At 63.9% G+C, this 57,671-nt stretch carries 40 protein-coding genes (2 of these 40 only partly in view); 9 read left to right on the top strand and 31 right to left on the bottom strand.

The annotated features are described in order from the left end of the window. Together rpsB and tsf are read left to right on the top strand one after the other, a co-directional pair. On the top strand, positions 1–194 hold the final stretch of the coding sequence (gene rpsB / locus BMI87_RS08165) for a 30S ribosomal protein S2 (RefSeq protein WP_078520696.1). Its footprint begins 574 nt before the window's first position; 194 of the gene's 768 nt are visible here — the last part of the coding sequence; its start codon lies beyond the left edge, outside the window; the stop codon is at positions 192–194. Positions 195–267: 73 nt separating this feature from the next. Further along, the gene (gene tsf, locus BMI87_RS08160) at positions 268–1,149 is read left to right on the top strand and encodes a translation elongation factor Ts (protein ID WP_078520695.1); all 882 of its coding nucleotides are present in this window, start codon (positions 268–270) and stop codon (positions 1,147–1,149) included. Positions 1,150–1,235: 86 nt separating this feature from the next. Here the strand turns inward: tsf and BMI87_RS08155 are convergent, their stop codons facing one another. The 19 genes from BMI87_RS08155 to BMI87_RS08065 all read right to left on the bottom strand — a co-directional run bounded on the left by BMI87_RS08155 (position 1,236) and on the right by BMI87_RS08065 (position 21,137). Continuing rightward, positions 1,236–2,003, bottom strand: a complete 768-nt coding sequence (locus tag BMI87_RS08155) for a LuxR family transcriptional regulator (RefSeq protein WP_078520694.1) — start codon at positions 2,001–2,003, stop codon at positions 1,236–1,238. A 149-nt stretch (positions 2,004–2,152) separates the two neighbouring features. Further along, entirely contained in the window at positions 2,153–3,904 is a 1,752-nt protein-coding gene (locus BMI87_RS08150) for a SulP family inorganic anion transporter (RefSeq protein WP_078520693.1), read from the bottom strand. Between the two features lie 24 nt (positions 3,905–3,928). After that, positions 3,929–4,369, bottom strand: a complete 441-nt coding sequence (locus BMI87_RS08145) for a TIGR01244 family sulfur transferase (protein ID WP_083076851.1) — start codon at positions 4,367–4,369, stop codon at positions 3,929–3,931. 67 nt (positions 4,370–4,436) lie between these two features. Further along, positions 4,437–5,300, bottom strand: coding sequence for an MBL fold metallo-hydrolase (locus BMI87_RS08140; protein ID WP_168175192.1), 864 nt, complete (start codon positions 5,298–5,300; stop codon positions 4,437–4,439). A 48-nt stretch (positions 5,301–5,348) separates the two neighbouring features. Beyond that, entirely contained in the window at positions 5,349–6,050 is a 702-nt protein-coding gene (locus BMI87_RS08135; RefSeq protein ID WP_078520690.1) for an HAD family hydrolase, read from the bottom strand. Continuing rightward, complete coding sequence (locus BMI87_RS08130; RefSeq protein ID WP_078520689.1) at positions 6,044–6,706, bottom strand: phosphoglycolate phosphatase; 663 nt, start codon at positions 6,704–6,706, stop codon at positions 6,044–6,046. The genes BMI87_RS08135 and BMI87_RS08130 overlap by 7 nt, the downstream gene beginning before the upstream one ends. Continuing rightward, the gene (locus BMI87_RS08125) at positions 6,703–7,257 is read right to left on the bottom strand and encodes a thioredoxin family protein (protein ID WP_078520688.1); all 555 of its coding nucleotides are present in this window, start codon (positions 7,255–7,257) and stop codon (positions 6,703–6,705) included. Before BMI87_RS08125 ends, BMI87_RS08130 begins: the two co-directional genes overlap by 4 nt. A gap of 8 nt (positions 7,258–7,265) precedes the next feature. Next, positions 7,266–8,222: an MBL fold metallo-hydrolase gene (locus tag BMI87_RS08120; RefSeq protein ID WP_078520687.1), complete on the bottom strand. Its 957-nt coding sequence runs from the start codon at positions 8,220–8,222 to the stop codon at positions 7,266–7,268. A 2-nt stretch (positions 8,223–8,224) separates the two neighbouring features. Then, on the bottom strand, positions 8,225–9,133 hold the full coding sequence (locus BMI87_RS08115; RefSeq protein WP_078520686.1) for an MBL fold metallo-hydrolase: 909 nt from the start codon (positions 9,131–9,133) through the stop codon (positions 8,225–8,227). Positions 9,134–9,245: 112 nt separating this feature from the next. Next, positions 9,246–9,947, bottom strand: coding sequence for a ribulose-phosphate 3-epimerase (gene rpe / locus BMI87_RS08110; protein ID WP_078520685.1), 702 nt, complete (start codon positions 9,945–9,947; stop codon positions 9,246–9,248). A 15-nt stretch (positions 9,948–9,962) separates the two neighbouring features. After that, positions 9,963–12,290 (bottom strand): nitric oxide reductase activation protein NorD, encoded by a 2,328-nt coding sequence (locus BMI87_RS08105; protein WP_078520684.1) that lies wholly within the window; start codon positions 12,288–12,290, stop codon positions 9,963–9,965. A gap of 12 nt (positions 12,291–12,302) precedes the next feature. Beyond that, positions 12,303–13,139: a CbbQ/NirQ/NorQ/GpvN family protein gene (locus tag BMI87_RS08100; RefSeq protein WP_078520683.1), complete on the bottom strand. Its 837-nt coding sequence runs from the start codon at positions 13,137–13,139 to the stop codon at positions 12,303–12,305. Positions 13,140–13,223: 84 nt separating this feature from the next. Continuing rightward, positions 13,224–13,589: a ribulose bisphosphate carboxylase small subunit gene (locus BMI87_RS08095; RefSeq protein ID WP_078520682.1), complete on the bottom strand. Its 366-nt coding sequence runs from the start codon at positions 13,587–13,589 to the stop codon at positions 13,224–13,226. 41 nt (positions 13,590–13,630) lie between these two features. Further along, positions 13,631–15,064 (bottom strand): form I ribulose bisphosphate carboxylase large subunit, encoded by a 1,434-nt coding sequence (locus BMI87_RS08090; RefSeq protein WP_078520681.1) that lies wholly within the window; start codon positions 15,062–15,064, stop codon positions 13,631–13,633. 71 nt (positions 15,065–15,135) lie between these two features. Further along, positions 15,136–16,215: a class II fructose-bisphosphate aldolase gene (fba, locus tag BMI87_RS08085; protein WP_078520680.1), complete on the bottom strand. Its 1,080-nt coding sequence runs from the start codon at positions 16,213–16,215 to the stop codon at positions 15,136–15,138. 44 nt (positions 16,216–16,259) lie between these two features. After that, positions 16,260–17,261 (bottom strand): type I glyceraldehyde-3-phosphate dehydrogenase, encoded by a 1,002-nt coding sequence (gene gap, locus BMI87_RS08080; RefSeq protein WP_078520679.1) that lies wholly within the window; start codon positions 17,259–17,261, stop codon positions 16,260–16,262. 13 nt (positions 17,262–17,274) lie between these two features. Then, entirely contained in the window at positions 17,275–19,248 is a 1,974-nt protein-coding gene (gene tkt / locus BMI87_RS08075) for a transketolase (protein WP_078521028.1), read from the bottom strand. A 17-nt stretch (positions 19,249–19,265) separates the two neighbouring features. Beyond that, positions 19,266–20,138 carry a phosphoribulokinase gene (locus tag BMI87_RS08070; protein WP_078520678.1) on the bottom strand — a complete coding sequence of 291 codons (873 nt, stop codon included), beginning with the start codon at positions 20,136–20,138 and terminating at the stop codon, positions 19,266–19,268. Between the two features lie 3 nt (positions 20,139–20,141). Continuing rightward, positions 20,142–21,137, bottom strand: coding sequence for a class 1 fructose-bisphosphatase (locus BMI87_RS08065; protein WP_078520677.1), 996 nt, complete (start codon positions 21,135–21,137; stop codon positions 20,142–20,144). A 107-nt stretch (positions 21,138–21,244) separates the two neighbouring features. Between BMI87_RS08065 and cbbR the strand changes: the two genes are divergently transcribed. Then, a complete protein-coding gene (gene cbbR, locus BMI87_RS08060) occupies positions 21,245–22,174 on the top strand; it encodes a LysR family regulator CbbR (RefSeq protein ID WP_078520676.1) in 930 nt (309 codons plus the stop codon). Between the two features lie 47 nt (positions 22,175–22,221). Beyond that, the gene (locus BMI87_RS08055) at positions 22,222–23,193 is read left to right on the top strand and encodes a quinone oxidoreductase (protein ID WP_078520675.1); all 972 of its coding nucleotides are present in this window, start codon (positions 22,222–22,224) and stop codon (positions 23,191–23,193) included. A 122-nt stretch (positions 23,194–23,315) separates the two neighbouring features. Here the strand turns inward: BMI87_RS08055 and BMI87_RS08050 are convergent, their stop codons facing one another. Genes BMI87_RS08050 through BMI87_RS08025 form a run of 6 tightly spaced genes read right to left on the bottom strand, consistent with a single transcriptional unit; the run spans position 23,316 to position 34,285 of the window. Beyond that, on the bottom strand, positions 23,316–24,941 hold the full coding sequence (locus BMI87_RS08050; protein WP_078520674.1) for an alpha-D-glucose phosphate-specific phosphoglucomutase: 1,626 nt from the start codon (positions 24,939–24,941) through the stop codon (positions 23,316–23,318). Beyond that, positions 24,938–26,956 carry a glycogen debranching protein GlgX gene (glgX, locus tag BMI87_RS08045; protein WP_078520673.1) on the bottom strand — a complete coding sequence of 673 codons (2,019 nt, stop codon included), beginning with the start codon at positions 26,954–26,956 and terminating at the stop codon, positions 24,938–24,940. Before glgX ends, BMI87_RS08050 begins: the two co-directional genes overlap by 4 nt. Continuing rightward, complete coding sequence (glgA, locus tag BMI87_RS08040) at positions 26,953–28,374, bottom strand: glycogen synthase GlgA (protein WP_078520672.1); 1,422 nt, start codon at positions 28,372–28,374, stop codon at positions 26,953–26,955. The genes glgX and glgA overlap by 4 nt, the downstream gene beginning before the upstream one ends. Before the next feature lie 58 nt (positions 28,375–28,432). Beyond that, complete coding sequence (gene glgC, locus BMI87_RS08035; protein WP_078520671.1) at positions 28,433–29,704, bottom strand: glucose-1-phosphate adenylyltransferase; 1,272 nt, start codon at positions 29,702–29,704, stop codon at positions 28,433–28,435. Positions 29,705–29,730: 26 nt separating this feature from the next. Next, the gene (glgB, locus tag BMI87_RS08030) at positions 29,731–31,875 is read right to left on the bottom strand and encodes a 1,4-alpha-glucan branching protein GlgB (RefSeq protein ID WP_078520670.1); all 2,145 of its coding nucleotides are present in this window, start codon (positions 31,873–31,875) and stop codon (positions 29,731–29,733) included. Between the two features lie 13 nt (positions 31,876–31,888). Next, positions 31,889–34,285 carry a glycogen/starch/alpha-glucan phosphorylase gene (locus tag BMI87_RS08025; protein ID WP_078520669.1) on the bottom strand — a complete coding sequence of 799 codons (2,397 nt, stop codon included), beginning with the start codon at positions 34,283–34,285 and terminating at the stop codon, positions 31,889–31,891. Between the two features lie 166 nt (positions 34,286–34,451). Here BMI87_RS08025 and BMI87_RS08020 point away from each other — a divergent pair, with 166 nt between their 5' ends. From BMI87_RS08020 to BMI87_RS08010, 3 genes are all read left to right on the top strand, one after another. Beyond that, on the top strand, positions 34,452–36,038 hold the full coding sequence (locus BMI87_RS08020) for an alpha-glucosidase (protein WP_078520668.1): 1,587 nt from the start codon (positions 34,452–34,454) through the stop codon (positions 36,036–36,038). 251 nt (positions 36,039–36,289) lie between these two features. After that, positions 36,290–38,896 carry a bifunctional lysylphosphatidylglycerol flippase/synthetase MprF gene (gene mprF, locus BMI87_RS08015; protein WP_078520667.1) on the top strand — a complete coding sequence of 869 codons (2,607 nt, stop codon included), beginning with the start codon at positions 36,290–36,292 and terminating at the stop codon, positions 38,894–38,896. A gap of 1 nt (position 38,897) precedes the next feature. After that, on the top strand, positions 38,898–40,934 hold the full coding sequence (locus tag BMI87_RS08010) for a bifunctional DedA family/phosphatase PAP2 family protein (protein ID WP_078520666.1): 2,037 nt from the start codon (positions 38,898–38,900) through the stop codon (positions 40,932–40,934). 9 nt (positions 40,935–40,943) lie between these two features. Here BMI87_RS08010 and BMI87_RS08005 read toward each other — a convergent pair whose 3' ends face one another. Both BMI87_RS08005 and BMI87_RS08000 read right to left on the bottom strand, forming a co-directional pair. Continuing rightward, the gene (locus tag BMI87_RS08005; RefSeq protein WP_078520665.1) at positions 40,944–41,300 is read right to left on the bottom strand and encodes a YigZ family protein; all 357 of its coding nucleotides are present in this window, start codon (positions 41,298–41,300) and stop codon (positions 40,944–40,946) included. Positions 41,301–41,372: 72 nt separating this feature from the next. Continuing rightward, positions 41,373–42,347 (bottom strand): NAD(P)-dependent oxidoreductase, encoded by a 975-nt coding sequence (locus BMI87_RS08000; RefSeq protein WP_256376234.1) that lies wholly within the window; start codon positions 42,345–42,347, stop codon positions 41,373–41,375. A 48-nt stretch (positions 42,348–42,395) separates the two neighbouring features. On the opposite strand from BMI87_RS08000, the gene BMI87_RS07995 reads away from it, so the two are divergent. Then, positions 42,396–44,879 (top strand): penicillin acylase family protein, encoded by a 2,484-nt coding sequence (locus BMI87_RS07995; RefSeq protein WP_078520663.1) that lies wholly within the window; start codon positions 42,396–42,398, stop codon positions 44,877–44,879. A 46-nt stretch (positions 44,880–44,925) separates the two neighbouring features. Here the strand turns inward: BMI87_RS07995 and BMI87_RS07990 are convergent, their stop codons facing one another. From BMI87_RS07990 to BMI87_RS07975, 4 genes are all read right to left on the bottom strand, one after another. After that, positions 44,926–46,218: an HlyD family type I secretion periplasmic adaptor subunit gene (locus BMI87_RS07990; protein WP_078520662.1), complete on the bottom strand. Its 1,293-nt coding sequence runs from the start codon at positions 46,216–46,218 to the stop codon at positions 44,926–44,928. Between the two features lie 37 nt (positions 46,219–46,255). Further along, a complete protein-coding gene (locus BMI87_RS07985) occupies positions 46,256–48,166 on the bottom strand; it encodes a cadherin-like domain-containing protein (RefSeq protein ID WP_078520661.1) in 1,911 nt (636 codons plus the stop codon). Between the two features lie 3 nt (positions 48,167–48,169). Next, a complete protein-coding gene (locus BMI87_RS07980) occupies positions 48,170–49,942 on the bottom strand; it encodes a type I secretion system permease/ATPase (protein WP_078520660.1) in 1,773 nt (590 codons plus the stop codon). 73 nt (positions 49,943–50,015) lie between these two features. After that, entirely contained in the window at positions 50,016–56,852 is a 6,837-nt protein-coding gene (locus BMI87_RS07975; protein WP_078520659.1) for a peroxidase family protein, read from the bottom strand. A 253-nt stretch (positions 56,853–57,105) separates the two neighbouring features. On the opposite strand from BMI87_RS07975, the gene BMI87_RS07970 reads away from it, so the two are divergent. Further along, positions 57,106–57,671, top strand: the start of a protein-coding gene (locus tag BMI87_RS07970) for a sensor histidine kinase (RefSeq protein WP_168175176.1). The gene runs 925 nt beyond the window's last position; the window shows 566 of its 1,491 coding nt (coding positions 1–566); its start codon is at positions 57,106–57,108; the stop codon falls past the right edge of the window.

The raw sequence follows: 57,671 nt of genomic DNA, 5'->3' as shown, positions 1-57,671 counted from the left end.
GCCCGCCGAACGGCGTGGATTACGTGATCCCGGGCAACGATGACGCAGCGCGCGCCATTGCGCTCTATTGCGACCTCGCTTCGCGCGCGGCTCTCGACGGCATGTCGGCCCAGATGGGCGCCGCAGGCGTGGACGTCGGTGCCCTGACCGAGACCCCGGTCGAAGAGGCGCTGACCGAGGCTGAGGCTCAGTAAGCCACGGCCGTCACCCAGATGACATGAGGGCGGGGTATCCCGCCCTCGCAGAGTTCTTGAAGGAGATCCGACCATGGCGATTACCGCCGCTCAGGTGAAGGAACTGCGCGAAGCTACCGGCGCAGGCATGATGGACGCGAAAAAAGCGCTGACCGAGACCGATGGCGACATGGACGCCGCCGTTGACTGGCTGCGCACCAAGGGCCTCGCGAAAGCCGCGAAGAAATCCGGCCGCGTTGCGGCTGAAGGTCTCGTCGCTGTCGCCGTGAACAACGGCAAGGGCGTCGCGATCGAGATGAACTCGGAAACCGACTTCGTCGCGAAGAACGCTGATTTCCAGAAGCTCGTCTCCGACATCGCGGAAGTCGCGCTGGAAACCGGTGAAGATGTCGAGGTCGTCAAGGCTGCGCATCTCAACGGCAAGAAGGTCGAAGACGTGATCACCGACGCCATCGCGCGTATCGGCGAGAACATGAACCTGCGCCGCATGCACATCCTCGAAGGCGACACGCTGGTGCATTACGTGCACAACGCTGCCGCCGACGGCATGGGCAAGATCGGTGTGCTCGTCGCGCTGAACGGCGCCGACAACGGCATCGGCAAGCAGATCGCGATGCATATCGCCGCGACCAACCCGGCCGCGCTGTCCGAAGCCGATCTCGACCCCGCGGTCCTCGAGAAGGAAAAGCAGGTTCAGATCGACATCGCACGTGAATCGGGCAAGCCCGAGCAGGTGATCGAGAAGATGATCGAAGGCCGCATGAAGAAATTCACCGCGGAAGTTACGCTGCTGAACCAGCAATTCGTCGTCAACCCCGACCTCACGGTCGGTCAGGCTGCGAAAGAAGCTGGCGTCGAAATCACCGGTTTCGTCCGGATGGAAGTCGGCGAAGGCATCGAGAAGAAAGAAGAAGATTTCGCTGCCGAAGTGGCGAAGACCGCAGCTGGCAACTAAGCCCGCGCCTCTTCTTTGAAATCGGAAAACGCCGCCCTGATCGGGGCGGCGTTTTTCGTATTATAGCAGAGTGTTGCGCGGCGAACTTAACGCGCCGCCGCCGCATGCGAGGCATTGAGGAAGATCTGCTTTTGCACCGAGGCTTTCATCACCGCCTGCGCGGTGGTGTCGACATCGAGCGCTTCGCGCGCAAGCCTCAGGTGTTTCTCCACCGTGGATGGCGTCAGCCCCATGATGATCGCGATATCGGCGGTCGTCTTGCCCTCGGCGACCCATTCGAGCACTTCGCGCTGCCGATCCGTCAGCGGGCGGCGGCCGGTGGAATAGGGCATGGTGGAGATGCGCAGATGCACGAGGCTATTCATCACCATCAACTCGCGCTCGTTCTCGCGCCAGATCCGGTCGATCTCGTCCTGGCTCAACCCCGGCCGACCGACGAGGCCAATCGCACCGCGCGCATAGGAGAGCGGATCGGAAAAGCCGATCGAGTAGCCCGTACGGATTCCGAAGCGGTGGTTGATTTCGATGACTTCGATCTCGCCCGGAGTGAGCTCGCCCCGCATCGCACGGTCTGCCACCACGCGCCACGAGCAGGGGCCGTCGTTCTGCGCTGCCCACTGAACCATCGGGGCGTTGCGGTATTTTCCCTCCCCGACAAAAATATCGAGATATTCCTTCGGGTGGTTCGATAGGATCAACAAATCGTCTTCGTGGCCGAAATTGTTGCCCTTTCGGAAACTTGTGAAGCCATAGATCAAACGATGGAACCCGTAGCGTTCCATTTCTTGGCAGTGACGTGACCAGATCTCCTGCACCGATTTCGCGCGTAAGACTGCCTCGCAAAAGGATAACATCGCGTTTCACCTCACAATTAGGTAGGTCGCGTAGCTCGTTACTACTATTCCAGCGCGCGATTTCTCCGCTCCGGAAGATATATCCGAATGTCCTATTTTCTGGGCGTTATGGCAACCCGCATGGGCGCCGATCTAGGTGGTGAAACGCTTTAGCGATGGGTCTCGATGCGGCTCTCGTGCGCGCAACCTTGGGTGGTCTCGGGGGCAAGGGTCGCCAGCGCGTCATAATGGGTGAGGTAGATCTGCCCGGTCAGATGCGTGATCAGGTCCGAGCGCGTGAGCCGGTCCATCACCGGACCCTTCACTTCGGACAGGTGCAGCCGCACGCCCGCATCGTTGAGCTGGTCGTTCACCTCTTCCAGCGCCTCGAGCGCGGACATGTCGATATGGTTGATCGCGGGGCAGTTCAGCACGACATGCTTGATCGACTCGTCACTGGCGATGCGGTCGTAAATCATCTCCTCGACGAAGCGGGCATTCGGGAACCACAGGCTCTCGTCGATGCGCAGGCTGAGGATGCCCGGCGCGCAGCTGACGCGGTGGCGTTGGACATTGCGGAAATGCTCGGTGCCGGGAACCTGACCCAGTTCTGCCACATGCGGGCGCGAACTGGCCCACAGCCGCAGCGCGATCGAGAGGATCACACCGAAGGCGATGCCGTCCTCGACGCCCCAGATCAGCGTGACCAGCACGGTCAGCGCCATGCCGATGCCTTCGCGCGGTGCGTATTTGAAGGTGCGCTTGAGCGCTTTGGTGTCGACCAGCGTCAGCACCGAGACGAAGATCGTCGCCGCGAGCGTCGCTTGCGGCAGGTAATAGAGGGCAGGGGTCAGGGTGAAGGTCGCGAGCGCCACGCCGATCGCGGTGAAGGCCCCGGCGGCGGGCGTTGTGGCGCCGGCCTCGAAGCTGACGACGGAGCGCGCAAACCCGCCCGTGATCGGGAAGGACCCTGAGATCGCGGAGCCGATGGAGGCGCCGCCAAGGGCTATGAATTCCTGATCGGGGTCGATGCGCTGGCGTTTCTTCGCGGCCAGCGTCTGGGCGACGGAGATCGTCTCGACATAGCCGATGATCGCGATCAGCAGCGCCGGGACGAAGAGCTCCTTCCAGAGCGCGAGATCGGCGGGCGGAAGGCTCGGCGTCGGGAAGCCGAGCGGCACGGTGCCCACCACGCGGACGCCGCGCCCCTCCAGACCGAAGAGCCAGGTGATCAGGATGGTCGCGGCCACGGCATAGACGGGGGCCGCGCGGGTCAGGATCGCCGCCAGCCGCTCGGACAGCCCCGCCTTCAGCAGGCGCGGTTTCAACCCGCGCCGCGCCCAGAACAGGAAGACCAGCGACAGGATCGAGATGACGCTCGTGTAGCCGTTGGTCTGGTCGAGATGCGCCCAGAGCCCACCAAGAATGTCGAAGATGCCGCCGCTTTCGCCCTGAATGCCGAAGAAATGCTTCATCTGACCCGCAGCGATCAGGATGCCCACGGCGGAGGTGAAGCCCGACAGAACCGGGTGGCTGAGGAAGGCCGTGATGAAGCCCATCCGCAGGAAGCCCATGATCACCAGCATCACGCCCGACAGGAAGGCCAGCGCCACGGCGGCGGCGATATATTCAGGCGTGCCCTGTGCCGCGACTTTGCCCACCGCGGCAGCGGTCATCAACGAGATCACCGCGACGGGCCCCACGGCCAGAGGCCGCGAGGTGCCGAAGACTGCGTAGATCAGCAGTGGCAGTACCGAGGCGTAAAGCCCGTATTCCGGCGGCATGCCAGCCAGCAGCGAGTAGGCCAGCGATTGCGGGATCAGCATGATCGTCACAATCACAGCCGCGATCAGATCGGCCTCGAAGGTCGGGCGATCGTAGTCGCGCCCCCAGCTGAGGATCGGCAGGTAGCGTTTGAGCATCTCGGTCTTCGGATTAGGCGCGGATCAGGCCTGATCGCGGCGGCTGGCGTAATACTGCATCACCGGCACCAGCGAGGAATGGTCATAGCCCGCTTCGGCCGCCGTGGCGACGATCTTGTCGATCTCCATTTCGCCCGCTTGGCTCACTCCCCACAGATGCGACGAGCGGGTGCCCGAGCGGCAATAGCCCAAGGCGGGCTTTTCCGCGGCATCCATGATCGTTGCGAAATCGTCGACCAGTTCCAGGCTCAGTTCGCCGGGATAATAGGGAAGGTAATAGGGGGTGAGGCCATGCGACTGGCACAGCGCCGCGATTGCGTCCGAGCGTTGATCCGCGTCCTCGATCTCTTCGTCGGGGCGATTGATAATCAGCGTGCGAAAGCCCATTTCGGCGAGCTTCGGCACGTCCTCGGGTTCGATCTGCGGGGCGACGGAAAACTCGTCGGTAAGTTTGCGCAGTTCCATAATCTGTCCTGTTATCCTGCCTTTAGATGGAGACGGGCGGGTCATGCCCGCCCGCTCGCTTATGGTCTCAGAGGCCGTTCACCGGAACCTTGAGATAGGTCTTGCCCTCGTCATCGGCGGGCGGCATCTGGCCCGCGCGCATGTTCACCTGCAGCGAGGGGATGATCAGCTTCGGCATCGCGAGCGTCGCGTCGCGCTCGGTCCGCATCTTGACGAACTCGGCCTCGGACTTGCCGCCGCCGATATGGATGTTGCGGGCCTTTTCCTCGGCGACGCTGGTTTCCCACGCATATTCGTCGCGGCCCGGGGCCTTGTAGTCATGGCCCACGAAGATGCGGGTTTCGTCGGGCAGCGTGAGGATCTTCTGGATCGAGGAATAGAGCGTTTCTGCCGACCCCCCGGGGAAGTCGCAGCGCGCGGTGCCGAAATCGGGCATGAAGAGCGTATCGCCCACGAAAGCCGCATCGCCGATCACGTAGGTGAGGCAAGCGGGCGTGTGGCCCGGTGTGTGCAGAACGCGGCCTTCCAGCGCGCCCACGGTGAACGTGTCGCCTTCCTTGAAGAGCTTGTCGAACTGCGAGCCGTCGCGCTGGAATTCGGTGCCTTCGTTGAAGATCTTGCCGAACGTGTCCTGCACGACCTGAATGCGGTCGCCGATACCGATCTTGCCGCCGACGCGTTCCTGGATATAGGGCGCGGCGGAGAGGTGGTCGGCATGGACGTGGCTCTCGAGGATCCACTCCACCTCAAGACCGTGCTCTTGCACATAGGCGATGACCTCGTCGGCGGATTTGGTATCCGTGCGACCCGAGGAATAGTCGAAATCGAGCACGCTATCGACGACGGCGCAGGATTTGCTGCCCGGATCTTTCACCACGTAAGAGACGGTGAAAGTCGCGGTGTCGAAAAACGCTTTGACGTCAGGTTTGATCATGGCGGCCTCCGTTAACCTGCCCAGCAGATAGTGCCGGGGATAATCTTATGAAATTGCGGCACTCTGTCCCAGCCCTTCCGTGATCTCGGGCGGTAAGGGATGCGAGAGGTCGGGAAGAACCGACTCCGCGGTCGAAAAATCGCCCCCGTCGGTATAGGCCGAAGGGGTTATCAGCACGCGCAGCCCGGCTCCTTGCGCCGATTGTAGACCCATTTCGCTATCCTCGAAAGCGATGCAGGCCTCGGGCGGCAGATGCAACCGGTTCAGCGCCAGTTCGAACACGTCGGGCGCGGGCTTCTTGGTTTCCACCTCGTCTCCGGCTGCGATCGCGTCGAACAGGTGATCGGGATCGGCGCCCAGCGTCGCGCGGATCAGCGCATCGACATTGGGCCGGTTCGTGGTCGTGGCGATGGCGAGCTTCATTCCCGCGTCGCGCGCATTGGCGATCAGTCGCGCCACGCCGGGGCGCAGCGGCACCTCGCCGCCGGTGATGATCTCGACATAACGCCGGGTCTTGATCTTGTGCAGATCGGCGATTTCGTCGTCAGAGGGGCCGAAACCCATGACCTCGCGGTGGCGCGCCATGCGCTCCTTGCCGCCGGTGGTCTTCAGGAGCTCGCGATAGGTCTCCTGCGACCAGTTCCAGTCGACGCCGCGCGCCGCGAAGGTCTCGTTGAAGGCACGGCGATGCGCTTCTTCGGTCTCGGCCAGCGTGCCGTCGACGTCGAAGATCAGCGCGCTCACCATTTCCAGCCCTCCACCAGACCGGGCAGCATCGCCCAGTCCGAGAAGGCCACGTCATGGGGCACTTCGGTCAGCGGCGTCTTGCGATAGCCCTCGGAATAGATCGCGAAAGGCGCCTGCGCGTTCACCGCCGTCTCCGCATCGACCTCCGAGTCGCCGACATAGATCATCGCGCCGCCGCCGAGCGCCTGATGGCAATGGTGCAGCATTTGCGGCTCGGGTTTGCGGGTGGGCATGGAATCCCCGCCGAGCGTCAACTCGAAATACTCCCAGAGACCGACATGGCGCAAAGCGGCCTCTGCGGGCGCGAAGGGCTTGTTGGTGCACACCGCCATTCGGCAGCCCATCTCCTTGAGCGTGTCGAGCGCGGCGATCACGTTGGGATAGGGCACGTTGCCCTCCACGTCCGTCTCGTAGCGCGCGATCAGGGCATGCTCCACCCGGGCGAAAAGCGGCCCGTCCGGGTCTTCGCCCGAGGTGATTAGCAACTGGCGCACGAGGTTGGGGACGCCCTTGCCGACGAAGCTGCGGATCATCGGTAGCGAGAGCGGTTCGAAGCCCATCTCGGTCAGCACGGCATTCGAGACGGCATGGATCGCGGGCACGGAATCGATCAGCGTCCCGTCGAGATCGAAGATGACGGAAGGGGCGTCGCTCATGCGGCTTTCCACTTGATCGAGCAGCCCATCGACGGGATCTGATCGCGCGGGCCTTCACCGGTTTCCACGACCATCATCATGCCCTCGTACAGCTCGCGCTTGGCATCTGCCGAAGCGGCCTGCTTGGTCGAGGCATCGAGACGCCCGCGATATTGCAGCCCGTCCTCGGCGTTGAAACCGAAGAAATCGGGGGTGCAAGCGGCACCGTAAGCCTTCGCGACCGCCTGGCTTTCGTCATAGAGATAGGGGAAGGGGAAGCCCTTCTCCTCGGCCAGCTTGGCCATGTTCTCGAAGCTGTCCTCGGGGTAGTCGTCGACATCGTTGGCCGAGATCGCCACGACCCCGATCCCCGCCTTCTGCAACTCCGCCGCATCGCGCAAGATGCGGTCGAGGATCGACTGGACATAGGGGCAATGGTTGCAGATGAACATCACGAGCGTGCCCTTGGGGCCACGGATGTCGTCAAAGCTATATTGCTTGCCATCGGTGCCGGGCAGGGTGAAGCCCGGAGCCTTCCAGCCGAAATCGCAGACGGGGGGTGTGACAGCCATGAGGCCTCCTATTCGAATTCCATTTCCTCGTAGACGACGCCCGCGTTCTTCGTCGCCAGTTCCTCGAACGTGTCGAGGTTTTTGTATGGGCTCTGATCCACGTAGTAGGCCTCGGTCAGATCGCCACCATTGTCGATATGCTCACCGATCTTGCCGCGCAGATATTTCAGATAGCCCGTCGTGCCGCGTGTGACCTTGTCGAGATTGGTCGGATGGCCGTGACCGGGGATGATAAAGGCAGGCTCCAGCGGCGCGAATTTGGTCTCGAAAGTCTCGATCCAGCAGCTCGTGCAGGTGCCCGAGAAGATCGGCGGCATCCGTTCGGAGAAAGCGATATCGCCCGCGATCATGAACTTCTGTTCGGGCAGCCAGACCTGCGTATCGCCAGGGCTGTGCGCGGGACCGAGATGCATCACTTCGATGGTCATGTCGCCCATCTCGATGACACGTTTGTCCTCAAAGGTCTCGGTGGGTAGCTTCGGATCGGTGCCCTCGGCGGTCTCCTTGCCGTAGCTCTTCAGCGCCTCGAAAGCGCCACCCGCGTCATGCTCGAACTCGGCCGCCGCATCGACATGGGCGAGCACCGGCACGCCCTGTTCGATCCAGTAATTATTGCCGAGCATCGCATGGCCCTGACCGTTCTCGTTGATCACCAGCTTCACCGGCTGATCGGTCACCGCCTTGATCTCGTCATGCAGCGCACGGGCGAGCTGATAGGACGCGCCGGAATTCACTACGACTACGCCATCGCCGGTGACGATGAAGCTGAGATTGTTGTTATGGCCCGCATTCTCATAGGTCGGCGGCGCGGTCGCGCCGATCGAGGTCCAGACGCCGGGGATCACTTCATAGGGTTTTGAGTAGAGCACGGAGCCGGGATACATGTCCGGCACGTCCTCCGAGGCGAGCGCGGGGCTCACATGAAGAAGTGCTGCCAAGGCGCTGGTCAGGATGAGTTTTTTCATACTCAGACCTCCGCGACGTAGCGATAGGCGTCGCCGTCGCGCTCGACCCGACCCAGACCGCCTTCGGGCAGGTGATAGCCGATGATCGGCAGGTTGTCGGTCGCAAGCTGATCCAGCAGCGCCACGCGCGTCTTTGCGCCCAGCTCCGGGTTCTGATCCGAACCGGCCTCCATGCCCGGCGCCGCGAAGGCGAGGTAGTGGTTCACGATCGCATCGCCGATGATGAAGGCCTGCGTGTTGCCGTTCTTGACGTGGAAGGACATGTGACCGGGCGTATGGCCAGGGGTCATCTGCGCCATGATGCCGGGCAGGATTTCCGCGCCATCGCCGAAAGTGTCGATCTGATCTTCAAGGATTTCGAGGCGGCGCAGCGCGCCGGCCGCGAAGGTCTTGCGGCCATCGTCGATCGTGTCGAGCGTCTCGGGATTCAGCCAATATTCGAACTCGTCCTTGCCCATCATGTGCTGGGCGTTGGCGAAGAACGGCTCGTCGAAATCGTCGAGCACACCCCAGAGGTGATCCGGGTGGCCATGGGTGAAAACCACATGGGTCACGTCATCGGGCGCGACCTCGAGCGCATCCATCGCTTCCATCAGCTTGCCCGCCGAGGGCATGAAATCATTGCCCGAGCCCACGTCGAACAGCACCGTGTTGGTGCCATCGCGATAAAGCGTGACATTGCAGGGCGGCTCGACCGAGTCACCGGTGATGCCGTAGCTCTCGAGGATCGGCTTGGCGTCGGGATTGTCGCTCACGAAGCTGAGCGGCAGGACGAGATTGCCATCGGACAGCGTGTCGAGCCGCGCCGACCCCATTTCGAGGGTCTGGGCGGCGAAGCTGAGCCGGGGAAGGGCGGTCATGGCGCCCATCGCCAGCCCCCCGCGCAGAATGGTGCGTCGCGTGAAAGTCATGCCAGTCCTCCCTTACTGGTATTCAATTCCACGAATATGAACGAGAGGCGGCGGCAGGGCAAGCGATCAGATCACAAGAATGCGACCGTGCCGCCCCGCGCCGTTCCGGCCGTCACTGCGCCGCTTTGAGCGCACCCTGTGCCGCTTCCCGGATCGCGCGCATATTCGCACCATAGACCTCGGGTTTGTCGACCGAACCGCCCTTGAAGACGGCAGAGCCCGCCACGAAGCAATCCGCACCGGCCTCGACCAGCGGGCCGACCGTGGTCGGATCGACCCCGCCATCCACCTGAATGTGGATGTCCCGTTCGCCAATCATTTCGCGCACTTGGCGGACCTTGTTGACGCTGCCGGGGATAAATTTCTGACCACCGAAGCCGGGGTTCACGCTCATCACGAGAACCATATCGACGAGGTCGAGCAGTTCCGAGATCACGTTCGCGGGCGTGCCGGGGTTCAGCGAGATGCCGCATTTCACGCCCTGCGCCTTGATGGCCTGCAGCGTGCGGTGCGGGTGCGGGCCGGCCTCCCAATGCGCGACGATCATGTCGGCGCCAGCTTCGGCATAGGCCTCGATATAAGGGTCGACCGGCGCGATCATCAGGTGCACGTCCATGAAGGTCTTCACATGCGGGCGGAACGCTTTCACCGCGGGCGGGCCGAAGGTGAGGTTCGGCACGAAATGCCCGTCCATCACGTCGATATGGACCCAATCGGCCCCCTGATCTTCGATGGCGCGGATCTCGGCGCCGAAATTGGCGAAATCGGCCGACAGGATCGAGGGCGCGATCTTGATGGAACGGTCAAAGCTCATGGGGTCCTCCGGGGATCATTTCGTCAGTTGCGCGAACAGGGTCGGCAGTTTCTCGGGCAGGCGCTCGACCTGATCGATCACGGTGAAGTTGTTGGCCCCGAAAATGCGCGACACATAGGCGTCGGCCTCGGGGTCCAGCGTCAGACAATAGCTGTTAATGCCGATCTGCTGGAGTTCCGCAACCGCCTTCTTGGCATCCATGCGCAGATATTGCGGGTCGCGCTCGTCGATATCGGCGGGCTCGCCATCGGTAACGATCAACAACAGCTTGTGGGCTTCGGGGCGCAGGCTCAGGTGATGGGCGGCATGGCGCATCGCAGCGCCCATCCGGGTCGAGAGCCCGCCTTTCATGCCCGCGAGGCGGCCTTTGACCTCGGAATCGAGCTTCTGCTCGAAATCCTTGAAGCGCTGATATTGCACGTCGTGGCGACCATCCGAGGAAAAGCCGTGGATCGCGAACGGGTCGCCGATCCCTTCGATCGCCGAGGCCACGAGCGCCGAGGCCTCGCGCGTCAACTCCAGCACGGTCTTGTCCGAGCCGCGCACGGTCTCGTTCGTGCTTTCCGACAGGTCAAGCAGGATACAGACCGCCAGATCGCGCCGGTTGATGACGTTGCGCATGGTGATCCGCATGTCGGGCTGCATCCCGATGCGCTGCATCACCATCGCATCGACGGCGGCGTTGATATCCAGCTCGTCGCCATCCTCCAGCCGCCGCTGGCGCGAGATGCCCTGCGGGCGCAGCCGGTCGACGATCTGCTTGATGCGATGCCGGATGCCGCGATGCGCGGTCAGGATCGTGTCGACCTCGTCCGGATCGCCCATCGGCGGGCGGTGCTCATAGACGGTCGACCAGGAGGGGCGCATCAGTTGCACCTTGTAATCCCACTCGCCGTAATGGAACGGGTCCGAGATCGGGGCCTTGCCCTCCATCTCGTTATAGCTGACGCCTTCATCCTCGTAGGGGAACAGCTCTGACGACAGCACCCAGACCTCCTGCGCATCGTCGCCCGCGGTCTCGACATCGACCTCGTTGACGAATTCCATCAGGCCCACGCGCTTGCGCACTTGTCCTTGGGCGGGCTGATAGGCGTTCTGGTTCGACCAGTCGTAATCCTCTAGCGACCAGATGAAGCGGTTGTCGTCGCGATACGGAATTTTCAGAGATTCGAGAATGCGCAGAGACGGCACCGCGCGGCGCTGCGCGAGCAGGTTGAACAGCTCGACCCCCAGCGACCAAGAGAACATCGTCTCGCGTGCGTTGCCCGCGATCTCGCCGTGGAAGGTCTCGACGAGATTGTCGATTTCCAGATCGCCGGTGCGGGTGCCGGGCGTGTTGAGCGCGCGGGCCACCTTTTCCAGCAGATACATCGTCTCGTGCTCGTAAGCTCCGGGCGGCGTGTCCGGCATCAGCCGGTCGAACATCGCGCGCAGCCCCGGAAAGGCCTGGGTCGCGCAATATTCGACGCGGGCATCCTCGATCATGCCGATCAGGAAAATCTGCGCGGGGTTCAGCGCTTCCTGCCCCAGCCCGTGATCGGAATAGACGATATGGGCCGCCATATGGACGCACATCGCGCGGTAGAGATCGAGACCGGAGGCGCCGTTGATCCCGTCCACCGCATCGGGCAGATGCAGCGCGCCGTCCTCGATGAAGGGGCGGAAGCCCTCGAAGTTTGCGGCAGAGGGGCGCAGGAAGAAATCGCGGGCCCAGAAGGCGCGGAGGTAGAAGTTCAAGCGGCGCTGGCTGTCGATGAATAGCGTGCCGCGGCGTTCCTGTTTCAGGACCGCTCGGCTGTCTTCCGAAACAAGACCGAAGTAATCCGCCTGTTTCGGCAGGTCGCGGCGATAGGCTTCGGCGCCGAAATCCACCCAGCGGCGTAGGCCCGAAAGCGTGAGTTTGCTCAGCAGCTCTTCGAGCACGCCGAACATCGGACGCAAGCCCCGCGGCGCGCGGGCGGCCAGACGGTGCAACAGCGCGAGATAGCCGCGCAGCAGTTCCGGATCGCCGAAGCGGTTGGCGGCGCCGGGCAGCGTGTCGAGCATCAGCACCAGAATTTCGCCCGAAACCATCGAGGCCAGCTTCAGCACCGCGCCCACCACGTCGCGGATCACGTCCTCGCCGCATTCCTTGGCGACCTGCGGTATCTCGTCGAGATAGGAGATCAGCAGGCGCGGCCCCTTGCCGAGCGAGGTCATCGCCTTCGCGCCGTCCATGTAATCCTTCAGACCGGCGGGCGACATCATCCGCGCCGCCTCGTGGAAGAGCCCGTCGAGGGTCTCCTCCAGCTCCGGCGCGGATTTGATCAGATCGGCGGCGTAATCGTCGAGATCGACCTTCATCGGACGCGCTCCTTACGCCACCTTCGAGCTGTCGGTGATCTCTGGGAAGAAGGTCTGGACGGCCGCCTGCAACGTGTCACGCATATCCGCGTCGTCGGTCAGCGGCTCCACCAGCGCCATCTGGCAAGCGGCGGGCGCGGGGATGTTTTGCGAGATCAGCTGGCCCGCGTAGACCAGAAGGCGCGTCGACATGCCCTCATCGAGCCCGTGGCCCTTGAGGTTGCGCGAGCGTTCGGCCACCTGCACGAGCCGTTCGGCAGTCTTCAGGTCGATCCCGGCCTCGTGGCTGACGATCTCGGCCTCGGTCGCGGCCTGCGGGTAATCGAAGCTCATCGCGCCGAAGCGCTGCTTGGTCGATTGCTTGAGGTCTTTCATCATCGACTGGTAGCCGGGGTTATAGGAGATCACGACCTGAAAATCGGGATGCGCGTCGACCAGTTCGCCCTTCTTCTCCAGCGGGAGCTGGCGGCGGTGGTCGGTCAGCGGGTGGATCACGACGGTGGTGTCCTGTCGGGCCTCGACGACCTCGTCGAGATAGCAGATCGCGCCGATCCGCGCGGCGACGGTCAGCGGGCCGTCCTGCCATTTCGTGCCGTTGATATCGAGGAGGAACCGCCCGATCAGGTCGGAGGCGGTCATGTCCTCGTTACAGGCGACGGTGATCAACGGGCGCTGCAATTTCCACGCCATATATTCGACGAAACGCGACTTGCCGCAGCCCGTGGGGCCCTTGAGCATCACCGGCATGCGCACGTCATAGGCGGCGGCATATTGCTCGATCTCGTTGCCGACGGGCCGGTAATAGGGCTCGGTCTTCACGCGGAACTGGTCTGGGTCGATATCGCTCATGGGTGGCTCTCCGTCGCGCTGGAAAATCCGGAAAAATGGGGCAGGGCGGGCCACCGCGATCGGCAGCCCGCCCCTCGTGTCAGATCAGGCAGAGGCCGACATGTCGGCGCGGTGCACCACCATCGAGGTGCCCTGCGTCTGCTTGAAGTTGTCGTAGCCCACGAGGCGGACATGGTTGCCCGGGTTCGCCTTCTTGCACATCTCGATCTCGCGGAAGATCGCATCGACATCGGTTTCCCCGAACATCGGCAGCTTCCACATATACCAGAAGTTCGACCGCATATTCTCGGGCTCGGTATGCTCGATGGCCGGGTTCCAGCCTTTCGAGACGATATATTCCACCTGCTTGCGCAGCTCGTCGTCGTTGAGCTGGGGCAGATAGGAGAAGGTGCCCATCTTGCGGCTGTTCGGGTCCGAGATGCGGGAGCCGTAATCTTGCATTTCACTCATGGTGTCAGTCCTTTCTCAGGCGTTGGTGGGAGGGGCGCGCCTTAGCGGTGCGCCACGTCCAGCTTGTCCACGGTGTCGAACTCGAACTTGATCTCTTTCCACGTCTCCATGGCGATCTTGAGTTCGGGCGAGTGCTTGGCGGCCGAGGTCATGATGTCTTTCGACTCCTTCTCGAGATCGCGACCCTCGTTGCGTGCCTTGACGCAGGCCTCGACCGCGACGCGGTTGGCCGCTGCGCCCGCGGCGTTGCCCCAGGGGTGGCCCAGCGTGCCGCCGCCGAACTGAAGGCAGCTGTCATCGCCGAAGATGTTGACCAGCGCGGGCATGTGCCAGACGTGGATGCCGCCCGAGGCCACCGGGAGCACGCCCGGCATCTGGCCCCAGTCCTGATCGAAGAAGATGCCGCGCGAGCGGTCTTCCTTGACGTATTTGTCGCGCATCAGGTCGATCCAGCCCAGCGTCGCCTCGCGGTCGCCTTCGAGCTTGCCGACGACGGTGCCCGAATGCAGGTGGTCGCCGCCCAGAAGGCGCAGCATCTTGGCCAGCACGCGGAAGTTGATGCCGTGCTTAGGGTGGCGGTCGATCACGCCATGCATCGCGCGGTGGACGTGCAGCAGCATGCCGTTGTCGCGGCACCAGCGGCTCAGCGAGGCCTGCGCGGCCCAGCCCATCGTCAGGTAGTCCGACATGATGATCGGCGAGCCGATCTCCTTGGCGAACGCGGCGCGCTTATACATCTCTTCGATGTTCGGCGCGGTGACGTTCAGGTAGTGGCCCTTGCGCTCGCCGGTCTCGCGCTCGGCTTTCTCGATCGCTTCCTGACAGAACTCGAAACGGTCGCGCCAGCGCATGAAGGGCTGCGAGTTGATGTTCTCGTCATCCTTGGTGAAGTCGAGACCGCCCCGCAGCGCCTCATAGACCGCCCGACCGTAGTTCTTCGCGGACAGACCCAGCTTCGGCTTGATCGTGCAGCCGAGGAAGGGGCGGCCGTATTTGTCGAGCTTGTCGCGCTCGACCTGAATGCCGTGGGGCGGGCCGTCGCAGGTGGTCACGAACCACAGCGGGAAGCGCACATCTTCCAGACGCAGCGCACGGACGGCCTTGAAGCCGAACACGTTGCCCACGAGCGAGGTGAAGACGTTGACGACCGAGCCTTCCTCGAACAGACCCATCGGGTAGGCGATGAAAGCGTAGTAGCTCTCGTCGTCGCCAGGCACGTCCTCGATCGCATAGGCGCGACCCTTGTAGTAGTCGAGATCGGTCAGCAGGTCGGTCCAAACCGTGGTCCAGGTGCCGGTCGAGGATTCCGCGGCGACGGCGGCTGCGGCTTCCTCACGCGGGACACCGGCCTGCGGCGTGATCTTGAAGACGGCGAGCACGTCGCTGTCCTTCGGCGTGTAGTTCGGCTCCCAGTAGGTTTCACGGTACTCTTTGACGCCGGCGCTGTATTTACCGGGATTTGCATGCTGGTTCATCGGGGTCTCCTTGTCTCCCTAAATCCGATATCTGCGGCCCCGGGCGCTCGACTGCCGGGATCGCGGGTGTGTCAGGCGGCCTTGGCCGCGGAAATCACCGGTTCAAGCGATCCGTCGGCATAGCGCTTGGCCATGTCGTCGAGGTCGATCACCTTGATCTTGCTGGCATTCCCGGCGGTGCCGAAGCGCTGGAAGCGGTCGAGGCAGAGCTTCTCCATCTCCTCCATCGCGGGGATCATGAATTTGCGCGGGTCGAATTCGGTCGGCTTGTCCTGCGCGACCTTGCGGAACTGAGCCGTCAGCGCCATGCGGTTGTCGGTGTCGATATTCACCTTGCGCACGCCCGACTTGATGCCGCGCTCGATCTCTTCGACCGGGACGCCGTAGGTCTGGGGCATCTCGCCGCCGGACTCGTTGATCAGGTCCTGCAGATATTGCGGCACGCTGGACGAGCCGTGCATCACGAGATGCACATTCGGGATCTTCGCGTGGATCTTCTCGATCTGGCTGATCGCGAGGATGTCGCCTGTGGGCTTGCGCGAGAACTTGTAGGCGCCGTGCGAGGTGCCGCAGGCGATCGCCAGCGCGTCGACCTTGGTCAGCTTGACGAAATCGAGCGCCTCGTCGGGATCGGTCAGCAGCTGGTCATGGCTGAGCTTGCCAACCGCGCCCGAGCCGTCTTCCTCTGCCGCTTCGCCGGTCTCGAGATTGCCGAGCACGCCCAGCTCGCCCTCGACCGAGGCGCCGACCCAATGGGCCATATCGGCCACGCGCTTGGTGATCGCGACATTGTAGTCCCAATCGGCGGGGGTCTTCATGTCTTCCTTCAGCGAGCCGTCCATCATGACGGAGGTGAAGCCGTGGCGGATCGCGGTGAGGCAGGTGGCCTCGTTATTGCCGTGGTCCTGATGCATGCACAGCGGGATATCGGGATACATCTCCGACAGCGCCTGGATCATGTGGCGCAGCATGATGTCGCCGGCATAACTCCGCGCGCCGCGCGAGGCCTGCATGATGACGGGGGCGTCGCATTTCGCCGCCGCCTTCATGATGGCGATACCCTGTTCCATGTTGTTGATGTTGAACGCCGGCACGCCGTAGCCGTATTCCGCGGCGTGATCGAGCAATTGTCTGAGCGTAATCAATGCCATATCAGGTGTTCCTTACGTTGTGGGCCAAACGGTTCGAACCGCGGTTAGAGGAGCTTTCCCATCGCGACGGCGGTGTCCGCCATGCGGTTGGAGAAGCCCCATTCGTTGTCGTACCAGCTGAGGATGCGCACCATCCGGCCGTCCATCACCTTGGTCTGGTCCATGTGGAAGACCGAGGAGTGAGGATCGTGGTTGAAGTCGCTGGAAACATTGGGTTTGTCGGTATAGCCGAGGATGCCTTTCATCGGGCCGTCGGCCGCCGCGCGGATCGCCGCGTTGACCTCTTCGACGGTGGTGTCCTTTGCGGCCTCGAAGACCAGATCGACGACCGAGACATTCGGCGTCGGCACGCGGATCGCGACGCCGTCCAGCTTGCCATTGAGCTTCGGCAGCACGAGGCCAACGGCCTTCGCGGCGCCGGTCGAGGTCGGGATCATCGACAGCGCGGCAGCGCGGGCGCGATACATGTCGGAATGCATCGTATCGAGCGTCGGCTGGTCGCCGGTATAGCTGTGGATCGTCGTCATGAATCCTTTCGAGATGCCGATCGCGTCATTGAGCGCCTTGGCGACCGGCGAGAGGCAGTTCGTGGTGCAGGATGCGTTCGAGACGACCAGATCGTCCTTGGTCAGCGCACCGTCATTGACGCCGAAGACGATGGTCTTGTCGGCACCGGCCGCCGGGGCGGAGACCAGCACGCGCTTCGAGCCGTTCTCGAGATGGAAGGCCGCTTTCTCGCGCGCGGTGAAGATGCCCGTGCATTCCATCGCGATGTCCACGTCGCCCCAGGGTAGCTCCTTGGGATCGCGGATCGCGGTGACCTTGATCTTGCCGCGGCCAGCGTCGATCCAGTCCTCGCCGGTGGTGACCTCCTGCGGGAAGCGGCCGTGGACGCTGTCGAATTGCAGCAGATGGGCGTTGGTTTCGACCGGGCCCAGATCGTTGATCGCGATCACTTCGATATCGGTGCGACCCGATTCAATGATCCCGCGCAGCACGTTGCGGCCGATACGTCCAAACCCGTTGATGGCAACTTTAACCGTCATTCTCGTTAGTCCCTCAGATCAGTTCTTTTGCATCCGAAACAATCGCTTCGGACGTGATGTTGAAGTGTTTGTAGAGCGCCGGGGCAGGGGCCGAGGCCCCGAAACCGGTCATGCCCACGAAGCGGTCCTCGGGGCGCAGGAAGAGATCCCAGCCCTGACGGATCGCCGCTTCGCAGCCGACGCGCGGGGCATCGCCCAGAACCTCGGCGCGATACGCCGCATCCTGTTTCTCGAAGAGTTCGAAACACGGTGCGGTGACCACCGCCGCCTTGATCCCTTGCTCGGCCAGCTGGTCGGCTGCCGCCATCGCAATCTCGACCTCGGACCCGGTCGCGATCAGCGTCACGTCGCGGGCTTCCGGTGCCCGGAGCAGATAAGCGCCGCGGGCGGTGAGGTTCTCGTCCGTGTGTTCGGTGCGAACCGTCGGCAGACCCTGACGCGAGGCCACGATCATCGTCGGCGTGGCCGTCGAGGTCATGGCGATTTCCCAGGCCTCGGCGGTCTCCACCGCATCAGCCGGCCGGAGGATGAGCAAGTTTGGAATGGCTCGGAGCGAGGCCAAATGCTCTACCGGCTGATGGGTGGGACCGTCCTCGCCGAGGCCGATCGAGTCATGGGTCATGACATAGCAGGTCGGCACGCCCATCAGCGCCGACAACCGAATTGCGGGACGACAGTAATCCGCGAAGGCCATGAAGGTGCCGCCATAGGGTCGCAGCCCGCCATGCAGCACGATACCGTTCATCGCGGCGGCCATGCCGTGCTCGCGAATGCCGTAATGGATGTAATCGCCGGTGAAATCGGTGGGCGTGATCGATTTCATGCCCGAGGATTTCGTGAGGTTCGAGCCGGTCAGATCGGCCGAGCCGCCAACGGTGAAGGGCAGGGTGGCGTTGACCACTTCCAGCGCCATCTGGCTCGCCTTGCGGGTCGCGACCTTGGGCTTGTCCTCCGACAGTTTGCGCTTGTAGGCGGCGATCGCGGCGGTCAGAGGGCTGGTGTCGGCCTCTTCGGCGGCGAGGAATTCGGCGCGGGCGGTTGCGGTGTTCAACCGCTGTTCCCACTCCGCCCGCGCCCGCGCGCCTCGCGACGCGATCCGGCCCCATTCGTCGTAAATCGCCGCAGGGATGTCGAACGGCGGATGATCCCAATGCAGCTGCTTGCGCGCGGCGGCGATTTCCGCGTCGCCCAGCGGTGCGCCGTGGACATCGTGGCCGCCTTGCTTGTTCGGCGCGCCGAAGCCGATGATGGTGCGGCACGCGATCATCGAGGGGCGCGGATCCTGACGGGCGGCCTCGATCGCGTCGGCGATCTCGGTCGGCGTATGGCCGTCGCATTCGAGCACATGCCAGCCAGCCGCCGCGAAACGCGCCTTCTGATCCATCGAGGACGACAGATCCGTGTCGCCGTCGATGGTGATCGAATTGTCGTCCCACATCACGATCAGCTTGCCGAGCCCAAGATGCCCCGCGAGGTCGATCGCCTCGTGGCTGATACCCTCCATGAGGCAGCCGTCGCCCGCGATGACATAGGTGAAATGATCCACTAGATCAGTGCCATAGCGCGCGTTCTTCATCTTTTCGGCAATCGCCATCCCCACCGCCGTGGCGATACCCTGACCGAGCGGCCCGGTGGTCACTTCGATCCCCTCGGCATGGCCGTATTCCGGGTGGCCAGCGGTGCGCGACCCCAGCTGGCGGAACGCCTTGATCTGGTCCATACCCATGTCTTCATAGCCCAGCAGATGGTTGATCGCGTAGATCAGCATCGAGCCATGGCCCGCCGACAGAACGAAGCGATCGCGGTCGGCCCATTTCGGCGCGGTGGGATCGATATTCATGAAGCGGTTGAACAGAACGGTCGCCACATCGGCCATGCCCATCGGCATCCCCGGATGGCCCGAATTGGCCTTTTGCACCGCATCCATCGTAAGCGCGCGGATCGCATTCGCCATGCGCGTTTCTTGTGTGATTTGAATGTCTTTCATCACCTTGTTCATCCTTCTCAAGCCCGCTTCGATTCACGCACGATGCGCTCGATGAGGGGGGTGAGGATCAGCTGCATGGCCAGATCCTGACGGTTGCCGGGAATGACGATCGAGTTGGCGCGGCTCATCCAGGAGCCGTTGATCATCGAGGTGAGATAGGGGAAATCGATGCCGCGCGGGTTCTTGAAGCGGATCACCACTAGGCTTTCATCCGCCGTCGGGATCCAGCGCGCCACGAACGGGTTCGAGGTGTCGACGACCGGCACGCGCTGGAAGTTGATATCCGTCTCGGTGAATTGCGGCGTGATGCAGTTCACGTAGGAATGCATGCGGCGCAGGATCACGTCGGTGACCGCTTCCGTCGTGTAGCCCCGCGAGGCGCGGTCGCGATGGATTTTCTGAATCCATTCGAGGTTGATCACCGGAACCACGCCGATCTTCAGATCCGCCAGCGCCGAGAGGTTCACCTCGTCATTGACCACGCAGCCGTGCAGGCCTTCGTAGAAAAGCAGGTCGGACTCGTCCTCGAAATCGCTCCACTCGGTGAAGTGGCCGGGCGGCGTGCCCCATTTCTCGGCCTCGGCGTCGTCATGGACGTAATGGCGGGTCTTGCCCTTGCCGGTCTCGCCATATTCGCGAAAGACGCGCTCCAACTCCTTGAGTTCGTTGGCTTCATAGGAGAAATGCGAAAAGCCCTGATCGCCCGCGTCGTAGCGCTTTTGCAGCTCTTCCTTCATGTCGGCGCGGTTGTAGCGGTGGAAGGCGTCCCCCTCGATCGAGACTGCGGAAATCCCTTCGCGACGGAAGATCTGATCGAAGGTCGATTTCACCGTCGAGGTGCCTGCACCGGAGGAACCGACGACGGAAATGATGGGGTGTTTCTTGGACATGGATTAGCTCCGGAAGAGGCCGCGGGTGTTGAAGAGCGCGTGGGCTTCATCCTGCGGCAAGTCGTGATAGGCGGCGACGCGGGCGACCTTGCTGGCCGAGCCGAATACGAAGGGCGTGCGGGCATGCAGCCTGTCGGGCGTCGCAGACATGATGGGATCGGCGCCGTCGGTGGCTTCGCCGCCGAGCTGCTCGATCAGCATCGCGATCGGTGCGCATTCATAGACGTGGCGCAGACGGCCGCGCTCGTAGCCGTCGCGGTCGTCGCCCGGATAGAGGAAGACGCCGCCGCGCGAGATGATGCGATGGGTTTCGGCCACCAGAGAGGCGATCCAGCGCATGTTGAAATTGCGCCCGCGCGGACCTTCGGCACCGGCGACGAGATCGTCGATGAAGGCGCGGATCGGCTGCGGCCAGTGGCGATAGTTCGACGCGTTGATCGCGTATTCCGAGGTCTCGGAGGGCAGGGGCTTCGGATCGGCCACGCGGCGCCAGATGTCGCTGCCGGGCTCGAGAACCCATTGCTGCACACCCTTGCCGAAGGTCACGACCAGCGCGGTCTGCGGCCCGAAGATGATGTAGCCGCCCGCGATCTGCTCATTGGCCGGGCGCAGGAAGCTGGCATCCATGTCCTCGGTGGCCTCGAAGATCGAGAAGATCGTGCCGATCGAGACATTCACGTCGATATTCGAAGACCCGTCGAGCGGATCGATCGCCAGCGCGAGCGTGCCGGTCCCGAAATCGACCACCTCGTCTTGTTCTTCCGAGGCGTAATGGCGAACCGCACCACCGCGCAGCGCATCCATGAAGGCCTCGTCCGCGATCACGTCGAGCGCTTTCTGACCGTCGCCACCGGCGTTGGTGCCTGCGGCTTCCGCCAGATTTCCCTCAAGCCCGTTGCGCGCAATCATGCGGGCAAGCTGGGCACCTACGCTGGTCAGGCGGGTCATTGTGTCGGCAAGATCGGCAGAAATACCGAGGCCGTCGAAACTCACGGACATCTTCTTCTCCTCCAAAGTCGATGTTCTTGTGAGCCAGACCATTGCCCGGATCGAATTTTTATGAAATTTAAATAAAGGGAATATGCGTTAAGGGAATTTGAAACGCGATGCGGATGAACGCTGTAACGCTGAAGCAATTGCGCGCGCTTGATGCGGTGGCGCGGGGCGGGTCGCTGACCGCTGCCGGGGAAAGCCTGAACCTCACAACTCCCGCAATTCATACGCAAATTCGGGGTTTGGAAGATGCGATCGGGATGAAGCTGATCCAGCGCGCCGTCGACGGTGCGGGATCAGAACTGACCGAGGCCGGCAAGGCGCTGCGTGAAACCGCGCTGCGGATCGAGGACAACTTGTCGCAGGCCGAGGCGACGCTGAGCGCCATCGCGCGCGGGCAGGTGGGCCGGATCACGCTGGGCGTCGTCTCGACCGGCAAGTATTTCGCGCCGCGGCTGGTGAAGATGCTGCAAGACGCCCATCCCGAGATCGAGGTCGCGCTGCGCGTGGGCAACCGCTCGGCCATCATCGAGGGAATCGAGCGCGGCAGTTTCGACATCGCCGTGATGGGTCGTCCGCCGCGCCATCCGCCCGTCGTGGCCGAACCGATCGGCCAGCATCCGCACGCGCTGGTCGCGCCGCCGGACCATCCGCTGATTTCCAAGGCCGACGATCTGGAGCAGCTTTTCGGCGAGACCTTCATCTCGCGCGAGGAAGGATCGGGGACGCGTATCCTGATGTCGCGCTGGCTCGACCGGGTCGGCGATGGGCGGCTCTATGACACGCTGGAGATGGACAGCAACGAGACGATCAAGCAGGCGGTGATGGCGGGTCTCGGCATCGCATTTCTCAGCCTGCACACGGTGACGGACGAGCTGGAGACCGGACGCCTGGCGCTGATCCCGGCGCCGGGGTTGCCGCTGATGCGCCACTGGTTCCTCGTGCGCCGCGAGAGCGAACGCCCGCGCGAACTGGCGCTGCGCGTCTGGGATGAGATCGTCGAGATGAACGGCGCTTTCCTGCCGCATCCGATCCCGGATTGACGCCGGGGCCGCGCGCAGTACCTTTGCGCGGCAACAGGGAGGATAACATGGCTTATGCGATGGCAATCTCGCGCCCCGGCGGGCGCGACCAGTTCCACAAGATCGAAATCGAGGTCCCCAAGCCGGGCCCCGGCGAAGTCACTTTAAGACATACCGCTATCGGGTTGAATTTCATCGATGTTTACTTCCGAACGGGGCTCTATCCGTGGCCCGTCGAGAGCGATCTGATCACCGGTGGCGAAGCGGCGGGTGTAATCGAGGCGGTCGGCGATGGCGTCGATCTGCAGGTCGGACAGCGCGTGGCCTATACGCAGCCCAACGGCGCTTATGCGAGCCATCGGGTGATGGCTGCGAAAAACGTCGTGCCGATCCCGGACGATATTTCCGATGAGGTCGCGGCGGCGGTGATGCTCAAAGGTCTGACCGTGCATTATCTGATTCATCATTCTTATCCCGTAAAGTCTGGTGACACCGTGCTTTTCCACGCAGCTGCCGGTGGCGTCGGCTCGATCGCGGGTCAATGGCTGAGGGCCAAGGGCGTGCGTGCGATCGGCACGGCTGGCGGGCCGGAGAAATGCGCGCGGGCGCTCGAGCACGGCTATGACGCGGTGATCGATTACCGGTCCGAGGATTTCGGCGCGGAGGTTAAACGGCTCACCGATGGCGCGGGCGTCGCCGCGGTCTATGACTCGGTGGGCGCGGATACGGTGATGACGTCGCTCGATGTGCTCAAGCGGTTCGGCACGCTGGTGTGCTTCGGACAAAGCTCGGGTCCGGCAGATCAGTTCAAGATCGGCGATCTGGCGCGCAACTCGCTGTTTCTGACGCGTCCGACCTTGTTCCAGCACACGGACCAGCCGGGCTGGTTGCGCAACTCCGCCGCAGAACTCTTTGAGATGATTGGGAAAGGCGAGATCAAGATAGACGTGCCGCAGAGCTTTTCTTTGGAGGATGTCGCCGCTGCCCATGAGGCGCTAGAGGGCCGGAAGACGGTCGGGAGCACGGTTTTGACCCCATAATGGGCGCCAAATCGCACTAATAATTTACATAATACCGATTATCGGTATAACGCTGGTATAAAAACGGGGGGCGATTTCAGCCCCCCGACTTTGTTTTCGGCTGGATTTACCGCCTGACGGGATCAGGTGATGACGTCGGGCTTCACGCGCCCCGTGCGTTCACGGATGTCCACCAGCGCCTCTGTCGCCCGGATGATCGGCGAAAGCGCCTCTTGCGGATCATGGTCTAGCCCATCCGGTCCCGGCGCATAGCGCTCGAGATACACGCGCAGCGTCGCGCCCTCGGTGCCCGTGCCCGACAGCCGCAGCACGACGCGCGAGCCGCCTTCGAACAGAATACGGAAGCCCTGACCTTCCGCGATGGAGCCATCGACCGGGTCGGTATAGGAAAACTCGTCTGTGCTTTCGACGACAAGCCCTTCGACCTGCGTCCCTTTCAGCTCTCCAAGGCGGCTGCGCAGATCGTCCAGCATCGCCTCTGCCTGCTCGGTCGGCAGCGCCTCGTAATCGTGGCGCGAATAGTAATTGCGGCCGTAGCGCGCGAAATGATCGGCCATGATCTCGGCCACCGACATCTTGCGCACGGCTAGGATGTTGAGCCACATCAGTACTGCCCAGAGCCCGTCCTTCTCGCGCACATGGTCGGAGCCCGTGCCGAAACTTTCCTCGCCACAGAGCGACACGCGCCCCGCATCCATCAGATTGCCGAAGAACTTCCAGCCCGTCGGTGTCTCGAAGCAGTCGAGGCCTAGCGCCTCGGCCACCCGATCCGCCGCCGCAGATGTCGGCATGGAGCGCGCGACGCCCTTCAACCCGTCCTTGTAGCCCGGCACGAGATGCGCATTTGCGGCCAGCACCGCGAGACTGTCCGACGGCGAGACATAGGTTCCCGCACCGAGGATCATGTTCCGGTCGCCATCGCCATCCGAGGCCGCGCCGAAATCCGGTGCGTTTTCGCCCATCATCTCGTCCATCAGCTCATGCGCCCAGGTCGGGTTCGGATCGGGATGCATGCCGCCGAAATCCGGCAGCGGCGTGCCATGCGTGACGGTTCCTGCGGGTGCGCCGAGGCGGTTCTCGAAAATCTCCACCGCGTAAGGTCCGGTGATGGCGCACATCGAGTCCATCCGCATCCGGAAACCCGCTTTAAAGATGTCCCGCAACGCGTTGAAATCGAATATCGTTTCCATCAGGTCGGCATAGGCGCTCACCGGATCGACGACTTCGACGATCATCTCTCCCAGCGGCGTCTCGCCAAGGCTGTCCAGATCGGGATCTGCCGCATCCAGTAAGTGATATTCGCTGATCTCCTGCGTGCGCTTGTGGATCGCCGAGGTGATCGATTCCGGCGCAGGCCCGCCATTGGCGCTGTTGTATTTGACACCGAAATCCTCGTCCGGACCGCCCGGATTGTGACTGGCCGAGAGGATGATCCCGCCATCCGCCTGACGCTGCCGGATCAGGTTCGAGGCGGCAGGCGTCGAGAGCCACGCACCCTGCCCCACAATCACCCGCGCAGCCCCGTTGGCGGCTGCCATTTTCAGGATCGTGCTTGCCGCTTCACGTCCGAAATAACGCCCGTCACCGCCGAGAATCAAGGTCTTGCCGCGCACGCCACCGATCGCGTCGAAGGTCGATTGCACGAAATTCTCGAGGTAGCTTGGCTGCATGAAAACGCGGGTTTTCTTGCGCAGCCCCGAGGTGCCGGGTTTCTGGCCGTCGATTGGTTGGGTCGCGTGGCGGGTCATGATTTCTCCTGCACTGTGGCGCGGGTAAAGACTTGAACGGATTGTGCGGCAAGGCAAGCCTCGGGGGCGTCGATTTGTTCCGCTTCTCGTCCCGGCAAAGCGGAATCGAGCGCGCGAGTCCAACGTCCCGGCGGCAATGTGATGTGCCGTTCGGGCCCTGCGTTGAGGATCACGTAGACCGCCTCGCTGCCGGCCTCGCCGGCTGGACCTTCGGCAGCGCCGCGGATTTCGACCCCGATGCAGCGCAGTTCGGGATCGTTCCAATCATGCGGCTCGGGTTCCTCGCCAGAGGCAAGCCGCCAGATCAGATCGCGCATCCCGTCCTGCTTGCGGATCAGCGAGTGCAGATAGCGGTTTTGCCGCAGGACGCGGTGATCTTTTCGTATCTGGATCAGATGCTTGACGAAGGTTTTTAAAGTATCGTCGGGTCCGGTCCAATCGACCCAGCCGATCTCGTTATCCTGCGCATAAGCGTTGTTGTTGCCGCCCTGCGAATTGCCGATCTCGTCGCCCGCCAGCAGCATTGGCACGCCCTGGCTCATCATCAGCGTCGCAAGCAGCGCGCGTTTGCGCAGGGCCTGCGCCTCGACGCTCTCCAGCGCCTCCGAGAAATTCGCGTCGTGGCCGTCGCGGTTTTCCTCGCCATTCGCGAGGTTCTGTTTTTCACCATAGGAAACAAGGTCTTGCATCGTGAAGCCGTCATGGGCGGTGATGAAATTCACCGAAGCCGTCGCGGGCCGCCCGTTCTGGTCGAAGATTTCCGCCGAGCCTGCGACGCGACGCGCCAGATCGCCCGCCATGCCCCGGTCGCCGCGCCAGAACCGTCGCGCGTCGTCGCGGAAGCGGTCATTCCATTCGGTGAACGGATGCGGGAAGCCACCCAGGTAATAGCCGCCCGGCCCGATGTCCCAGGGCTCTGCGATCAGCTTAACCCCTCGCAGCACCGGATCTTGCTCAATCGCGGCGAGGAACTGCGCATGCGCCTCGACGGCCCCCGAGGTCCCGCGCGCCAGTGTCGCGGCCAGATCGAAGCGGAAGCCATCGACGCCCATCTCCTCGACCCAATGGCGCAGGCAATCCATCACCAGCCGCAGACAGAGCGGGTTCGACAGGTCCAGCGTGTTGCCGGTCCCGGTCTCGTCGATATAGGCGCCGTCGGGCGTCAGCCGGTAATAGCTCGCATTGTCGATCCCACGCAGGCTGAGCATCGGCCCGATCGCATTGCCCTCGCCCGTGTGGTTGTAGACGACGTCGAGGATCACCTCGATCCCGGCGCCATGGAAGCGCCGCACCATCTCGCGAAATTCACCGCGCGGATCGGCACCGGAATAGCGCGGCTCCGGCGCGAAATTGGCGATGGGCTGGTAGCCCCAGTAATTGCTCAAGCCCTTCTCGACGAGGAAGCGATCATCGAGATAGGCACAGCTCGGCAGCAGCTCGATCGCGGTGATCCCGAGATCGGTCAGATGGGACAGGATCGGATCGGAGGCGAGCCCCGCCCAGGTGCCGCGCAAGGATTCGGGCACCTCCGGATGGGTCATCGTCAGCCCCTTGGGATGGGCCTCGTAGATCACCGTCTCCGACCAGCTATGCTGCGGCCGATCCCAATCGGGCCGCGCGATCTCGGCCACGATAGATTTCGGCGTGACGCTTGCGCTGTTGCGCCGGTCGGGTTTGGATTTCCCATATTGCATAGGGGCTTGCCAGCTGATCTTCGAGTCGATCTCGCGCGCATAGGGGTCGATCAGAAGCTTCGCCGGGTTGAACCGATGCCCCGCTTCGGGTGCCCAAGGCCCATGCACCCGGTAGCCATAACGCGCGCCCGGCTTAAGACCCGCAACGAAGCCGTGCCATGTCGGCCCGGTGCGCCCCGGCAGGTCGATCCTCTGCTCGCCAGATTTGGTGAACAGGCACAGCTCCACCCGCTCGGCATGGGCCGAGGCCAGAGCGAAGTTCACGCCGCCCTCGCAGGGCGCGGCGCCCAGCGGGTCCGCTCTGCCGGGGCTTATCTTCATCGGGCGAGAAGCGCGTCATAGAGCGCGGCGTAGCGTGCGGCTGATCCGTCCCAGCCCCAATCGGTCTTCATTGCCCGGCGCTGCATCGCGGCCCAGCCTTTGCGATCGCCGTAAAGCGCGATCAGCTTCATGAGCGCCTGCCGCAACGCGAGATCGTCGACGGGATGGAAGACGATCCCGGTCGATGCGCCTGCGGCCTCGGTCGCGGGCGTCGCGCCCACCACCGTATCGGCGAGACCACCGACGGCGGAGACCACCGGCAGGCACCCATAGCGCAGCCCGTAGAGCTGGGTCAGCCCGCAGGGTTCGAAGCGCGACGGCACCAGCACCGCATCGCCGCCTGCATACATCCGATGGCTCAGCGCCTCGTCATAGCCGATATTCACGCCGACCCGGCCGGGGTGACGCGCGGCAAGGTCGCGCATCGCGTCTTCCGCCCAGCCATCGCCCGATCCCAGCACCGCAAGACCGCCGCCCGCCTCGAGATAGGGCCCAAGCGCCGGGGCGATCAGGTCGATGCCTTTCTGCGGGGTCAGGCGCGAGATCAGGATCGCCAGCGGTCCCGGCACATCGAGATCAAATTCGGCCTCCAAAGCTTTGCGGTTCTTCGATTTTCCGCCGGGTTTCGCCGCCGAGAAAGAGCTCACTTCCGGATCGGTCTCGGGGTTCCAGACATCCAGATCGATCCCGTTGAGAATTCCGTGCAGGTCACCCGCGCGCGCCTGAATGACGCCTTCCAGTCCCATGCCGAACTCGCCGCGCATCAACTCGTCGGCATAGCGCGGGCTGACCGTGGTGATCGCGCTCGCCGCGACCAGCCCGGCTTTCAGCGTTGAGATGTCGCCCCAGAATTCCACACCCTCGCGGGTGAAATCCCAGGTCTGCAGTCCAAGCGCCGCCAGCTTGTCGCGGCCGAACCGGCCCTGAAATGCGATATTGTGGATGGTCATCACCGTCGGAATGCCGGTGCCGCGCAGATACCACGGCACGAGCCCGGTCTGCCAATCGTGGCAATGCACCAGATCGGGCTGCCATTTGCCCGCGCCCTCGCGCGCAATCTCGGCGGCGACGAAGCTGAGGGCTGCGAAGCGTTCGGCATTGTCGGGGTAGTCGTGCCCGTCTTGCGAATACGGGCCCCCGTTCCGGTCGAACAGGTGGTCGGCCTGCAGCGCCAGCACCTCCATCCCGCCCGCTTTGCCCAGCACCAGCCGCGCCGGGCCGCCATAGAGTCTCTCGCTTTCCCATACCGGTTTCGGCGATTTCAGCTTTTTCAGAATCCCGCGATAGGCCGGGATCATCACCCGCATCTCCCAGCCCTGCCCTTTGAGCGCGGCCGGCAAGGCGCCCGCTACATCGGCCAGACCGCCCGTCTTGATCAGCGGGACCGCTTCTGACGCAACCGAGAGCACGCGTTTCATATCTTCGCTCTTTCCAAATATCCCGGGGCGCGGGGCAGCGCCCCGCTCTTTGCCCCCGTTAGTCCAATGCCGCCGCGCGTTTGTCGAGCATCGTCTGCGTGATCAGCACGACACCGCCTTCAGACCGGCGGAACCACTTCTCGTCCTCTTCCGGATCTTCGCCCACGACGAGCCCTTCGGGAATATGCACGCCGCGGTCGATCACGCATTGGCTCAGCCGCGCATGCCGCCCGATATCGACGTATGGCAGCACCACGGCCTCCTCCAGGCTCGCGAAACTATGCGCGCGCACGCCGGTATAGAGCAGCGAATTGCGCACCTCCGCGCCCGAGACGATGCAGTCGCCCGAGACCAGCGAGGAAATTGCCGAGCCGCGTCTGCCATCCTCGTCATGGATGAATTTCGCGGGCGGCACGATCTCTGCATAGGTCCAGATCGGCCATTCGGTGTCGTAGAGGTCCAGCTTCGGCGTGAAATCGGTCAGGTCGATATTGGCCTGCCAGAAGGCATCCACCGTGCCCACGTCGCGCCAGTACGGCTCGGTCTCGAGCCCCGTCGTCACGCAGCTATCCGAGAACTTATGCGCCATCGCTTTGCCGTGCTTGACGATCTGCGGGATCAGGTCATGCCCGAAATCATGGGACGAATTGGGGTCTTCCATGTCCCGGATCAGCAATTCGCGCAGGAATTGCCAGTCGAAGACATAGATCCCCATCGAGGCCAGCGCATGATCGGGATCGCCGGGCATCCCGGGCGGGTCCGCGGGCTTTTCGAGGAAATCGGTGATCTGCCCGGTCTTGTCGATGGCCATCACGCCAAAGGCGGTCGCCTCCATCCGCGGCACGGTCAGACAGCCGATGGTGACATCGGCCTTGGTCTCGACATGCTGGCGCAGCATCACCTCGTAATCCATCTTGTAGATGTGGTCACCGGCGAGGATGATGACGTATTTCACGCCGTAATCTTCAATGATATCAATATTCTGCGCCACCGCGTCGGCGGTGCCTGCATACCAGCGGCTATCGGCCACTCGTTGGCTCGCGGGCAGGATGTCGAGATATTCGTTCCGCTCGGCGCGGAAGAAATCCCAGCCGCGCTGGATGTGGCGGATCAGCGAATGGGCCTTGTATTGCGTGGCGATCGCCATCTTGCGGATGCCGGAGTTGAGCGCGTTCGACAGGGCGAAATCGATGATCCGGGTCTTGCCGCCGAAATAGACGGCCGGTTTGGCGCGCCGGTCGGTCAGTTCCTTCAGGCGGCTGCCGCGGCCGCCCGCCAGAACGAAGGCCATGGCCTGTGCGCTGAGGCGTGTGTTGGGCTGTGGTTTCATAATCCTCCCCCTCCTCTGGGCATCGCTTATGCGGGCGTGAACATCACGACTGACAGCGGCGGCAAATACACCTCCGCGCTATGGGCGCAGCGGCCCTGCGCGTGATCTTCGGCGCGGATCGCACCGAGATTGCCGCGGTTCTCGCCGCCGTAGAAACCGGAATCCGTGTTGAGTATCTCGCACCATTCGCCGTCCAGCGGCAGGCCGATGCGGTAGCTGTGCTCGACCGGGGTCAGGTTCGCGACCACCACGACCGGATCGGACCCGGGCGCGCGACGCTCGAAGATGAAGACCGAAGCCTCGGAATCGTCGGCGGCGATCCATTCGAACCCCTCCGGCTCGCAATCGCCCCAATGCAGCGCAGGCGTCTCGCGATAAAGCCGGTTGAGGTCGCGCACCAGCGCGCGCAGCCCCTCGTGGCGCGGATCGTCGAGCAGATACCAGTCGAGCTCGCGTTCATGGCTCCATTCCGACCATTGGCCGAATTCCTGCCCCATGAACAAAAGCTTCTTGCCCGGATGCGCCCATTGGAACGCGTAGAAGGCGCGCAAATTGGCGTATTTCTCGGGGTCGTTTCCGGGCATCTTGCCCAGCATCGAACCCTTGCCGTGCACGACCTCGTCATGGCTGATCGGAAGGATGAAATTCTCGCTGTAAATATACGAGCTCGCGAAGGTCAGCTCGTTATGGTGGAACTTGCGATAGAGCGGATCGCGCGCGAAATAGCGCAAGGAGTCGTTCATCCAGCCCATGTTCCACTTGTAGCCGAAGCCCAACCCGTCCTCGTGCACGGGGCGCGTGACACCGGGATAGGCGGTACTTTCCTCCGCCACCGTCATGATGCCTTCCGCGCCGCCGTAAGAGGCCGCGTTCATGTTTTGCAGGAATTCGATCGCCTCGAGGTTCTCGCGCCCGCCATATTTGTTGGGCACCCATTCGCCCGCGGCGCGCGAATAGTCGCGGTAGAGCATAGAGGCCACCGCATCCACGCGCAGCCCGTCGAGGTGGTATTCCTCCAGCCAGAACAGCGCATTGGCCAGCAGGTAATTCGACACCTCGCGCCGCCCGTAATTGTAGATCAGCGTGTTCCAGTCCTGATGGAAACCCTCTTTCGGGTCGGCGTGCTCGTAAAGCGCCGTGCCGTCGAAATGTCGCAACCCGTGATCGTCGGTCGGGAAATGTCCCGGCACCCAGTCGAGGATCACACCGAGGCCCCGCCGATGCGCCGCATCCACGAATTCCGCGAATTCCTCGGGGCGGCCGTGGCGGATCGTCGGCGCGTAGAGCCCGATCGGCTGATAGCCCCAGGAGCCGTCGAACGGGTGCTCGGTAATGGGAAGCAGCTCGATATGGGTGAAACCCATGTCGCAGACGTAGTCGACCAGTTTCTCGGCCAGTTCGTGATACGAGAGCGGCCTGCCCCCCTCGTCCCAGACCCGCATCCAACTCCCGAGATGCACCTCGTAGACCGAGATCGGCGCGTGGCGTTCCTGCGCCTCGGCGCGGGTCTGACACCATGCGCTGTCGCCGAAGCGATGCCGCCCGAGCTTGCGCACGACCGAGGCCTGCGCGGGCGGGTGCTCTGCGCCGAAGCCGACCGGATCGGCCTTCAGCGGCAGCACGGTCCCCTCCGCGTCGAGCAGCTCGTATTTGTAGAGCGCGCCTGCATGGATGCCGGGAACGAAAATTTCCCACACGCCGGACGCGCCGATGCGGCGCATCTGGTGGCGACGACCGTCCCAGAAGTTGAAATCGCCCACGACCGAGACCCGGCGCGCATTGGGCGCCCAGACTGCGAAATGCACGCCTTCGACATCCTGATGGGTGATCACATGAGCGCCGAGCTTCTCCCAGAGCCGCGTATGCGTCCCCTCCCCGATCAGGTATTCGTCGATCGCGCCGAGCACCGGCGCGAAGCCATAAGGGTCGTCGAAATCCCATGTCGTCTGATCGTGCCGTGCGCGCAGATGGTAGGTTTTCTCGGTCCATTTGCCGGTGAAGATCCCCGGCACGACGGGCTCCAGCGCGACCTCTGTCTTGCCTAGCGCCCAGACCTCTTCTGCGCCGGGCACAAGCGCCACGATTTCCCCGTCATGCAGCCCCAGCAGGGAAAACGGATCGGGATGTTGCGCGTGGATAAGCGCTTCGGCCTCGTCGCGGGAAACTGTCATAGCGCTCCTTGGTTCACAGGGCCGATTGCGTGGTCCAGATCTCGTCCATGTAGCCCTTGATCGCCCGGTCGGAGGAGAAGAACCCCATCCGCGCGGTGTTCAAAACAGCCATCTTCGCCCAGCCTGCGCGATCGGCGAAGGCCGTGTCCACCTCTTTCTGGGCCGCCGCGTAGGCGTCGAAATCGGAAGCCACGAGGAAATAATCGCTGTGCCACATATTATGAACAAGATCGTGATAGCGTTCTGGTTCCTCAGGAGAAAACCGTCCCTCGGCGATCATCTGCAGCACGTCCTGCAAAGGCTGGCTTGCAAGGATCGCGTGGCGCGCATGTTCGGGATCGCGCCGGCGCTCCATCACCTCATCGGCGGTCATGCCGAAGAGGAAGAAGTTCTCCGCGCCCACCTGTTCACGAATTTCCACATTCGCGCCATCGAGCGTGCCGATGGTCAGCGCGCCGTTCAGTGCGAATTTCATGTTGCCGGTGCCGGAGGCTTCCTTGCCCGCAGTGGAGATCTGTTCTGACAGGTCCGCCGCCGGGATCAGCCGCTCGGCCATGGAGACGTTGTAATTCGGCGGATAGACGATCTTGAGACGTCCATCGACGTAGGGGTCGTTATTGACCACCTCGGCCACGTCATTGATCAGCCGGATGATCTGCTTGGCCGTGTGATAGCCCGGCGCCGCCTTGCCGCCGAAGATCTTCACGCGCGGCTGGAACTCGGCCTGCGGGTTCTCGCGGATCGCGTGCCATTCGGCGATGGTCTGCAAGATGTTGAGCAGCTGGCGCTTGTATTCGTGGATCCGTTTCACCTGAATGTCGAAGATCGCATCGGGGTCGAGGGTGACCCCTTGCGTGTCGCGCACCCAATCCGCCAGATGTACCTTGTTGCGCCGTTTCGCGGCCATGAAAGCGTCGCGGAAGCTCGCATCCTCGGCATAGGGCTCCAGTGCGCGCAGCTTGTCGAGATCGGCCTCCCAGCCATCGCCGATCGTGTCGATGATCAGATGCGACAGCTCTCCATTGGCCATGCGCAGCCAGCGGCGCGGCGTGATCCCGTTGGTCTGGTTGATGATGCGCCCCGGATGGAGCCGATCCAGCTCCGGGAACAGGTTGCGCTTGATCAGCTCGGTATGGAGCGCCGAGACCCCGTTCACCTTATGCGAGGTGATGAAGGCCAACTCGCCCATCCGCACCTCCTGATGCTTCACTATGCCGACGTAATGCGCGCGTTTGGGGAATTTGCGGCGGTGCCAGCTGTCGATCTTCTCGATGATCTGCATATGGCGCGGCAGCACGGTGCCCATCAGATAGGTCGCCCAACGCTCCAGCGCCTCGGGCAGCAGTGTGTGGTTCGTGTAGCCCAGACATTGCATCGTGATCTCGAGCGCGGCGTCGAACTCCATGTCATGCAGATCGGTGAGGATGCGGATCAGCTCCGGCCCCGCGATCGCCGGATGCGTGTCGTTCATCTGGATCGCGACGAACTCCGGCAGCTCCTCGATCGTGTGCCCGGCGGCCAGATGGCGGCGCATGATGTCCTGCAGCGCGGCGGAGGTCAGGAAATACTCCTGTTTGAGGCGCAATTCCTTGCCCGCATAGGTCGTGTCATCGGGATAGAGCACGCGGGATAGCGTGCGCGCCAGCGCCTCGGGTTCGGCTGCGGCGGCGTAATCGCCGTGATTGAAGCGTGCGAGGTCGAACTGCTCGGTGGGCTTGGCCGACCACAGACGCAGCGTGTTCGCCCATTTGCCCTCCCAGCCGATGATCGGCATGTCATAGGCTTCGGCCAGCACCGTTTCGCCTGGCACCCAATGCGGCTTGCCGTCCAGCGTTTCGACATGGCCCTTGAAGCCGATCTCATAGGCCGCCTCGGGCCGTTCGAATTCCCACGGGTGGCGCTGCTTGAGCCAATCCTCCGGCGTCTCGACCTGACGCCCGCCCTCGAAGCGCTGCTTGAAGAGGCCGTGTTCATAGCGGATGCCGTAGCCATATCCGGGGCAGCCCAGCGTCGCCATGCTCTCCATGTAGCAGGCGGCCAACCGCCCTAGCCCACCATTGCCGAGCGCCGCGTCGGGCTCGTTCTCGACCACGGCTTCCCAGTCCTGACCAAGCGCTTCCATCGCCTCGCGGCAGGTGGCGCGCAACCCGAGGTTGATCGCGGCATCCTCGAGCATCCGCCCGATCAGGAATTCCATCGAGAGGTAGTAGACCCGCTTGCGTCCCTCTTCCCATGTCCGCCGGGTCGCTGCGAACCACGGCGCCACGACCCGGTCGCGGATCGCCAGAGACAGCGCCATGCGCCAATCATAAACCGAGGCGTGGTCGGGATCCTTGCCCATCGAAAAAGTGATGTGGTGCAGAATTTCTTCGCGAACTGTCTCGGCACTGGGCAATTGGGTGTCTTTCAAGGGGGAGGTCTCCGGAACGCGTCAGATAGCAATTGATTGATGAGCCGCCCCCTGCTCAAGGTCAAGCGAAGGCGCAGAAACGGCCCGAGCGGCGGTTGCCGTTTGCGCTAACAATTCTATCCTTGCCGCGATAACGGGCAACAGGAAACTGAAAGAGGAGCGATTCATGGCAAAGGATTGGTGGCGCGGAGCGGTTATCTACCAGATTTATCCGCGTAGCTTTCAAGACGACTCGGGCGACGGGATCGGCGATCTGAAGGGGATCACGCGCAGGCTCGATCATGTCGCCTCGCTGGGCGTCGATGCGATCTGGCTGTCGCCGATCTTCACTTCGCCGATGGCGGATATGGGCTATGACGTCTCCGATTATCGCGGCATCGATCCGCAATTCGGCACGCTGGAGGATTTCGACGCGCTGGTGGCGCGCGCCCATGAGCTGGGCCTGAAGGTCGTGATCGATCAGGTGATCTCGCACAGCTCCGATCAGCACCCGTGGTTCAAGGACGCCAAGAAAGGCGGCGCGAAGAAGGACTGGTATGTCTGGGCCGATCCCAAGCCCGATGGCAGCCCGCCCAACAACTGGCAGGCGGTGTTCGGCGGCTCGTCCTGGGAATACGCCCCCGAGCGCGGCCAGTATTACCTGCACAACTTCCTGATCGAGCAGCCTGACCTGAACCTGCACAATCCCGAGGTTCAGGACGAATTGCTCGACGTGTTCCGCTTCTGGCTGAATCGCGGTGTCGATGGCTTCCGCCTCGATACGGTGAACTACTACTTCCACGACCCGAAACTGCGCGACAATCCGGCGATGGACCCCGATCCCGAACGCTGGCCGCCGGTCTCGACCTACGACATGCAGGATCACGAGTTCGACAAGAACCGTCCCGAAAACGTCCCCTTCCTCAAGAAGATGCGCGCGGTGATGGACGACTACGAGGCGCGCACGCTGATCGGTGAAGTCGGCGAAGCGCCCCATCGCGCGCTCGGCATCATGGAAGAATACACCCGCGGCGATGACCGTCTGCACATGGCCTACAGCTTCGACATGCTGGGCCCGAAATTCACGCCCGCGCATTTCCGCGGCAAGATCGAGGGCTTCTTCAAGGGCGCGCCCGACGGCTGGCCGAGCTGGTCGTTCTCGAACCACGACGTGCAGCGCCATGTGACCCGCTGGGCGAAATACGGCACCGAGGACAGCATCGCGCGGCTGGCCATCGCGATGCTCGCGTCCTTCCAGGGCACGATCGGCATCTATCAGGGCGAGGAACTCGGCCAGACCGAGACCGAGATGGAATATCACGAGCTGACCGACCCGCCCGGCCTACGCTTCTGGCCCGAGAACAAGGGCCGCGACGGTTGCCGCACGCCGATGGTCTGGGACGAGAGCACGAATGCGGGCTTCTCCAAGGCCAAGCCGTGGCTGCCGGTGAAGCCGCCGCAAGCGGCCCGCGCCGTGGCACTGGAAGAGGCCGATGAGGGCTCGGTGCTCGCCTATTACCGCCGCGTTCTGGCCTTCCGGAAGGAAAACCCGGTGCTGCGCGAGGGCACGTCGACCTTCCTCGACCTGCCCGATCCGGTGCTCGGCTTCATCCGCGACGATGGCGCGATGAAATTCGCCTGTTACTTCAATCTCGGCCCCGATCCGGTGACGCTCGACGCCGACGGGGAGCTTGTCGGCCCCTGCCTTGCCGCAACGCTGGAGGGCGGCACGCTGTCGCTCGGCCCGAATGGCGCGGCTTGGGTGAAGCTCTGAGGCGCTAAAGACGACCCATAAACGCGGCGGACAGGACCGGAACAGGACCTGTCGCCGCCTCACGGACCCATGACGGCGTCGGGAGCGTTTGCTCTCGGCGCCGCGTGTGTTTCTGTTTTCTTTCTCTAGTAAGTCGCGCGGTCTCGGCCAATAAGGTGCGTTCGGGACGATTTCTTACGGAATTTTAAGAAGGCCATAAATTCCTTCTGCGATTGTCCCGCCAGAGATAGGAAAAAACGTGGAAATATAACATGGCTCTCGCTGATCCGGCGCAACCTGCCCCGCCCCAATCGCGTGTGAAGATTCTCTGGCCGATTGCGCTCGGGCTCGTGCTGTTCCTGATGGGGCTGTGGGCGCTGCATCATCTTCTCGCGAGCATCGACGTGCATCAGGTGATCGCGCAGATCAAGGCGACGCCGTGGCCCACGCTCGGCGCGGCCGTGGGCGCGACCGCTTTGGGCTATCTGGCGCTGGTGGGCTACGATTTCTGGGCGCTGCATTATCTTGGCAAGCAGCTGCCGCTGCGCACCGTCGCGCTTGGCGGGTTTCTGGGCTACGCCTTCGGCAATACGGTCGGGATCAGCGTGATCTCGGGCGGGGCCGTGCGCTATCGCATCTATTCCGCCGCCGGTCTGAACGCCTTCGAGGTCGCGGCGCTGTCGTCCTATATCGCGCTGGCGATGGGGCTCGGGCTGACGATGGTCGGCGCGCTGGCGCTCTGCGTGCATCCGGCAGCGCTCGCGGGTGTCATTTCGGCGCCCGAGCCCGTGATCCGTATCGGGGCCCTGGCCGCGACGGCTCTTATTCTGGGCGGTGCCTTCTGGCTGTCTTATACCGGGCGCGCCCTGCGTATCCGGAACCGCGAGATCGCAATGCCCGTGCCGCGCATCCTGATCGGCCAGCTCGGCGTGGCGCTGTTCGACTCGACCATGGCCGCGGGCGCGCTTTGGGTGCTGATGCCCGCAGGCACCCCGCCATTTGCGAGTTTCGTCGCGATCTACGCCGCGGCCAGCATGGTCGGCATCCTCAGCCACGTGCCCGGCGGCGTCGGCGTGTTCGAGACGGTGGTGATCGCCGCCCTGCCCGCGGGCGTGCCTTTGGGCGAGGCGGCAGCGGGCCTTCTGGCCTTCCGCATGATCTACTTCCTGCTGCCCTTCGTCATCGCCTTCGTCGTGGTCTCGCTGAATGAGGCGCGGCTCGCAGGTGGCTGGGCCACCCGCGTTTTCGGCGAAATCTCCGAGCCGATGCGCCCGGTGATCAGCGGCATCGAGGGGCTCGCGCCCCGGATCGCCGGGGTCGCGGTGCTGGGCCTCGGCTTCTGGATGGTGATCGTCGCGCTGATGCCGGTGCTGGGCCGACAAGGCGGCGAGCCGGGGCTGATCACGGCGGTTCTCGCGGAAGGCGGTACGCAGCTTTGTGCCCTCGCGGGTGTGCTGTTGATCGTGCTGTCGCATGGCTTGGTGCGCCGGGTGAGACTTGCCTATTGGCTGGTACTTGCGGGGCTGGTGCTTGGCGTGATCTCGGTTTTGGCGGCCGATCTCGACATCGACAACGCGGTTGTCCTGTCGCTCGCCGCGGTGGTGTTGCTGCCGTTCCGCGGGGCCTTTCACCGTCGGGTCGCGCTGACCGAGGGCGGCTACGGGCCGCTGTGGTTCGCGGTCATCCTTGGGATGGTGGCTTCTGCGGCGGTGTTTTTCTTCCTCGCCTATGCGGCGCATCCGTATTCCAACGCGCTCTGGCTCGATTTCACGGCGAGTTCACCCACACCACGGGCGCTCAGGGCCGGGCTCCTGATCAGCGCGCTACTGCTCGGGTTCCTCCTGTGGCTCACGCTGCGCCCGATGCGCCGCTTCACCTTTTCCGTCGATCCCGAACAGGACATCGCGGTCGCTGAAATCCTTGCAGCCCAAGACGTGCCACAAGGCTGGTTCGCGCTGACCGGCGATAAATGCGTGATGTTCTCGCCCGACCGCTCGGCCTTCCTGATGTATGCGCAGCGCGGCGGGATGCGGGTCGTGCTCGGCGATCCGGTCGGCCCGCCGGAAGCCGCGCGGCAACTGGCGTGGGAGTTTCACGAACGCGCGGTGAGCGAGGGGCTCACCCCCGTCTTCTACGAAGTCTCGACGACCAACCTGCCGCTCTGGATCGAGATGGGCTACGCGCTGCACAAGATCGGCGAGGAGGCCGTGGTCGATCTTCAGAAATTCTCGCTTTCGGGGCCGAAGTTCAAAACGATGCGGGCCGAGCAGAACCGCGCCCTCCGCGACGGTTTCACGCTCGAGATCGCGGCCCCGCCGCATGCGCCGGAGCTGATCGCGACGCTACGCGAGGTGTCCGACGCATGGCTGGCAGGCCAAAAAGGCCGCGAGAAAGGGTTCTCCATCGGCCGTTTCGATCCGCGTTACCTCAACCATTGCGAGATCGCGCTGATCCGGCGCGGCGGTGAAATCCTCGGTTTCGCGAACCTCCTGGGCGGGCCGGGCGCACGGCATTTCGCGATCGACCTGATGCGGTATCGCCCGGAGGCGGCCGACGGCGTCATGCAATTCCTGTTCATCGGCCTGATCGAGGCGCTGCGCGACCGCGGTGCGACTGAGCTCAGCCTCGGCCTCGCGCCGCTGGCAGGTCTGCCCGACCGTGCCTCTGCGCGGCTGACCAGCCGCCTTGGCAATCTGATCTATCGTCATGGCGGAAGTTTCTATAACTTCGAGGGGTTACGTCGTTTCAAACAGAAATTCCGGCCCGAATGGCGGCCCCATTATGTCGCGCTTCCGCCCGGCACCTCCCCCTATCTCGCGCTCACCGAAATTACCCTGCTGATCTCCGGCGGCGCGCGCAATCTGCTGACAAAGGACTGAAATGCTCGACGCCATCCACCAAGTGCTCCCGAATCTCGCCGCCCTGGGAATCTTCGGCTACTGGGTGATCGGGGCGGCAGCGGGGCTGGAGGCCTTCCTGCCGACCGGGATTTTCCTGCCCGGCACCCTGCTTGTCGATGCCGGCGGCGTGATGGTGCAGCAAGGGATGCTCGACCCGCTCGACCTTATGTGGTTCGTAGCGATCGGCTCGGTCCTCGGTGGAGAGGCCACGTTCTGGCTTGGTCGCCACGCGCGACGCGGTATGCTCGGGCGCTGGAATGTCGAAGGCATGGCCGCCTATCGCCGCGCGGAGAAGCTATTTGCACGCGATGGCGGCTTCGCGATCGTCATGGGGCGGTTTCTCGGCCCCGTGGCGGGTTTCGTGCCCTTCGCTGCCGCCCTCGCCGGGATGGAGACGCGACGCTTCCGCATCTGGAACCTGCTGAGCGGCTTTCCTTACGCGATCTTCCATGTCGGCTTCGGCTATGCGCTTGGCGCGGGGTTCACCAAGCTCGGCCCGATGATGACGCGCAACACCTTGTTCCTGCTGGGGCTCGTCGTGATCGCCGCACTGATTTTCTGGATCCTGAGGCGGCTCGACCGGGCGGTGCCCTATCTCCTCGCGATGGCAGGCGGGTTGATGGACGAGGTGGCCCGCCACCCCCGCGTCGACAGCTGGGGCGGGCGCCATCCGAAAACGGCGGCATGGATCGCGCGCAGGCTCGACCGCAGCAAGTTCTCCGGCCTGCCGCTGAGCCTTCTGGCACTCGGCTTCCTCTACCTCGCCTCGGTGCTGGTCGGGCTGTCGCTCGACTTCCTGCAAAGCGACCCGATCGTGCAGATCGACGCGCGGCTGGCGGCGCTGATGCGGCTGTTCTGGACGCCGGGCCTCATTCAGATCTTCACATGGATCACTGCGCTCGGCGATACGCAGCTCGTGGCGGCGCTGCTCGTGCTGGCGCTTGTCTGGCTCGCGTGGCTGCGTCGGTTCGATCTGGCTGCGGGGCTCGTGGTCTCGCTCGGGCTGGACCTGATCTCGGTGATCATTCTCAAGGCAAGCTTCGGGCGGCCGCGCTCGATCCTTGGCTATTTCCATGAGACCTCGGGCAGTTTCCCCTCCGGCCACGCGACCCTCTCGGTCGCCTTTTACGGGATGCTCGTCTTCCTCCTCTGGCGGCTGACGCGGCTCGGGGCGCTGAGCGCGAGCTTTCTGGCGGCCTTGGTCGCCGGTCTGATCGGGTTGAGCCGCCTCTATCTCGTCGAGCATTACCTGAGCGATGTGATGGGCGGCTGGCTTCTCGGCGCGATGTGCTTGCTGGTGGGTATCGCGGTGGCCGAGTGGTTGTTTCCGCGATGGGCCGGAGCGCCGCGCGCCCGGTCGCGCTGGCAGGCGGGCGTTATCGGCGTCGTGACGCTGGCGGTGCTGGGCTTCACGATGGTTCGCGTGCGCGATTATTCCAAGGCGCTGAACCCGCCCCCCGTGGCGCAGCCGCTGATCGTGATCTCGGAAGGGGCCGAGCCGCAGGCGCTGCGTGACGCGCCGCTGATGGCGCAGACACTCGATGCGGATCAACAGTTCCCGCTCTCGATCGCGCTATGGGCGACGAACCCCGATCAGATCACGACGGCGCTGAGCGCGATTGGCTGGCAACGCGCCGATGCGGTGACGCTCAAGACGCTGGCGGGCGCGGCCTTCGGGGCTGTGCGCGATACGATGCGCCCCGGCGCCGCGCTTGCGCCGCTGTTCTGGAAGAACGAGCCGAGCGGGCTTGGCTTCACCCGCGTGCCGGATGGCGACGCGACCGACAAGATGCCGCGGCTGCGGCTATGGCAGACGCGCTATACCGATGCATCCGGTGCGCGGCTCTGGATGGGGGCGATCACCCGCGATGACGGGCTGGTGCCGAGCGACGGGTCGACCGCGGGGCCGCTGGCATCCGATCTTGCGAAGGCGTTGAGCCAGAACGGCGGGGCCAAGCCGGTGGGCCAGATCTCCGGCACGGCTGCGTCGGACATCCCGGTTCTGGCGCTGCGGTAGCGGCGCGCCTCAGCCCGCGCGAAGGTCTTCGAGATAAATGCGAACCGCTTCCTGCACATGTCGGAAGCGGTCGCCGCCCAGATGCTTGCCGCCGAACCAGCGCGTGACGACGATGATATGGTCGTAGAGCTCTTCGCGCTCGAGCATCCGCAGGATCACCATGCCCGCGCCCGCCTCGCCATCGTCGTTCTTCACCGGGGCCTCCGCCGTCAGAAGCGCCCAGGTGTTATGCGTGGCCTTGGCGTATTTCTTCTTCCGGCAGAGTTCCTTGACGAAGACCTTGGCCTCCTCTTCCGAGGCGCAAGGTCCGCCCGAGACCGCGTATTTCGAGCCGCGGTCGCTGATGATGTTCTCGAGGATGCGCATGGCGCAGGTGTAGGGGCCAAGCGCCCAAGCGGCAAGGGTGGGCGGCAGACCGTGGCCCGCCGCCCTGCCCCTTCAGCCCAGTTTACGCAGACGCGCGATCAGCGAGGATGTGTCCCAGCGGTTACCGCCCATCGCCTGCACGTCCTTGTAGAACTGATCGACCAGCGCGGTGACGGGCAGCGAAGCCCCGATCTCGTCGCCGGTCTTGAGGCAGATCCCCAGATCCTTGCGCATCCAGTCCACCGCGAAGCCGAAGTCGAACTCGTCCTTCGCCATGGTCTCGTAGCGGTTGGCCATCTGCCACGAGCCGGCCGCGCCTTGCGAGATCACCTCGACCACGGCTGCGATGTCGAGATCGGCCTTCTCGGCGAAGTTCAGGCTCTCGGCGAGGCCCTGCACCAGACCCGCAATCGCGATCTGGTTGCACATCTTGGTCACCTGCCCCGCGCCGCTTTCGCCCAGACGGCGGCAGATCTTGGCATAGGCGTCGATCACCGGCTCGGCCTTGTCATAAGCCGCCGCGTCGCCGCCGCACATGACCGACAGTTGACCGTTTTCGGCCCCGGCCTGCCCGCCCGAGATCGGCGCGTCGATGAAGGCCACGCCGTGGCCCGCAGCTTCGCCCGCAAGTTCGCGCGTGACGGCTGCGGAAACCGTGGTGTGGTCGACGAAGACCGCGCCGGTTTTCATGCCCTTGAACGCGCCATCCTTGCCGAGGCAGACCTCGCGCAGATCGTCGTCATTGCCGACACAGGACATCACGAAATCCGCGCCTTTCGCGGCCTCGCGCGGCGTCGCTTCGGCCGTGCCGCCATGCTCTGAGACCCATTTCTCGGCCTTGGCGGCCGTGCGGTTATAGACCGTGACCTCATGGCCCGCCGATGCGAGATGCCCCGCCATCGGATAGCCCATCACCCCAAGCCCCAGAAATGCAACTTTCGCCATCGACCTCTCCCTTGCGTGAATACGAAACCGCGCCCCGTGTAGCGCGAGCGCGTTGATTGTAGCGTCGGGCTCAACTACTAACGCGCCAACCGGGCGCGTCAACTCATGCGCCGGGAGGCGGGATTTCGGGTGAGGCGCGCAGAGGGCTCGATGTATAAGGCATTTCGATGGGGCGTTCGGCTGATCATGGCCGCGATCGTGGGTGTGGTTCTCGTCGGGGGGATGATCTATTTCTTCGCCTCGCGCTCGCTTCCTGATTACGACGCGACCTATAAAGTCACCGGGCTCACCGCCCCAGTCGAGATCGTACGCTCGACCGAGGATGTGCCGCATATCTTCGGCAAGGACGACCCGGATGCCTTCTTCGCACTGGGGCTCGCCCATGCGCAGGACCGCCTGTGGCAGATGACGCTGATGCGCCGCACGGTGCAGGGGCGGCTGTCGGAAGTGTTCGGGCAGGAGACGCTGAAAACCGACGAGCTGATGCGCCGGATGGGCCTGTATCAGGCGGCGGTCGACTCGGTGTCCTCGCAGGACGATTACACCAAGGCCGCGCTTGAGGCCTATGCGCGGGGCGTCAACCAGTGGATCGAGATCGTCAACGAGGGCGCAATGGGGCGCGGCGCGCCGGAATTCTTCCTCTTCGACAGCAAGATCTCCTATTGGACGCCCGCGGATTCGCTCGCGATCATGAAGCTGATGGCGGTGCAGCTGTCGAACCAGCTGCAAGACGAAGTGCTGCGCGCCCGTGTGTCGCTCGTCGGCAAGGATCTCGTGCGCGACATCATGCCCGACGATCCGCAACAGGCGACCGCTGCCCTGCCCGATTACGCGAGCCTGTTCCCGACCATGCAAAAGGGCATTCAGACGGCGGAGAACGGGGCGCCGGGGGCGTTCTCTCCCTTCCCCGCACGTGGCTCTGCCGGTGCGTCAAACGCATGGGCTGCGGGGCCTGACCGCTCGGCTGCGGGGGGCGCGCTTCTGGCCAACGATCCGCATCTGGGTCTGACGGCGCCCTCGATCTGGTATCTGGCGCGGCTGCAACTGCAATCGGGCGGCGTGATCGGCGGCACGATCCCGGGGATGCCGCTGGTGCTCTCGGGCCGCAACAAGGATCTGGGCTGGGGGCTGACCACGGCCTATGTCGACGATCAGGACCTGCATATCGAGGAAATCGATCCCGACGATCCGACGAAATACCGCACGCCCGACGGCTGGAAGCGTTTCAAGACCAAGCGCGTGATCGTCGAGGTGAAGGACGCCAAGCCGGTCACGCTGACCCTACGCTGGACCGATAACGGCCCGGTGCTGCCCGGCAGCCATTTCGATCTGGCGACGGTCACGCCGCCGCATTCGGTGATGTCGCTCAGCTGGACCGCCTTCGATCCGAAGGACACGACGATGACCGGCGCGATGGACCTGATGCGGGCGCATTCGATCCCGCAGGCGATGGATGCGGCGAAGAAAATCGTCGCACCCGCGCAGAACATCACGCTGGCCGACAAGGACGGGGTGGCGCTGGTCACGGCCGGGAAAATCCCGCTGCGCGACCGGGCGAATGACACGGAGGGCCGGATGCCGAACGCGGGCTGGAAGCCCGAGAACCGCTGGAAAGGCTTCCTGCCCTTCAAGGACAACCCGCAATTCGTCGAGCCGAAAAGCGGCATCGTCGTGAACACCAATAACAAGACGGTGGACCGACCCTTCCCCTATAACGTCTCGTTCCACTGGGGCGACACGCAGCGTATTCAGCGCCTGTCGAAACTGATGGGCGAGCGTGAGGTGCATTCGCGCGACAGCTTCATCTCGGCGCAGCTCGATACCGTGTCGCCTGCCGCGCGCGGTCTGCTGCCGCTGGTCGGTGCGAACCTGTGGTATACCGGCGATCCCGCGCCCGCCGGCACGCCCGAGCGGATGCGCCAGCGCGCGCTGGAGATGTTGGCGAGCTGGGATGGCGAGATGTCCGAGCATCTGCCCGAGCCGCTGATTTACGCCGCCTGGATGCGCGAATTGCAAAACCGGCTGATCCGCGACGAACTGGGCCCGCTGGCGAAGAAATTCGACCATCTGGAGCCCCTGTTCATCGAGCGGGTCTTCCGCGACACCCAAGGCGCGAGCCATTGGTGCGACATCATCCAGTCCGCGCCGAAAGAGACCTGCAGCGATATCGCGCGGCAGTCGCTCGACGCGGCGCTGTTGGATCTGTCGAAGAAATACGGGCCGAATATCGAGAGCTGGCGCTGGGGCGATGCGCATATCGCCGAGCAGGACAATCAGGTGCTGGGCAAGGTGCCGGGGCTGAAATGGTTCGTGAATATCCGCCAGTCGACCTCGGGCGGCGACTTCACCCTGATGCGCGGGCGCACCAAGGGCGGCGACGGATCCGACCGCTTCGCCAATGTCCATGCGGCGGGCTATCGCGAAGTGCTCGATTTCGCGGATCCCGACAGTTCGGTCTTCATCATCTCGACCGGGCAATCGGGCCATCCGCTGAGCCGCCACTACGACGACCTGTCGGAACTGTGGCGTTCGGGCGAATATATCCCGATGTCGCTCGATCCGGCGCTGGCGCGTGCAGCGGCGGCGGGGATCACCCATCTGGTGCCGAAAGGCGGGTCGAAGCCGGGCAATTGAACTGAATTGAAACGCGGGGCGGACACTCGCCCGCCCCGTCTGCCCCTCAGTCCTCGCGCATCGTACGCTGCACTTGGTCGGCGACCGGCTTGAGTAGATAGGAGATCGCGGTGCGCTCTCCGGTCTGGAAGAAAACCTCAACCGGCATCCCCGGGCGCAGGCCCCGCCCGTCGGGCAGCACCGGCGCCTCGGTCAGCGCAACGGCACAGAGATAATAGCTCCCGCCGCTTTCGTCCTTCGTCGCCGAGGCTGCGACCACGCGCACCTCTCCCGCCACTTCCGGCGTCGTGCGTTGGTTGAAAGCGGTGAAGCGCAGCCGCACCGATTGGCCCGGAACAACCTGATCGATATCGGTGGTGCGCAGCCGCGCCTCCACGATCAGCTCGCCATCGGGCACGATCGCCATCACCCGCTCGCCCGGCGCGATCACACCGTTCACCGTATGCACGCCCAGCTCGTTCACCACGCCTGCGATCGGCGCGCGGATCTCGGTGCGCGAGAGTCGGTCGCGCGCGGCCACGGCGCGTTCGTGAAGCTCGGCCAGTTGGGCGTCGATGTCGCGCAGCTCCTTTTGCGCGGCGGTGCGGGCCTGATGGTCGAGCTCGAGGATACGCAGGTTCGACTCGCTGATCTGGCCCTTCACCCGCGCGATATTGGCCTCGATCTCGCCCGAGACCCCGTCGAGCCGCGCCATGTCGCGCTCGACTTCGGTGATCGCGCCCTTCTCGGTCAGGCCCTTCTTCAGCAGCTTTTGCAGCCTCTCGTGATCCTCGCCGCGCAGACGGCGTTCGATCTCGTTCGACTGGCGCTGCGCGTCGAGCGCGCGGATCTCCTCGTCGAACTGGTCGACCTGAGACAAAAGCTGGTCGCGACGCAAATCCTGCATCGCGCGGTCATGCGCCAGAAGCTGACGTTCGCCATCGGCAATCGCGGCCGTCTCCTCGGCGGTCTCAAATCCGTCCGGGAACACGATCTCGGTCGCGCTGTCGCGCACCGCGATCAGCCGCGCGCGGCGGCCGGTGAATTCGCGGATCTGGGTCTCGACGATCCCCAGTTCCGAGCGGAGCTGCGTATCGTCCAGCAGCACCACCACGTCGCCCGCCTGCACCAGATCGCCGTTCTCCACGCGGATATCGCGGATCACGCCGCCATCCGGGTGCTGCACGACCTTCAGTTGCGATTTCACCGCAACCTGCCCCTGCGCGATCACCGCGCCGGAGAGTTTCGCCTGCGCCGCCCAGCCCCCGAAGACGAGGATCAGCGCGCCTAGAAACGCCGTCGCGAACAGGATGCGCGCACGGATCGAGAACAGGGCCGGATCGTTGTGAGTCTTGGTCATTTTCGGTTCCCCCCACCAAAAATTTGCGCGCAGCCCGTCAGGCGGGCACGTCGCAATCAAAAAGGAAATTGGTTTCTTCAAGCGTGAGATGGCCGTCGAGTTCGATCTCGAAATCGTAATCCTCGATACTGCCATCCTCGTGCTGCGCGCTCAGCTTGGCTTTCACGACGGTGAATTCATGAGCGTTGTCTCCGTCTCCGTCTCCGTCTTCGATCTCGTAGGCCACGAAGACGCCGCCGCGCGCCTCGGGAACCTCACCGGTGGCGCCTGCAAAGAACAGACGCATCTCGCCATAGCCTTCGCCCATCGGGTCGATCTGCGAGAGGTCGATCCGGTCACCGGGTTCGAAATCGGTGATGCGGTCATGCCCTTGGCCTGCGTTCTGGATCGCGGCGAGCGAAGTGAAGACGAAGACGTCCTCGCCTGCGCCACCCGCGAAGAGGTTGCAGGCATCGCTTGCAACCAGCTGATCGTCGCCCGCGCCGGAGGTGACGTTCTCGATGCTGACGAGCGTCGCCTCGCCCGCAGCGCTCGTCATCGTCCCGGCCGACAGATCGACGGTGACCGACTCCGCGATGCGGCTGAGATCGAGCGTGTCGGAGCCTCCGCCGCCATCGTAGCTGTCGCCCGAGGCCTGCGAGATCTCTGCGACTACGATGCGGTCCTCGCCCGCGCCACCGGAAACGAGGTCTTCGCCTGCGCCCCCGTCGAGCAGATCGCAGCCTTCGCCGCCCATCAGCGTGTCGTTGCCCGCGCCGCCATCAAGGCTGTCCGCGCCCATACCGCCGTCGAGATAGTCATTGCCGTCTTCGCCATGCAGCGCATCCGCGCCCGCCTCGCCGAAAACGATATCGTCGCCCGCACCTGCGAAGACTGTGTCATTGCCTGCGCCGCCATAGATGACATCCGCGCCCGCCCCACCAATCAACACGTCGCAGCCATCGCCGCCGTCGAGTATGTCGTCGCCTTCGCGGCCATAAAGGATATCGTCCCCCCCCTCGCCCCGGATTGCGTCGCGATCGGGCGTGCCGAGCAGCAGATTGTCTTCGGCGGTGCCGACCACGTCGTGATAGTCCGGCGGCAGGATAAGTGCCGTCGCGGTCTGGCCGATTGCCAGCTCGCCATCGCTGAGGTCGTAGGTGATGACCAACTCGCCCTCGAACCCCTGATCGGGTTTGATGAGCCATTCACCCTCGCCATGGGCGATCACCTCGCCCCCTTGGGCTTGCATCGACAGGATGGAGAGCGGGTCGCCGTCGGGATCGCTCGCCCCGCTTAGCAGCACGGCCGCCACGATAAAGAAGCTCTCGTCACGCCGCCCGGGTGAGAGGCGCACGGGGCCATTCGTCTCGGGCGCGCGGTTGCGCGGGACCTCGGGCGGTTGACCCGGTGGACGCGGCTCATCGGGCGCGCGGTCCCCGCTTTCGCGCGCCTTGCGCGCCGCGGCACGGGTCGAGGAGAAGACCGGAACTTTCGGAAAATCGAACTCCTTCACCTCGATCGACTCGGGGAAGAAAAGCGTATCGTCCTGCGCATCCACCGTCGCCTTGTGCTTGGCGTGCCAGCGTTGCGGAGAGAGCGCGAAAGGTGCCGGCTTTGCGCCCGGGAACAGGATCACGTTGTCGGGCAAGGGATCGGGCTGCTCCTCCTCCTGCGCCAGCGCCGCGCTCGGCCCCATTTCGGGGATGTGATGCGCGTTCGGCGTCTGCGGGCCGGCGGGGGCGTCGGGATCTGCCGGGGGGTGGGCCGGGCCGTCCTGAACACCTTCCGCCTGCGCCGCATCCGTGCCGAAGAGCTTGCGCGCGAGCGCCGCCCAGGCAAGGACTACCAGCCCCACCGCCACGCGGCCGGGCCAGACCGAGCGCCCCTCGGGCGCACGGTATTTCTGTATCGGCGCGAGGGCCGCTTCGTCATCCGGGATACCGAGCTTGAGCTTGTCCTGGTCCATGGCTCAGCCCACCGCCTGCTCGATGCTGTCCCCCAGCTCCGCCGCTGCTGCGGGGCGTTTGCCCTTGGGCAGCGGTTTGAGCCCGACGGATCGATTGACGATCTCGTCTTTCGGGCCGAAGGCCACCAGCTTGCCGCCCTGAACGAAGCCCACGAGATTGACGGATTCCAGCGCCTTGGGCCGGTGCGCGATCACCACGACGATGCCGCCACGCGCCCGGACCGACGCGATGGCCGCGCTGAGCGCCGCTTCGCCATCGGCATCAAGGTTCGAGTTCGGCTCGTCCAGCACCACGAGGAACGGCGCCCCATAGAGCGCGCGCGCCAGACCGACGCGCTGACGCTGGCCCGCCGAAAGCGAGGTGCCGAAGGGGCCAAGCTGCGTCTGGTAGCCGTCGGGCAGATGGATGATCGTCTGATGCGCGCCCGCAGCCTTCGCCGCCGCCACGACATCCGCATCCGTCGCATCGGGGGCAAAGCGCGCGATATTCTCGGCGACCGTGCCTTCCATCAGCGAAACCTCCTGCGGCAGGTAGCCGATATGATCGCCCAGAAGGTCCACCCGCCACTGATCGAGCGCCGCCCCGTCGAAGCGGACATGGCCCCGCAGCAGCGGCCAGATGCCGACGATCCCCTTGGCGAGCGTGGTTTTACCCGAGCCCGAGGGCCCGATCAGGCCGAGCGCATCGCCCGATTTCAGATCGAAGCTGACGTCGCCCAGCAGCACTGCACCGGAGCCCGGCGCGACGACCGTCATCCCCTCGACGGTGAAGCTCTCGGTCGGCGCGGGCAAGGCGACCATTGTGTCGTCATCCTCGAGCGTCGCGAGCGTGTCGCGCAGCCGCGCATGGCTGCGACGCGCCGCCACGAAACCCTTCCAGTTGCCGATCGCCATTTCCACCGGCGCCAGCGCGCGCGACGCGGCCACCGAACAAGCGATGATCGCACCGGGCGACAGCTCGCCGACGATGGTCAGGTAAGCGCCAAGGCCCAGCAATGCCGATTGCAGCATCATCCGGGTGACCTTCGACAGGCCGCTGAGCGTGCCGGTGATGTCGCTGGTGCGCGCGTGCAGGCGCAGGTGCTCGGCATTGGCGGTGTCGAACCGCTCGACCGCGCGGCGACCGAAGCCCATCGCGTGCAGCACATCGGCGTTACGCGTGTTGGTGTCGGCGATCATCGCGCGGGCGATGGAGGCCTTCTGCAGCTCCCGACCCGAGCGGCGCGACATCATTTCGGTGATGACGGTCAGCGTGATCAGAACGCAGGCCCCGCCGATGGTCATCAGCCCCAGCAGCGGGTGAAGCAGATAGACGAAGCCGAGAAACAGCGGCATCCACGGCAGGTCCAGAAGCGCGATGGCCCCGGCCCCTGAGACGAAGCTGCGGATCGTGTCGACGTCGCGGCCCCGCTCCAGCGCCTCGGAGGTGGAATAGCCGAAACGCGGCATCTCGATCGCGACGCGATGCGTGAGCGGCGCGAGGCGGTTGTCGATCCGTGCGCCGACGCGCACGAGGATCTGGTTGCGCAGCACATCGAACAGGCCCTGAAACAGGTAGAGCGCGATGGCGAGAACCGAGAGCGCCAGCAGCGTCGGCACAGAGCCGCTGGTCAGCGCCCGGTCGTAGATCTGCAGCATGTAGAACGAGCCTGTCAGCGCGAGCAGGCTGATCACGAAGGACAGGCCGAGAAGAAAGACGATCAGCCCGCGATAGCGGCCGAGACGTTCGGAGACGAGCTCTTCGCTGGCTTGGAAACGGCGACGTGCATTGCTCATGTGATCCTCCCACCAAGATCTTGAGACTTTGAAAAATCACGCCCGGCGGACCCCTCCGCCGGGCGCTACCCCCTTAGTTCACCCCGTTGAAATCAGAGGCGTCGAGCATGTGACGGCCCGCGATGTCGATCTCGAAATCGGCATCCAGATCGTCGTCGACATTGCCCGCGACAATCGTGTGCTCGCCGTCGTCGCGCATCTCGTAGGAGACCCGCAGCTCGCCCGCGGCGCTAAAATCGCCCGCCGCGAACAGGACGAAGGATTGCGAACCGGCCGCGCCCTGATCGGCGTCGATCCCGCTCATGTCGATCTTGTCGCCCGGTGCGAAACCGTTGATCCGGTCGCCATCGGCATCGGCCGCCGAGGTGAACACGAAAGTGTCGTGACCGCCCCCGCCATCCATCACGTTGACCGCGCTGTTGGCGATGATCGTGTCGTCGCCGCTGCCGGTGATGACATTCTCGAAGCTGTAGATCTGATCCGCAGTCTCGCCGATCATCACCTGACCGTGGCCGTTCGTGCCGTGGCCCAGATCGACCTCGACCGAGGCCTGGATCGCGGCGTAGTCGAGCGTATCCGAGCCCTCCCCGCCCCAGTAGCTGTCGGCCCCGTCGTCTTCGGTCGCGATCACGGTGTCGTCGCCGTCATCGGCAAAGACCATGTCGCGGCCTTTGCCAGCCTCGATCACGTCGTCGCCCTCGCCGCCGAAGAGACGATCCGCGCCGCCGTCACCGAAGATCATGTCGTCGCCCTCGTTGCCGAGCGCATTATCCGCGCCGCCGCCTGCGAAAATGACGTCATTGCCCTCCATGCCGATGAAGGTCTCGGCAGTGTCGTCGCCGACCAGCACCAGCCCGTCGGGCATCGCGCTGTCGGAGCCGTCATCGCTGCCGCTATCCGAGCCGTCCGGGTTCGTATTGTCCGGACGCGCGCCGTGGCGTGCATCGACAAGCACGTCCTGCGACCGCGTTCCGCCGACCAGCACGTTATCGCCGCCGCCACCGTGGAAGACGATACGGTGATCGGATTCGAGTTGCGAGATGTCCACGACATCGTCGCCTTCATCGCCGTTCACCGTAATCGTCGAGTAGTTCAGGCTGGTGCCGGTGAAGTCGCCGACGATTTCGACATTGTCACCGCGCCACCCGCCGGTATTGCCGCCGTCGAGCCCGCCATTGCCGTTATCGGCGGTCACGTCGAGCGTGTTGATCGTGATCTCCTCGATATTGGCGAGCTCGGCGATCACCTCGCCATCGCGGGTGATGACGATTTCGGCGGCCGCGTTCTGCACCGTGATATTGGCCGCCATCGCAGCCGCGACAGTGTAGATCACGAAGTTCTCGCGGGTGTTGTTGCCGGTGACAACGAAGCGATCGCCCGCCGCACCATTGGCTCCACCATCCACGAAATCACGCCCGTCAGGCCGTTCCGGCTGGTTGCGACGCGGATTGGTCACGTTCCAGACGATGGTGTCGTCGCCATCCCCGCCGGTAATCGTGTCATTGCCTTCGCGACCGTAGATCGTGGTGTCATTGGTCGCGCCGGTCAGGTTGATCACCTCGTCCGTCGCATCGCCGGTGACGATATCGAAGGTCTCGGTGACCTGTGTACCAGACGCGTCGGTGGCGCGGATCGTAGCGGTGAGCGCCTCGTTGTCGCCAAGCCCGCCCTGAATGCGCACCTGATCGTCATTGAAGCCGCCAAGCCGCACCTCCGGCGAGCCGGAAAGCAGCTCGTAGGTCGCCTGACCGCCGAAGGGCACATCCGCGCTCAGCCGGGCGATGGTGCCGCCGCCACTGCTGCCGGTCGCGTTCCACATTATGTCCGACATCGGATCGGGATTGAGCGAAATCGTCTCGCCATTCGCGAACTCGGCCCATTCGACGCCGACGAGGATATCCACCCCATCGGTCGCGACCGGGTTGCCCTGATTGTCGGTGCCGCTGCGCAGATCGGTGATCTTCACCGCCTGCTGGCCGTTCATCGAGATCAGCTCAATCCGGTAGTCCTCGCGGTTGCCGGTGTAGAGCGCGGTGTCGGTGCCCTCCGTCCCTGTATCGCCGAGGATGTGGCCCAGCGAGCCGTCCGAGAACTGAACGCGGGTGTCGCCGGTGCCGTACCAGTCTTCGATGAAGCCGGTCACGGTCACGCTCTGGTCGTGGCGGTTGTCGCCGATCCAGTAGAGGTTCGAGTCCACGATCACGCTGTCGCCGAAGATGAAATCGGCCTGCCCCGTAGTCTCGTCGCCGCCATCGCCCAAGCCGGTCAGCCGGTCGTCCCCGCCGCCGCCTACGAGATAGTTGTTCATCCCGTTCGAGCCGATGCCGTTCTCGTCCGCGCCGGTCAGGTCGTCGTTATATTGCGAGCCGACAAGGCCTTCGAGGAAGGCATACTGGTCCATCAGCACCGAGCCGGTGCCTGCGTTGTTCGAGGTCTGCAGGTTCGCGACCACGTTGATATAGGCGTCCTCGTAGGAGCCGATATCCATGTCGCCCTCGGTGCCGTCTCCGTTGAACTCGATCACCGGGTTGAGCTGCGCGGGGCTGTCGCCGTTGAGACGGTCGCCATCATTCGCGGTCGGGCCGAGGCCCCCTTCGAGCAGGTCGTTGCCCGAGCCGCCGTTGATGTTGTCGTCGCCCACGCCGCCGACCATCCAGTCGGAGCCGTTGCCGCCGAACATCTCATCGACGCTGTCGCCACCATCCATGTAGTCGTTGCCGTCACCGCCCATCATCAGGTCGGTGTCGCCCTCGCCATAGAGCCGGTCATCGCCATCGTCGCCGAAGACCTCGTCGATGCCGTCGCCGCCATGGACCTCGTCATCGCCCGCGTTGCCGTGGGACGTGTCGAGCACACCGGGCCCGGCAAAGATCGTGTCGTTGCCGGGCCCGCCGAGGATGAAATCGTCATTCTCGTAATCGGTGATGTAGTCGTCGCCGTCGCCGCCATAGATATGGTCGTTGCCCTGCGCACCCTCGATGCGGTCATTGCCTTCGTCGCCATAGAGCACGTCATCACCCAAGGCCCCCACGATGAAGTCGTCGCCCGAGAGGCCGATCACGGTGATATGGCCGTCATTGGCCGGACCGCCGGGGATGCTCTCGGTGAGTTGGACATTGTCGAAGAGCGTGTATTGGCCGGTGCCGTCGGTTTCGACCACGATGCTCAGGCCCAGACCCGCGAGATCGGCGGGCACGGCATCGGTGCTCAGGGTCACCATGTCCCAGGCGTCGTCCGTGGTGACGTCGTCGTCATCGAGCGGCGGCGCGAAAACGGCGCTGGCCAACACGGTGCCGTCCGAGGCCACCAGTTTGACCGTGCCGCCGGTCGCGACATAGCCGATCTTGTCGCCCACCTTGAGCGTCAGGGTGTAGACATTTCCCTCGACGAGCTCCGTGCCGGTGTCGGCCGTCATCGATGCATTGCGACCGAGCTGGGCGACCTGCGTTCCTTCGGGCAGGAAGGGCACCGCAGCTTCGGTGGGCGCCCAGGTGCCGCCGGTGCCGTTGAGGGTCCAGCCCTCGATCGCCCCATTGAGATAGGTGCCGCGCGCATTGGTCGGGGCTCCTGCCGCGACGAGATCCTGCGCCTCGAAGCCACCATTTGCGAGCGCGACGTCGCGCACCTCGTCGGGCAGCTGCTCCAGCGTCGCGTTGAAATAGTCGTTGTCGCCATAGGCGTCATCGACCCCCAGCAGACCGTCGCGCGCATTGTCGTGGTAGTCGCCGCTCGAGGTCGTCCCGTCGAGCACATAGGTGGCCGAGGGCGTCGCGAAGGCGTCCGGAATATGCTCCAGCCCAGTAGTGCGCATGATCAGATGGGCGAATTGCTCGCCGATGATCTGGTCGCCCAGATGGTGGCCGACCGGCATCCGGTAGAGGTAGTAGAAGCGGTCGCCATCCTGCAGGCGCTGGGTGAAGTCCAGCATGATGAAGCTGAAGGTGGTGCCCAGCGGGCCGTCGAACATCGCCTGTTCGGCCAGACCGCCGACCCAAAGGTCGATATCCCAGAAGCCCTGATCGCCCTGCCCGCCCGAGAGCGACCAGCCCACACCCGGCGTGTAGGTCGGCTCTCCCGAACCGCGCATGAACATCAGCGCTTCGTCATGCCGCGGATCGGACGCATCGGCTGCGGCATCGAGGATCGCCTGCGCCGCCGCGCGGATTTCGTAAAGCTCGCCCGTGCCCGCTTGATAGGCGTCGCGCGCGGCTTGCAGCCCGAAGGTGCCGTCCTCGTCCCTCCCATAGGCGGCGATGAAGTTCACCAGCGATTCCGGTGTGCGCAGATGCGCCCCGAAATCTTCCCAGCTGTGATAGGGCGCGATGCCCGAGCCATTGGTATTGTTCGACGTGTTCTGGGTCAGCCCGTCGAAGACTTCCATGCGCAGCTCGTTCAGCGTCGGCAGACCGACATCGCGACCGCGTGCGATATTCAGCGCGGGCAGATCGAGCGGCACACCCACCAGCGACTGTTGCAGCGCGGCAGTGACGAATTCGTCCATCTCGTTGCCCTGCTGGGTCAGCAGACCCGCCGCAATCCCGGACGCGCCATAGACGTCGAACTGATCGGGATTGAGGAAGACGTCGAACAACCCCTTCTCGACATAGGTCGGCACGTAGCCCGGCTCGCCCGGATTGACGCCCGCCTCGTCGGTCACCGCGATCTGGACGGTCTCGCGCAGTTGCGAGTGGCCCAGACGGAACACGGCCTGCGCGAATTCGAGGCTGATATTGAGGTTGATATCGGCCGAGTAGGACACGAATTCCGGCAGCGCCGGGTAGAGCGTGCCCATGTATTGGTCGACCGCGATATGGTTATATTCGCTCTCGGTGATGATGCGCGCAGCCTGATAGACGCGCTCGCCATCCCAGGTGAGGCTGTCGACGATGGCCTGCACAGCCGCGTCGTCGGTCAGATCGGTCCCGGCCCAGCTGTCGAAGGTGATCTGGTCGATATCCACCGCCAGCCAGCCCTCATTCGCCGCATCCGTGCCGTTCAGCCCGTCGATATCGCCGCTTGTGATCGCATCGCGGACCGCCGACATCATGACGTTTTGCGCCTGAATGTTGTGCTCTTCGTGGAAGACGTGGTGCACCGAGGTCAGCGTGATGTTCTCGTTCACACGGCCATCGCCAGAGACCTTGTGACGGGCCAGAAGCGCGTCATCGTAGGTGAAGGCGCCCGCATTCGGGTCCGACGCCGGGTCGAGCTCATTGCCCTGGAAATCGGCGCCCGGCGCGGCGCCATGCGCGATATCCAGAAGGATCGCCTGATTGGTGGTGCGCACCTCGCCGATATCGGCCGCGGCGCATTTGCCTTCCATCGCGTCCTGCAGGGTCCAGCGCACGAAGGGGTCATAGCCCGCAGCTGCCACATCGGCGAAGGAGGTGTAGGTCATGCCCCCGATCTCGATCCCGGTCGTGGTGGCAATCGCTTCGAGGTCGGCGATGCTCTGATCCGAGCGGAACAGGAAATCGCTCTGCGGCGTGAAGTTCATCCGGCCGATCGCATCTGCGTTGATCCACGGGCAATCGAGCACATCCGTGTCGACCAGTTCGATCCCGATACGAGCCGCATTGACCTTCATGTCGGCCCAGGTCGCCAGCTCGTCCTTGCCCGTGACCTCCGTCCCATCGGGTGCGACTGCCGCCCCCGTCGAGACGTCGAGTTCCACCAGATTGCCATTCGCATCCGGGCGATGGACGATCCCGTCCTCGGCCCCGGTGATCAGCTTGCCGGTGAGGACGCCATTGGCATCGTATTGGCGCAGCAGCACGTTGACCGCTTCATGCGAGCCGTAGGTCTGGCTCTGGTCGATCATCAGGCCGGTATTGTTGTTGTAGAGCGGCGTGACGCCCGGCAGCAGGTTGCCGTTCTCGTCGAAATCCGTATCGGGGTTCGACAGTTTCGCGCGGCTCAACATCATCATGTTCGAGACGCCCGGGATATAGGCCGGGTTCGTCGCGATCATCTCGGGAACGTTCGGCGTGGTCGCCGCATCCACGTAATCCGGGTTCGGCGCATACATCGGATCAATGTAGAGCGGATCGTTCGGGCTCAGCGGGATCATCACCACGCCGCCGGTCTTCTGGATGAAGTCCAGCCCGTGATCGAAGAACTGACCGAAGGCCACGAACCATTCGTTATAGGTGACACCCCCGAGGATGCCGGGGTTCGGCATGAAGGCGGTGGTGATGTCGCCCACGACGGAGTTCGACACGTCCACGGCCGAGCCGCCCAGATTATTCATCGCGGCCACGGCGGCCGGGTTGTAGTTCGGATCGGTCATGTCGACATTCGAGCTGGTGATCAGCTGCGAGATCAGGCGCGGGGTGGAATCCACCACGACCGAGCTGTTGAGAATGTCGAGCGTCGAACCGTCCGTGCCGAACTGGTATTCGGCCTGCGCATCCGACATCGCCACCATCATCGACATCGCGTCGACAGTGGGCGTGTAATCGGGATCGCCGGGCATGTTCCCTGCCCCATCCGCCACGAACATCGAGGGCGACATCGACATCGGGTTGTCGACCAACACCTGCTTGGAGGTCGCGACATAATCGGGATCGTCGGGAAGACGGCCCTCGCTGTCGGGCAACACCAGCGTCACCCACATCTTCTGCACGGTCGCATAAGAGGTGCCGTATTCCGGCTCGGTCGGGTGATTGGTGGTGAACATGCGCAGGAACTCGGTATCGGCCTGTCCCCAATCGGGATGCACATTGCCGCCGGTCCAGACGATCGTGCCATCCGCGCCGACGGTATAGCCGCCCGCGAGGTTGTTGTTATAGCCCGACACTTCGCGCACCCCGTTCGGGTCGAGCGCGCTCGTCAGTCGGGAATAATCGTTCAGGATATTTGCTTGTTGCAGCAGATAGTCGAGATCGGCTCCGGCCAGTTTGATCGTCATGTCAGCCCCCTAAGACCAAATCGGGCCGCATCGCGGTCCCGTGTCACACCCATCGCCGGTGCTTGGCTCATCAGGAGGCTGTGCGAGACGGCACTTACCCCTGTGCCACGTCTCGCGCCGTCACCCCCCACAAGCACGGCGCTTTTCCTGCCTTCCATCAGGCCAGCAAATCGAGGGGACGAAAATTGTCTTAGGTCGAACGAGATTCTCCCCTATGGTCGGGAACGCTCCTCGCCAAAGGACGCAAGGGACTATGGGACAAAGGTCTAAGAGCGATGCGACCAAGGTCGGGGGTTTGGGGACCCCGGACCCGGTGCAGACGGTGCGAAATCCGCTGCGCTGGTTTCTGGGGTTTTCGCTGTCGCTGCAGTTTCTCGTGGGGCTTGGGCTGGTGCTGAGCCTCCTGCTCGCCTCCCTCGCCTACTGGATCAACAACCGTGCGACGACGCGGCTGCTCGATGCCTCTGCCGACACCGCCGCCTTCTACATGCAAAACCTCTTGCAGCCGCATGTGCAGGCTCTGGGCCAATCGGAGGCCCTGCTCCCGGAGGATTTCGCAGCCCTGGATGCGCTGGCGGAGGGGTTTCGCAAACAGGGCAATTTCCTCGCCATCAAGATCTGGAGCCGCGAAGGCAAGCTGGTCTTCGCACCCGAGACCGGGCATGGGCACGTCCTGCCCGACGACGAGATTTTCGAGGCGCTCAAGGGGAAGGTCTTCGGGCGCTTTCCCGATCTGGAAGACGCCGCCCATGATGCCGAACGCGCGCTGGGCGTGCAGCTCTATGAGATCTACGCCCCGCTGCGCGATATCGAGACCGG

The sequence above is a fragment of the Thioclava sp. F28-4 genome (assembly GCF_002020045.1).
GTDB lineage: Bacteria > Pseudomonadota > Alphaproteobacteria > Rhodobacterales > Rhodobacteraceae > Thioclava > Thioclava sediminum.
The sequence above is the reverse complement of the archived record's forward strand: the minus strand, read 5'-3'. Positions and strand labels throughout refer to the sequence as shown.

Coding starts and splice junctions, on each gene's coding strand:
- tsf (WP_078520695.1), top strand. CDS start 268: ATGGCGATTACCGCCGCTCAGGTGAAGGAACTGCGCGAAGCTACCGGC.
- BMI87_RS08155 (WP_078520694.1), bottom strand. CDS start 2,003: ATGTTATCCTTTTGCGAGGCAGTCTTACGCGCGAAATCGGTGCAGGAG.
- BMI87_RS08150 (WP_078520693.1), bottom strand. CDS start 3,904: ATGCTCAAACGCTACCTGCCGATCCTCAGCTGGGGGCGCGACTACGAT.
- BMI87_RS08145 (WP_083076851.1), bottom strand. CDS start 4,369: ATGGAACTGCGCAAACTTACCGACGAGTTTTCCGTCGCCCCGCAGATC.
- BMI87_RS08135 (WP_078520690.1), bottom strand. CDS start 6,050: ATGGTGAGCGCGCTGATCTTCGACGTCGACGGCACGCTGGCCGAGACC.
- BMI87_RS08130 (WP_078520689.1), bottom strand. CDS start 6,706: ATGAGCGACGCCCCTTCCGTCATCTTCGATCTCGACGGGACGCTGATC.
- BMI87_RS08125 (WP_078520688.1), bottom strand. CDS start 7,257: ATGGCTGTCACACCCCCCGTCTGCGATTTCGGCTGGAAGGCTCCGGGC.
- BMI87_RS08120 (WP_078520687.1), bottom strand. CDS start 8,222: ATGAAAAAACTCATCCTGACCAGCGCCTTGGCAGCACTTCTTCATGTG.
- BMI87_RS08115 (WP_078520686.1), bottom strand. CDS start 9,133: ATGACTTTCACGCGACGCACCATTCTGCGCGGGGGGCTGGCGATGGGC.
- rpe (WP_078520685.1), bottom strand. CDS start 9,947: ATGAGCTTTGACCGTTCCATCAAGATCGCGCCCTCGATCCTGTCGGCC.
- BMI87_RS08105 (WP_078520684.1), bottom strand. CDS start 12,290: ATGAAGGTCGATCTCGACGATTACGCCGCCGATCTGATCAAATCCGCG.
- BMI87_RS08100 (WP_078520683.1), bottom strand. CDS start 13,139: ATGAGCGATATCGACCCAGACCAGTTCCGCGTGAAGACCGAGCCCTAT.
- BMI87_RS08095 (WP_078520682.1), bottom strand. CDS start 13,589: ATGAGTGAAATGCAAGATTACGGCTCCCGCATCTCGGACCCGAACAGC.
- BMI87_RS08090 (WP_078520681.1), bottom strand. CDS start 15,064: ATGAACCAGCATGCAAATCCCGGTAAATACAGCGCCGGCGTCAAAGAG.
- fba (WP_078520680.1), bottom strand. CDS start 16,215: ATGGCATTGATTACGCTCAGACAATTGCTCGATCACGCCGCGGAATAC.
- gap (WP_078520679.1), bottom strand. CDS start 17,261: ATGACGGTTAAAGTTGCCATCAACGGGTTTGGACGTATCGGCCGCAAC.
- tkt (WP_078521028.1), bottom strand. CDS start 19,248: ATGAAAGACATTCAAATCACACAAGAAACGCGCATGGCGAATGCGATC.
- BMI87_RS08070 (WP_078520678.1), bottom strand. CDS start 20,138: ATGTCCAAGAAACACCCCATCATTTCCGTCGTCGGTTCCTCCGGTGCA.
- BMI87_RS08065 (WP_078520677.1), bottom strand. CDS start 21,137: ATGTCCGTGAGTTTCGACGGCCTCGGTATTTCTGCCGATCTTGCCGAC.
- cbbR (WP_078520676.1), top strand. CDS start 21,245: ATGCGGATGAACGCTGTAACGCTGAAGCAATTGCGCGCGCTTGATGCG.
- BMI87_RS08055 (WP_078520675.1), top strand. CDS start 22,222: ATGGCTTATGCGATGGCAATCTCGCGCCCCGGCGGGCGCGACCAGTTC.
- BMI87_RS08050 (WP_078520674.1), bottom strand. CDS start 24,941: ATGACCCGCCACGCGACCCAACCAATCGACGGCCAGAAACCCGGCACC.
- glgX (WP_078520673.1), bottom strand. CDS start 26,956: ATGAAGATAAGCCCCGGCAGAGCGGACCCGCTGGGCGCCGCGCCCTGC.
- glgA (WP_078520672.1), bottom strand. CDS start 28,374: ATGAAACGCGTGCTCTCGGTTGCGTCAGAAGCGGTCCCGCTGATCAAG.
- glgC (WP_078520671.1), bottom strand. CDS start 29,704: ATGAAACCACAGCCCAACACACGCCTCAGCGCACAGGCCATGGCCTTC.
- glgB (WP_078520670.1), bottom strand. CDS start 31,875: ATGACAGTTTCCCGCGACGAGGCCGAAGCGCTTATCCACGCGCAACAT.
- BMI87_RS08020 (WP_078520668.1), top strand. CDS start 34,452: ATGGCAAAGGATTGGTGGCGCGGAGCGGTTATCTACCAGATTTATCCG.
- mprF (WP_078520667.1), top strand. CDS start 36,290: ATGGCTCTCGCTGATCCGGCGCAACCTGCCCCGCCCCAATCGCGTGTG.
- BMI87_RS08010 (WP_078520666.1), top strand. CDS start 38,898: ATGCTCGACGCCATCCACCAAGTGCTCCCGAATCTCGCCGCCCTGGGA.
- BMI87_RS08005 (WP_078520665.1), bottom strand. CDS start 41,300: ATGCGCATCCTCGAGAACATCATCAGCGACCGCGGCTCGAAATACGCG.
- BMI87_RS07995 (WP_078520663.1), top strand. CDS start 42,396: ATGTATAAGGCATTTCGATGGGGCGTTCGGCTGATCATGGCCGCGATC.
- BMI87_RS07990 (WP_078520662.1), bottom strand. CDS start 46,218: ATGACCAAGACTCACAACGATCCGGCCCTGTTCTCGATCCGTGCGCGC.
- BMI87_RS07985 (WP_078520661.1), bottom strand. CDS start 48,166: ATGGACCAGGACAAGCTCAAGCTCGGTATCCCGGATGACGAAGCGGCC.
- BMI87_RS07980 (WP_078520660.1), bottom strand. CDS start 49,942: ATGAGCAATGCACGTCGCCGTTTCCAAGCCAGCGAAGAGCTCGTCTCC.
- BMI87_RS07975 (WP_078520659.1), bottom strand. CDS start 56,852: ATGACGATCAAACTGGCCGGAGCCGATCTCGACTATCTGCTGCAACAA.